The organism is Corynebacterium pygosceleis, assembly GCF_016595275.2.
GTDB lineage: Bacteria > Actinomycetota > Actinomycetes > Mycobacteriales > Mycobacteriaceae > Corynebacterium > Corynebacterium pygosceleis.
The window spans coordinates 1-57,671 of the sequence record NZ_JAENIQ020000003.1 but is presented as its reverse complement, the minus strand read 5'-3'; the positions used below and the strand labels follow the sequence as shown (position 1 = coordinate 57,671).

Here is a 57,671-nt window from a genome sequence, read left to right as displayed (position 1 = left end):
CGACGGTGACCTTCTCCTCGGTGCCGATCCAGTCGATCAGGGAATCGACGTCCCGGAAGGAGGACATGTTGGCGGGCACGAGCCAGAGCCGGGCGCCGGCGGTGGCGTGCGCCGCGTAGAGGCCGCGCGCGTACTCCTTGCGGGCCTGGCTGATGCGGGAGGCGGTCATGATGACCGTCGCTCCGCGCTCGAGCAGGCCGGCGACGACGGAACCGGCGATGGAGCCGGGCGCCGCGCCGGTGACCAGCGCGACCTCCCCGTCGAACTCGGGGGTGGAATCGCCCGTGGCGGCCTCGGCGATGCGGGCGAGCACCCCGCGACGGGTCTCGTCGTCGGTGCGTTCCGACCACCAGCGGGCCTGACCTGCCACGGTCTCCCCGGTACCCGCGAAGCGGGCGATGGTGACGGTGTCGTCGGTGGCCGCGTCGGCACCGGTGGCGATGCGGGCGAGTTCCTCACGGGCGATCGCCCAGCGGTCGTCGAAGAGCACGGCCCGCTCCGCGTCGAACACCGGGGTGACGAGTTTCAGCCACTGGGGGCCGAGCTCCGACTCGACGGCCTCGAGCAGGGCCCCGTCCGCGGAACCGCCGTCGGTCTCCTCGGGCGACGGGGTGAGCCCCAGGGTGTCGAGGATGGTGCGGGCGGTTTCCGCGAGGACACCGTCCGGTCCGGTGACGGTGTCGGCGTAGGCGTCGAGGGCCGCGGAATCGACCACTCCCCCGCCACCACCGGTCGACCCGCCGCCGAGGGAGACCTCGGTGCCGTTCGCCGCGGCGACGGCACGGACGGCGGCATCGATGAGGGTGTCGAAGTCGGCCGTCGACGTCGGCTGCGCGCCGGGCAGGGTACCCAGCTCGCCGCCCCGCACCGATTCCTCGGTGCGGGTGCCGAGGACGAGTTCCACCTCGACGGGGGCGACCCAGCTGGTCGGCAGACCCCAGGTTCCGGTGACCCGGTCGCCGATGTGGGCCGCCTTGGACCCCGCCTGCGCTGCGAGGGTGCGCAGGCGGGCGCCGGTCAGTTCGGAGAGCACCGGGCCGAAGGGCGTGTAGCCGGGGGCGGCGGTGGTCACCCGGGACTTCAGCGTGGTGACGTCCGCCTCGGCGGCACCGTCGATCGTGGGGACGCCGAGTTCGGCGGCCATGTCCATCAGCAGCTGGTTCCGCCTCGATGAGACGCCGTTGGTCAGTGTCTCGGTGGTGTCGGTGCCGGTGATCTGCTCGGTGCGCAGCTTGTTCTGCACCGCGAACAGGGTGATGATCGCGTCGGCCGCGGTGAAGTTCAGTTCGGGCGCGGGTCCCGCGGCCTGCCCACCTGAGGGGGCGGGAGTGGCGGGGGTAGCCGCGATCTCCGCCGTGGCGGGAACGGGGTCCGGGGTGGCGGTCGCGGTCCCGGGATCGACGGCGGCGGGTTCGTCAGCGGCCGCGTCGACATGGTCCTCGTCGGCGGTGTCCGTGGCGGGGGCGTCCTGCTGATCGGTCAGGTACACCACCGGTTCGTCGCGCTCCAGGTTGTGGACCGTCGTGGTCGCGGTCGCGAACTGCGGCAGTTCGAGGGTGCGGGCCATGAGGTTCGCCAGCGTCGGGGAGGACGCCAGGCCGACCTCGACGACGTGCTCCACGCCCCGGTCGCCGAGCAGCAGCGCCTGGGTCTCGATCCACCGGACCGGGGAGGCGAACTGCCAGGACAGCAGCTCGATGAGCAGCCGCCGGGCGAGTGCCGCCGGGTCATCGGAGGCGAGCTTGTCGAACGCGCCGTCCGCACCGAGCAGCTCCCGCAGGGGCTCGGCGGGGACGACGGCGAGAATGGACTCAGCGAAGTCGCGGGTCAGCTCGAAGGGGCGGGCGACGAGGTTCGGGATGTAGCGGTCGACCAGGGCGTCGACGTCGAGGTCGGTGGGCAGCAGGGCGTCGAGCTTCTCCGCGAACGCGGCGACACCGGGGCGCAGCACCGAGGAGTGGAAGGGGACGTCGATGCCGGGGATCGGGATGAACGCGCGACGTCCGCCCGCGGCCTCCGCACGATCGGCGGCGTCGGCCTCGAGTGCCTTCAGCCCGGCGAGGGTTCCGGCCACGGCGTACTGCTGGCCTGCGACGTTGAAGTTCACGATCTCCAGGAACTCGCCCGAGGCTTCCGCGATGGAGCGGACGTACTCCACCACGCCGTCGTCGTCCACGCCGAACTGGTTCGGCCGCAGCGCGCCGAGGCCGTAGTTGGAACGGCCCCGGTCGTCGCGCGGGACGAGGGAGTGCATGGCCGAGCCGCGGGAGAAGACGATGTCGATGACGCCCTCGAGCTCGAAGATCCCGGCCGTCGACGCGAGCGAGGTGTACTCGCCCAGCGAGTGCCCGGCGTACATCGAGCCGGGGACGAGCAGTCCCTCGTGCCGCAGGCGCTCGGTCTGACCGTAGGCGACGACGGCGAGAGCGACCTGGGTGAACTGCGTGAGGTAGAGGACACCCTTCGGGTGCCGGTAGACGGTCTCCCCCACCCTCAGCTCGACGGGGTTGTCGTCGACGACCTGGATGATGGAGAACCCGAGCGCGGCGCGGGTGTGTTCGTCGGCCCGCCGCCAGACGGCGCGGGACGCCGCGGAGGCGGCGCGGTCCGCGCTCGCCATGCCCTGTGCCTGGATTCCCTGGCCGGGGTAGACGTAGGCGGTGGTCGGTGCCTCGAGGAGCGCCTGGCCGCGGGAGACGACGACCCCGTCGATACGGCAGGTGATCTCCACGGCCGGGTTCGGGCCGCTGCGTCCGACGCGCTCGACGGTGATCTCCACGACGTCATCGAGCTGCACCATGCCGTACATGGAGTAGGTCCAGCCGAGCAGTCGGGCCGGGCGGCTGCCGGGCTCCGCTGCGGTGGCGAGGTGCTGGGCGGTGGCCGACAGCCACATGCCGTGCACCAGCGGTGCGTCGAGGCCGACGAGGCGGGCCGCGTTGGTGGAGGTGTGGATCGGGTTGTAGTCACCCGACACCACGGCGAAGGGGGTCATGTCGCCCGGCGCGGTGACCGTCGCGCGGCGGATGAAGCTGCGCGGGGTGTCGTCGATCGCGGCCTCGACGCCACCGAACTCGGGTGCCGCCGGTGCGGGGTCGGTGGTGGTGACGCGGCCGCGGATGGCGAAGCGTTCCACCATCGTGGCGATCACGTCACCGTCGTGGTGCAGGACGAGGTCCACGGTGACGATGCGGCCCGATGCGGATTCGTCGAAGGGGCGGGTGCGGGCCTCGACGTCGATGTGCCGGTCGGTGCCGTCGCGCAGTTCGGCGAGCGGGACCCGGAGGTCCACGCAGTGGTCGAGGTGCACGGCGTTGAGCAGACCCTCGATGACGGGGTAGCCGTCGGAGAGTTTGCCGGAGCCGAGGGCGGTGTAGATGGCGGGCCAGCAGGGCCCGACGAGGGCGTCTGCGGTGCCGGGCGCGGTGCGTACCCCGGTGAGTGCGGCGCCGGTGACCGCGGTGTGCGCGGTGAACAGGTGGGCGGGCAGGGTGAAGGAGTCGCGGACGACGCCGAACACCGAGCCCTCGTCATCGTGGACGCGGGGCAGGTCGGTGATGTCGTCACCGGCCGCCGAGGTGGACCCGACGCCGGCCACGCCGGCGAGCAGCGCGTAGACGCTGTCGGGGAGGTGTTCCCGGGAGACGACCGGCACGGCGCCGGTGGCGCAGGGCTCCCCCAGCAGGACGGGGATGTCGACGTGCTCGATGACGAAGGGGTGCTCACCCTCGAGTCCGTCCCAGTAGGAGTCGCAGAGGATCCGGATCGTCCACGGGTCGCCGTCCGTGTCGGGTTCGAGGAGTTCGAAGGCCTCGGGGTCGAGGACGTGGGCGGGGTTGTCGATGAGGTGACCGTGCCACACGATGTGCGGGGCGGCCAGCAGGAAGTCCCGTTCGGTGACGGCGGAGGCCAGTCGGGAGAACACCTCGTGGACCGGGGCGTCGTGTTCCCGCAGTTCCTCGACGCAGGCGGCCTCGAAGCGGCCGAGGAGCTCCGCGACGGGTTCGTCGACGCGGTCGATGCCCGCGACGGAGACCGGTCCGGGGATGCAGCGGACCTTGTCGGCGTCGTAGCGCTCGTCGTGTGCCTGCCAGAGTGTGTCCAGTCCCCACCAGCGGGCGATGTCGGCGTCGATGGCCGGTACCCAGGGCATGGGCTTGTGGTGCTTGCGGTTGAGCCCGATGAACCAGGCGGCGTCCCGGGCGCCGACGATGGTGTCGGTGGCCTCCGGGTAGCGGGCGATCAGCTTCTCGACGGCTGCGGGGCCGTCGGTGATGGAGTCGATGTCGGGGAACAGGGTGGGGATCTCGCCGTGGTCGACGGGCGCGAGGCGGGCCTCGATGCGGTGGACGAGGTCGAGGAAGCGGTCGGACCAGCTCGGGTCGGTCCAGGGCCAGGCGAGTTCGACGAAGCGCCGCAGCCACTGCGCGTAGGTCATCTCGGAGACCTCACCGAAGTAGGGCTTCGCGGTGGCGTCGAGGGCCGCGATGATCTCGTCGCGGCGCGCGGCGACGGCCTCGTCGGAGGAGGTGTCCAGGGAGCTGAGCAGTCGGGAGCAGCGGGCCGAGGAGTTGTCCACCTCGTACATGTCGGCGTGCAGGTGGGAGAGACCCGAGGTCACTCCGCCACGGGAGCTCCCGCGGCCGACCCAGCCGCCGGCGTCATCCGGGTCGACGCCGGGTGTGTCGACGAGGAGCTGCTTGACCTGCGGTGAGGTGGTGGCCTCCTTCGTGGTCATCGCCGCGGTGCCGACGAGGACCCCGTCGACGGGCATGGCCGGCATGCCGTGGCGGGTCGCCCAGGAGCCGGTGATCCACTGCGCGGCCTTGTCCGGGGTGCCGATGCCGCCGCCGACGAGGACGACGACGTTGTCGTGGGCGCGGATCTCCGCGTAGGTGGTCAGCAGCAGGTCGTCGAGGTTGACCCAGGAGTGGTGGCCACCCGCGTGCCCGTCCTCGATCTGCATGATGACCGGGGTGTCCGGGTTGGCCTCCGCGATGGCGAGGCAGGCCCGGATCTGCTCCACGGTGCCGGGCTTGAAGCAGACGTAGGGGAATCCGTCGGCGTTGAGGCCGGTGATGAGCTCGGTGGCCTCCTCGACCTCGGGGATGCCCGCGGAGATGGTCACGCCGTTGAGCGAGACACCCGTGGCGCGGGCCCGGGAGACGATGCGCTGCGCCCCGAACTGGAGGTTCCACATGTAGCGGTCGAAGAACATCGAGTTGAACTGGGCGCAGCGGCCCTGGTCGAGCTGCGCGACGAGTCCGTCCCGGTTCTTGGCGAAGACCTCCTCGGAGTACTGTCCGCCGCCGGCCATCTCCGCCCAGAATCCGGCGTTCGCCGCGGCGGCGACGATGCCCGGATCGACGGTGGTCGGCGTCATGCCCGCGAGGATCACCGGCGAGTTGCCGGTGAGGGTGGTGAACTTCGTCTCCACGCTGAACGAGCCGTCGGAGAGATGCAGCAGCTTCGGGGCGAAACGGGAGAAGTCACTGGCCTGCGGCAGTTCGGTGCCCGGTGTCGCCAGCCGGTCACGCTCGGCGACGGTGGAGGCGTCGATGACGGCGATTCCCCGACCCTGCAGGAGTGGGCGGGTCATCCGGTCCAGTGCCCCGCCCGGATCGATGACCAGCAGGTGCGAGCAGTTGTCCAGACAGTCGGCGAGTTCGGTGGCCCAGTCGTGGTGGTCGACGAGGATCGACCGGGCGAGATCGGTCGCGGGGACGTCCCCCAGGTCACACCGGGTGGACAGCGCCACGGCGCGGTCGACGGCGGGAACCATCGACGAGTGGTGGAAGGGGGCCGCGACCTCGAGGACGTTGAACACGGGCTCGATCAGTGAACCGCCCCGTTTCTTGTCCACGATCCCCTCGTTGTGGCGTTCAGCGGCGGCGGTCAGTGTGGCCCGGACGCGGGCCAGCCCCTCGGATCCTCCGGCGAGCACGAAGTGGCGGGGACTGTTGCACAGTGCGACCTCCACCCCGGATTCGGTGACGTCGGCCAGTGCGGCGTCGATTCCCTCATGGCAGAAGCCGCGGACACTCAGCATGCAGGATTCGTCCGGGCTGAGGCCGAGCTCCCGTGCGCGGGCGGAGGTCACGGCCCCGAGGACGAGAGCGAAGGCGACCACGTCGACGAGCCGGGAGCGGTCCCCGTCCGCGATGGCCCCGGCTGCGGCGACTCCGATACCGCCCTGGGAGTGACCGGCGAAGCGCCAGGAACCGAGATCGACCCCGGCGTCGGTGAGCTGGTGGAGGGCACCGATCTGCGCGAGCGTGATACCCGCGACGGAGACCGCGGGCTCCCGGTCGATGGGCAGCCGGTGCGGAGCCGCCCCGCCGATCAGGGAGTGCAGACGTTCGCGGGCACCGGGGACGATGATCGAGATGTCACGGGCGACCGGGGCGCAACGGTGCCAGGCGGCGTCGAGAAGCTCATCGAGGAGTCGGCCGGTCGACGTGTCCGTCACGCTGTCGGCGAGCGCCTCGACCCACTGTGACGCCTGTCCGGCGAACAGTATCCCGGGGTGCGGAATCCGGTGCAGCGGGGTCTCACCGGCGGTGAAGCTGGTGATGTCGTTGGTGTCGGCGTGCGTGGTGGTCACTGGTGGGACTCCTCGGGAAAGACATCGACGGCGGTACGCCGTGCCGTTCCCCTCCCCGACACCGGGGTGTGGGGAGAACTGCCGGTCACGGTCACCTGCCGTCGTGTTCGGATTGACGGTGCTGACTGTTCTTCGGCGACCCGGTCCCCTCCCCCGTGTCCACGGTTGCCCCGGGACACGGGGAAACCGGGAGACCGGCGGAGAACGGATCAACCTGCACCCGGAGCGTATGAGCGTTAGGTTAGCCTGTCGAATACATTTCTGTATCAAAGCGATACATTCGTGTATCGCAGCCGCTCACGCCGCCCGCAACCGTCGATGTGTTCTTTCCCGCATCCGGTACCGTGCCGGACGGGCACCACACGGCACTGTCGCCGGAACGGTTGCCCCCGCAGCGCCCAGACACCAGCGGGACATGACAGACACCCGGCCCGGTACGGACCGGATCACTCCGACGCCGGCCCACCGGCGGGCGCCGACGAAGCCATCAGCAGGGTGAGCAGCAGATCGAGAATGTCGTCGAGTTCCAGCATCGTCCCCCGGCGACGGTGCTCCCCCTCGACGTTCTCCAGCCGGTCCCGCCACACCGACACCCCCGTGTAGCGCATCGTGATGCCGATGACGGCCTGCGCGATCGCCTCGGTGCGCTTGACCGGGACCCGGTCGACCTCCGCGAGCATCAGCTCCAGCGCCCGCCCGACACCCATGACGAAATCGCGGTTGATCTCCATGAACTGCATCGCCCACTCCGGTTCCCGGGCGGCGCGGGCGAGAAGTTCGTTGTGCAGGACGAGGAAATCCCGGTCCAGCCCCAACCGCTCCCTGGTCCGCAGCAGCGCATCGGTGAGCTTCTCGGCCGCCACCTCGTCCGAACACGAGGTGTGGCGCGCACCGGGATGGAACGCTGCGACCCACTCACGGGTCACGGCGTCGAGAAGCTCGATGACCCGCGCGTACTCATCCCGGACAACCAGGGTGAACAGTGCGTCCTTGTCCGCGAAATTGGAGTAGAACGCACCCCGGGTGAAGCCGGCGGTCCGACAGATACGTTCCAGGGTGCAACCCTCGAAACCGTGGGCGACGATGACCTCCCGGGTCGCCGAAACCAGTTTCGCCCGGGTCTCCGGATTACTGCGCACCGTGCTCATCTCCTCGGCAAGTCTCACCGGCGCCAGCGGCGGCCGGGACGGGGATGCCGGGACGGCACCCGCGTCACTGTCAGTGGGTCACATCCGCACCATCGGGTGATACCCGACCGGGATCCGGTTGTTGTCGACGATCTGCTTACCGAAGGGGAAACAGGTCACCGGGATCATCTTGAGGTTCGCCAGCGCGAGCGGGATACCGATGATGGTCACCGCCTGGGTCACCGCCGTGGTCAGGTGCCCGAGAGCCAACCAGAAACCGGCGACGACGAACCAGATCACGTTGCTGACGGCGCTGAGCCCACCGATGCCGGTGTCCGGGACGATGACCGAGCGACCGAACGGCCACAGGGCGTAGTTGGCCATCCGGAAGGAGGCGACGCCCGCGGGAATGGTGACGATGAAGAGGCACGCCACGACCCCGAAGATCACGTAGGCCAGAGCCAGCCACACACCGCCGAATACGAACCAGATGATGTTCAGGAGGAGCTTCATGCCCCCATTCTATGGCCACTTTCCGGGCGTTTCCTGTGCTTCGCCCCCGAGTACGACACGGATCACCGACCGTTCCCGGCCACACCGCCCGACACCGGCTGGCAGTGGGAACACCACCAGATGACCCGCTCCAGCTCGCCGTCGTCCCCGCCCCCGTCGACGCCACCGAGGGAACTCTGCTCGATCAGGGTTCCGCACCTGCGGCACGGGCGGTGGTTTCGTCCGAAGACGTAGGTCGTCTCCCCCGCACGTTTCACACCTGTGGTGACCCGCACCGGTTCAGCGCGGTTCGCCCACATCAGCCGGCGGGTCACATCGAGGACCCGGTCCACGTCCACCTCCGAAACAGGCGTCGCGGGGTGGACACCGCACAGGAAACAGATCTCCGCGCGGTACTCGTTACCCACACCCGCCAGATTCCTCTGGTCGAGCAGCGCGGCGCCGATGGCCCGGTCCGGGCGGGCCAGAATGCGGCGCCGCGCCTCGTCCCGCCCCCATTCAACCCAGTCGTCGTAGAGCACGTCCGGGCCGAGATACCCCATCCGCTCCCGGTACCCGGATGCGGGGAACACCCGCACGAGCCCCAGGTCGAAGCCGACGACCTCGATCGGCACACGGCCGGGGCCGTCACCGAGCTGAAGAACCACCCGCGCCGCGTGCCCGGGTTTCCGCCACCGGGTCCCCCTCCGGTGCACGGACCAGGTGCCCTCCATCTTCAGGTGGGTGTGCAGGATCCGGTCGCCGAAGGACATGAACAGGTGCTTGCCGAGCGGCCACACCGCGCCCACGCTCTCCCCGGTGAAGGAGACGGTGGCGTACCGGGGCACGCGTATCGACGTCGAGGTCACCTCGCGTCCGCACATGAACTGCATCCGCGCGGACAGCTGGTGGACGGAATCACCCTCGGGCACGGGGCTCCTTTCAGGGTTGCGGGATTGCCTGATCAACCGGGGCGGCTGATCGTCGAACGCAGTGAACACGGATACCCTTCATCAAGCGATCACCAGCTGTGGGCCCCGGCACCGACCCCTGTGCCGGTCAGGTCGGACAAGGCCTGAGTCCTCTCCTTCAAAACCTGCGGTGTCACCACCGGAGTGCCACGATCATCTTTCGGGCGGTGCACCCGTTCGCCACAACGTATCGACGATGTCGATTATGCGTCCTCCTCAGATCCTCCCGTGACATCGACCGGCTTCGATACCGGCACCGCGCCGAAAATAACCTGTGCAACACGACGATCGTGCTGGCACGTATCCGTCCGGAACAACCCAGCATCATTGTGTGCAACTTGTACAGGTTGCACACTGCGGCCACGGCATCCGTGACGCTGTCCCAGCTCCGCAATCGCCAGAGTGACTACATCGCCACCGCGCAGAGCGAGCCGGTGGAGATCACTTCCCGAGGTGCCGGACGCCGGGCAGTCCTCGTCTCGCCCGAGTTCTTCGACCGCGCGGTGAAGGCGATGGAAGATCTGGCGGACATCCCCGCCGCAGACGAGGCACGGAAGGAAACCGGACGAGTGTCCCAGGAGGAACTTGAACGCGAACTCGGGCTCTGATCCGGACTCATGCCCCATACGATCAGTTACGTACCATCAGTGGCGAAAGCCCTGCGCAAACTCGACGGAAGCGCCGCCCGCCGGTTGGTCGCCGCGATCCGGGAATTGGCGTCGGAACCGGGTTCACTCTGCTCCACGAGCCGGGAACCCACACATCCACGAACAATGTTATTCTCGGCGGCACATCCGTCGGCTTCCACGGGCGGATCACGATAACCACGGACGCGGTGAGGGGAGAACCGGAATGATCCTCAGGACAGTCGTCGCGCTCACCGGAACAGCCGCGATCTTCTTCGTCTTTCTCGGTGTGCTGCAGGACTGGGACATGAATTCCGCGGCGAAAAGCATCTTCGCCCTGCTGTTCAGTGCGGTGTTCGCCTATCTCATCTTCCGCGATCACCGGAAGAGGCGATCGCAGGTCCCCGGCCGAACTGCGCCGGCACCGCACTGACCCCCTTCCCCGTGCGTCCGGAACCCGGATCCCTCACCGCCCCGGCTGCCTCGGCCTGCGGAACCCGCCGCCGGGCGGTGGGTCGTCGAAGGTGAGGTCGATGTCGGCGGTGTCGGCATCGGCCGCGGCCTCGGACAGTGACCGTCCCCGTCGGGTACGTGCCACCCGGGGCATGACGGTGCCGGTGGTTCCGGCCAGCCGCAGTCCCTTCGGGGTGATCGCGGCACCCGCCGAGCGGAAGTCCCCGACCAGCGGCGATTCGAGGGCCGGTTCCCCGCCGATCTTCTCCACGGTGAACCGGGCCATCCGCCCCGTCGCGACCGCGTCCACCAGGGCGGCGACCACGAGGGCCACCATCTCCGACTCCCCGACGGGGCAGATTCCGGTGAACAGGGTGAGGCTGCGGCCTCCCCGGGTGAGGTACGCCAGCGGCAGTCCGTCGGCCAGGATCACCACGGCACCGGCGCCACGGGTCGGTCGCGCCCCCGGGCAGTCGGGCCACGGTAGAGCGGCTCCGTAGGGGTTCGCCGGATCAGCGGCGGCGAGCAGGACCACGTCCGGATCGGTGGTGCCCGACGGCCAGCCCTCGACGTCCGGGGTGTCGGCCAGTCCCCGGAGCCGGTCGATGACGGCGGTGGTGGAGAACTGTGCGGCGCCGAGGCCGTCGATGACGTAGCCGCGCATCGCCCTGCCGGTCTCCTCGAAGGAGGACAGTACCTTGTAGGCGAGCGCGAACCCGCCGGTGACGTCCTCGGCGACGACACTGCCCCGGGTGACCACGCCGTACCGGTCCAGCCACGCCTCGCCGTGCGCGACGGAGCGGGTCGTCGGGTCGGTGGCCGGGGTCACGGCGGCGGCCCACCGGCCCACCATGTCCGGCGGGACGGAGACCGCCGTCGTGTTCGCCCGTTCGGCCTGTGCGAAGCGGGTGCGTCCCATGCGCAGGCGGTTGCGGGCGGGTCTGCGTTTCGCCCGGTGCGCCGTGGCGCCGGAGGTCGTTCCCGCGAGGCGGGCCCGCAGCGGTGCGAAGCTGTCCGGGCTGACCAGTCCCAGTTCGACGAGTTCCCGGAGGGCGTCCGCCAGATCGCGGGCCTCGACCGTACGTGGCACGGCGATGTCGAGGTCGTCCTGCACGAGGGTGGACACTTCCCCGAGCAGCTCGGCGAAGTGGAAACCGCCGCCGCGGCGCAGCACGGTGAGCACCGCCTCCTGCAGTCCGGTGAGCGTGGGCGGGTCGGTCCGCGGGGCGAGCTGTGCGGCGTAGTCGGTGGGCAGCAGCATGATCCACGGGTCCCGGGTACCGGCGGAGCCCGCGCCCAGGATGAGCACCTCTCCGGTGGCGGTCAGCTCGTCGAGCAGGCGCGGGGTGTAGTCACCGACGCGGGCCGGCAGGACGAGGGTCTCCCAGGCACTCGCGGGCAGGCGGACACCGGCGAGCTGTTCGATGACCGTGTACACGCCGTCCGCACCGCGCAGTACCGGGCGACGACCGACGCCGGCGATCTGGTGCCAGTCGGTGAGGAAACGCGCGAAGGTCGAACCGCTGACGGGCTCGGCCTGGGAACGGGCGAGCGCCAGTGATCTGCCGCGGATGGTGCGCAGGACCTCGACGGCGCAGTACTCGGGCCCCTCGACCCCGGCACGGTAGTGCCCCTCGATGACGGTTCCGTCGGTGACGGCCTGGCGGAGCGCGGTGTGCGCGGCGGCGGGCGCGAGCCCGAAGGTCTCCGCCAGGTCCCCGAGGGTGAACGGGCCGCGGGTTCGGGCGAAGCGGTTCACGAGCTGGGCCAGTGCGTCGGTGACGGTGGCCGGTTGCGCCGCAACGCCGGCGGGTACCGGCACGCCGAGGGCGTCGCGGAGCAGCGGGGCGTCGAGGGACTGCGCCAGGTGCTCGGTTCCGGCGATGCGCACGAGCATGACCCGGTCGCGGAGGTGGTCGAGGGCGAGGTCGACGACGGTGCCGGGCTCACCGAAGGTGCAGTGTTCGTGGACACCGGTGACGGGGACGGGGCCGATGATGCGCAGCACGTCGGCGAGTTCCTCCGGACCTCGGGCCTTCCGGCCGTCGGCGGTGCGCTGCAGCTGGGCGTGGACCTCGGTGATGACCCCGGCGTCGAGGAGTTCCCTGAGTTCCACGGTTCCGAGCAGTTTCGCCAGGAGCGCGGGGTCGAGGGCGAGGGCCGCCGCACGTTTCTCCGCGAGCGGGGTGTCGCCCTCATACATGAACGCACCGGTGTAGTTGAACAGCAGCGAGGAGGCGAAGGGGCTGGGTTGGTCGGTGGTGATCTCCGCGATGCGGACGCGACGTGCACCGAGATCGGCGCACAGCTGCTTCAGCGCCGGGAGGTCGTAGACGTCCTGGAGGCACTCGCGCACCGTCTCCAGGATGACGGGGAACGACGGGTATTTCCGGGCGACGTCGAGGAGCTGCGCGGAGCGCTGGCGCTGCTGCCACAGCGGCGCCCGTTTGCCGGGGGTGCGGCGCGGCAGGAGCAGCGCGCGGGCCGCGCACTCCCGGAACCGGGAGGCGAACAACGCCGAGTTGCCGACCTCCCGGGTGACCAGGTCCTCGATGTCGTCGGCGTCGAAGGTGAACAGGTCGGCGCCGGGTTCACCGTCCATGTCGGGCAGGCGGAGGACGATGCCGTCGTCACCCGCGACCGCCTGGGCGTCCATGCCGGTGTTCTCCGCGATCCGTGCTCCGACGGCGAGCGCCCACGCCGCGTTCACCCCACGCCCGTAGGGGCTGTGCAGGATGATGCGCCAGTCCCCCAGCTCGTCGGTGAAGCGTTCCAGCACCAGCGTCCTCTCGTCCGGGACGATTCCGGTGGCGTCGGCCTGCTCCGCGAGATAGCGCGTGAGATTGTCGTGCGCCCAGGTGTCCAGGCCGAGCCCCGCCGCGCGTGCCGGGTCGGCGGCGACCTCGCGGCGGAACGCCCCGAGTGCGGCTCCGAGTTCGGCGGGACGGCCCGCCTGGTCCCCGTTCCAGAACGGCAGTCTGCCGGTGTGCCCGGGGGCCGGGGTGACGATGACCCGGTCGCGGGTGATCTCCTCGACCCGCCAGCTCGACGCCCCGAGGGTGAACACGTCGCCCACCCGGGTCTCGTAGACCATCTCCTCGTCGAGGTCACCGACCCGGCGGGGTGCCCCTCCGTTCTCACCGGTGGCACCCGCGAGGAACACGCCGAACATGCCCCGGTCCGGAATGGTGCCGCCGGAGGTGACGGCCACGCGCTGGGCTCCGGGCCGGGTGGTGAGCATTCCCGTGACCCGGTCGTAGACGACGCGGGGCCGCAGTTCCGCGAAGTCGGTGGACGGGTACACGCCGGAGGCCAGGTCGATGACGGCGTCGAACACCTCGCGCGCGAGGGTGGCGTACGGGTGGGCCCGGCGGACGGCCCCGTACCACTCGGCGACGTGGATGTCGCGGGCTGCGACGGTGGCGACGGTCTGCTGGGTCAGCACGTCGAGGGGGTTACGGGGGACGGTCAGTTCCTCGATCGCCCCGGCCCGCATCCGTTCGACCGTGACCGCGCTCTGGACGAGATCGGAACGGTGCTGCGGGTAGAACGAACCCCTGGAGACCGCGCCGACGGTGTGTCCGGCGCGGCCGACGCGCTGCAGTCCGGCGGCGACCGACGGCGGCGAGGCCACCTGGATGACGAGGTCGACGGCGCCCATGTCGATGCCGAGTTCCAGGGACGAGGTGGCCACCACGCAGGTGAGCTCGCCGGACTTGAGCTGCTCCTCGATGCGGGCGCGTTCCTCCTTGCTCACCGACCCGTGGTGGGCGCGGGCGAGGATCGTGTCGGCCCTCCCGGCGACGTCGACGGATTTCATCAGCTGCGCCGGTGGCCTCCGGGTCGGTGCGGAGAGCGCACCCGGGTCGTGTTTCTCGGCGTGGATCTCGTTGAGTCTGCTGGTCAGTCGCTCTGCGGTGCGGCGTGAATTGACGAAGACGAGGGTGGAACGCGCCCGGGTGATCTCCTCGTGGAGCTCGGTCTCGATGAACGGCCAGATGGAGCCCGCGGTGGGCAACGCCGATTCCCGCGGAGCACCTGTCGACGCCGCGGGCCCACCGGTTCCGTCCAGCGACGCGGTCAGACCGAGGGGATCGTCGACGACGGCGCCGCCGATGGTGGAGGAGTGTTCCGGGGTGGGCAGGTCGGACATGTCGGGGACGGGGACGTGGACGTCGAGTTCCCACCGTTTCTCGCTGCCCGGCGCGATGATCGCGACGTCGCGGTCGGTTCCGCCGAGGAACGCGGCGACCCGTTCGAGGGGCCGGACGGTGGCCGAGAGTCCGATGCGCTGCACCGGCCGCTCGGTGAGCAGTTCCAGGCGTTCGAGGGACAGCGTGAGGTGCACACCGCGTTTCGTGCCCGCGAGGGCGTGGATCTCGTCGATGATGACGGTGCGCACGCCGGCGAGTGTGCCCGCCGCCTTCGAGGTGAGCATGAGGTAGAGCGATTCGGGTGTGGTGATGAGGATGTCCGGCGGGTTGCGCTGCTGGCGGGCCCGTTCCTTCGCCGGGGTGTCCCCGGAGCGGACGCCGACGGTGATGTCCGGCGCCGCGACGCCGAGGCGGTCGGCGGCACGGGCGATCCCGGTCAACGGGGCGCGGAGGTTGTTCTCCACGTCGACGCCGAGTGCCTTGAGCGGGGAGATGTAGAGGACCTTCACCCCGGCGCCGTCGGTGCCGGTGGATGCGGGCGCCGGCTCGGCGCCTTCCGGGGCGGGCAGCCGGGTCTGCCCGGGGCGTGCGGTGAGCGAGTTCAGGGCCCAGAGGAACGCCGCGAGGGTCTTGCCGGAGCCGGTGGGGGCGACGACGAGCGCGTGTCCGCCGGTGGAGATCTCGGCCCACGCCTGTTCCTGTACGGCGGTGGGTCGGGCGAAGACGTCCGTGAACCAGGTCCTGACCTCCGGTCGGAAGCGGTCGAGTGTGGACGTCGGCATGCTCCCCATTCAACCAAATGTTCGCATCGACGGGTGCCGGTGACACCGGTGCCGGTTTTCCGGATGTGCCCGACCGTGTGACGGGTATGACCCCTCGTGCCCGGGCGGATGCCCGTTCCAACAACTAGAGTGGGGACCATGACCGCGAACATTGATGATGCCATTCTCACCGCCCGACTCGCCCAGGGAACCGGCGACATCCTGAAGGGGGTGCGTGACGTCGGACTGTTGCGGGGCCGGGGCCTCGGCGACGCCGGTGACGAGCTGGCCCAGAGCTGGATCTCACGGGTGCTGGCGCAGCACCGCCCGGATGACGGTGTTCTGAGTGAGGAGGCCGCCGACAATCCGGCGCGCCTCGGCAAGGACCGCGTCTGGATCATCGACCCTTTGGACGGAACCCGCGAGTTCGCCACCGGTCGACAGGACTGGGCGGTGCACATCGCGCTGGTCGACAACGGCAAGCCGCTGTCAGCGGCCGTCGCGCTCCCCGACCTCGGTGTCGTGTTCAGTTCGCATGATGCGCGTGCCGTGAACGGGCCGTTCGCCCGGAAGATCATCATGTCCCACAACCGGCCCCCGAAGGTCGCCTTCCACGTCGCGGAGAAGCTCGGCTTCGAACCGATGGACATGGGTTCCGCGGGTGCGAAGGCCATGCACGTCCTGTTGGGTGACGCCGACGCCTACGTCCACGCCGGAGGGCAGTACGAGTGGGACTCCGCCGCACCTGTCGGGGTCTGCCAGGCGGCCGGTCTGCACTGCTCCCGACTGGACGGCAGTGAGCTGACCTACAACAACAAGGACACCTACATGCCGGATCTGCTGATCTGCCGCAAGGATCTCGCCGACGAGATCCTCGCGATCGCGGCCGGCTTCCTGGATGAGAACGGCTCCTACACCTAGGCCCCACGGTCGTCCGGAACACAGCCCCGCCATCACGGCCCGGGGCTGTGTTCCGTTAGTCTGGACGCCATGAGCACCACCGCCGTCCCCACCCCCTACGAGGATCTTCTCGCGCAGATCATGCGCGAGGGAACCCACAAGGACGACCGCACGGGAACGGGCACGACCAGCCTGTTCGCCCGCCAGATGCGGTTCAACCTCGCCGATTCCTTCCCTCTGATCACCACGAAGAAGGTGTATCTGAAGGGCGTCGTCGGCGAGCTGCTCTGGTTCCTGCGGGGAGAGTCGAACATCGGGTTCCTGAAGGATCACGGGATCCGGATCTGGGACGAGTGGGCCTCCCCGGAGGGGGATCTGGGCCCCGTCTACGGGGTGCAGTGGCGCAGCTGGCCGACCCCGGACGGCCGGCACATCGACCAGATCTCCCAGGTCCTGGACCAGCTGCGGAACAACCCGGATTCCCGCCGGATCCTCGTCTCGGCGTGGAACGTCTCGGATCTGGGGAAGATGGCGCTGCCGCCGTGCCACCTGCTGTTCCAGCTGTATGTCGCTGACGGTCGTCTGTCCTGTCAGCTCTACCAGCGCAGCGCGGACATGTTCCTCGGCGTCCCCTTCAACATCGCCTCCTATTCACTGCTCACGCACATGTTCGCGCAGCAGGCGGGGCTCGACGTCGGTGAGTTCATCTGGACCGGCGGCGACTGCCACGTCTACGACAACCACCGGGAACAGGTGGAGCTGCAACTCTCCCGCGAACCACGGGCCTACCCGCAGCTTCAGCTGAGGAAGGCGAACTCCATGTTCGACTACACCTTCGACGACATCTCCGTGACCGGGTACGACCCCCATCCCGCGATCCGGGGGAAAGTGGCGGTCTGAGCGGTGGGTTACCGGGCGATCTGGGCCCAGTCGGTCGACGGGGTCATCGGCGACGGTGGGGACATGCCGTGGCATCTCCCCGAGGATCTCGCGCACTTCAGGGAGACGACCACCGGTGCGCCCGTCCTGATGGGGCGACGGACATGGGAGACGATCCCCGAACGGTTCCGTCCCCTTCCCGGCCGTGACAACTACGTCCTGAGCGGTCGACCGGGCGGCGCCTGGTCCGAGGGCGCCACCGTGATCGGTGACCCGTCCCGGGCCCCGGGGGACGCGTGGATCATGGGGGGCGGACGCGTCTACGCCGACACCCTCCCGCTGGTGGATGAGGTTCAGATGACGCTCGTCGACGCCGAGTTGCGCGATGTTCTCGGCTCCGTCGCGGTACTCGCACCGGAGCTCGGGGACGCGTTCACGTGCACGGGCGACAGCGGCTGGATCGAATCGGCGAAGGGCCGGCTGACCGGTGCGGCCGCCGCGGCTCGGCGGGAGGGGCCACTCCGTTTCCGGATCCGGGTCTACCGACGCTCCCCCGGGGAATAAAACGCACGGCCGGTGTCGTTGCACCGGACATGAGCGACAATCACATCACAGTGTTCCTGACCGACTGGTGCCCGTACTGCAACCGCCTGGTGAAGGCCCTCAACCGCACGGAGACACCGTTCACCGCCGTCAACGTCGAAGAGGACGCCGAGGCCTCGGCCTGGGTTGAATCGGTGAACGACGGCAACCGGATCGTACCCACCGTGAGGTACTCGGACGGTACGCACGCCACCAACCCCCCGGCTTCCGAGGTACGGCGCAAGCTGGAGGAACTGCAGGGCTGACCCCGTCCCTCGGACACGACCGGAAAACGCCCCGGGCGGCTGATGCCGTCCGGGGCGTTCGTCACGGGTACGGTCTCAGTCGTCGCCACCCCGCCAGAGGTGCAGTCCCCCTCCCGTACGGCGGGGTGCGGAGGTCCGCAGGAGTGCCACGACGAGCCAGGGGACACCGGCGAACAGGGCGAGGATGAACCACCAGCTGAAGGTGACGGCGACCGTGCCGGAGAGGATCAGGGACACCGGGCACGCGAGGCCCGCCACGGAACGCAGTTCCGGGATGACGGTCACACCGGAGGCGGTCATCGCGGTGAGGAACGCACTGACACCGAATCCCCAGACGAGTACGCCGTCGTCCGCGTGGTGGGCCAGCGACGCCAGTGCGACGAAGACACCCGCCAGCGCCCACGTCACGATGATCCACGGGCTGAACGGCACCTTCTGTCGCTTCCGTTTCACTGCCACTGTTCCGTCACCTTCTCTCGTTCCCGGGGTCTCCGACGGCCGCACACCCGGGGGCGACCGTCCACCGGAGTCAACCTACCCCGGCTCGCGGTGGCCGCCAACCGCCGGGCGGGGCCCGTCACTCCCTGTCGAGTTCCCGGAGGAGGTAGGTGTCCATGATCCAGCCGTGGCTCTCCCGGAGCGTGTATTTCAGTGCGGCGATCTCGCCGCCGATGTTCTCGACGTATCCGGCACGGAGGACCTGATCCGCGGTTCCCAGGTAGGCGCCCCAGTAGATGTAGGTGTCGGGACCCGCGACATCGTTCCAGGCGGTTCCGCCGTCGAGCATGACGAAGCAGTTGCGCCGGTCCGCCGGGGAGGTCTCCGGTAGCAGCCTGCCGGTGGTGACGTGAATGGGTTCCCCGACACGGTTCGCGGTGACGGTGTGCGCCGCGGTGAGCGCCTGGAGCGCCGTGATCCCGGGAATGACCTTCACCACGCACTCGAGTCCGGTCTCCTCCTGCATGCGGTCGATGATGCGGAGGGTCGAATCGTAGAGGGCGGGATCACCCCAGACGAGAAAGGCGACCGTGCCCTCCGCTCCGGTCGCGGCGGTGATCGCGGCGGAGATGCGGCGGGCACGTTCGCCGTGCCAGCGGTGGACCTCGGCGCGGTAGTCGGACGGCCGCCTGTCCCGTTCCGGATCGGACACGGTGACGACGGGGGTTCCCGGCGCGTGGGTGTCGATCACCCTGTGTCGGGCCCGGAGGAGGTCCGCCTTCTGTTCCCCCTTGTCCAGGGTGATCACGACGTCAGCGGAGCGGAGTGCGTCGACGGCACCGAGGGTGAGGTGACGGGGGTCCCCCGCCCCGATACCGATGACCAGTAGTGTCCGCATCCCGGGCCCGTCCCTTCCGTCCGCCTGCGTCTGTCTCCCGTACCGATGGTACCGGGTGGGCGGTACCCATCCCCGGCTAGTCGTCGCCGTGGATGTCCTCGTGGTCCTTGGCGGACAGGCCGGAGGTGAAGCCGTCGAAGTTGGCGATGAACGCCTGGCTACGATAGCGGGTGCACGCTTCAGAGAGGTGTTTGGCGTCGTAGATGTTCAGCAGGAGGAGATTCGTCCGCGATCCGTCCGCCTCGAGTCTGTCCAGGGACAGTACGGGACCCCGGTCACTGTTGACGACATCAGCGCTGACCTCAACTCGATTGACGTCCGTGAACAGGGGCTTCTTACCTGGCATGATCGACCTTTCTGACTGGGTACGGGACTTCCGCAGTCCCAAGGATAACAATGTCAGCCTATGTCGCTTCGGCCACCGTTGACATGACGGCGGCGGTATTGTCCCGGATCTCACAGCCCACGCCACCCCCGGCGTCCCCACGCCATCCACCTACCTCCCCACCATCCGGTTTCCGCGACCGGGACCTGATGCGTTAATCTGACAGCGTCCTCCGGATGCACCAGATGCCGGAGATCACGCCCCAGTAGCTCAGTGGATAGAGCACGGCTCTCCTAAAGCCGGTGTCGGAGGTTCGATTCCTCTCTGGGGCACGTCACAAAAACACCCCGTGAACAGGATGAACACTGCTCCACGGGGTGTTTTTTCAGCGCTCCGTCCGGAACCATCGCCCCAGGCCACCGGACCACCACCCGCGTCACTGTCGTAGAAATGTCGTGGGCCCCTCCCCGATCCACGCGAAGGAGCAGCCGTGTCCACCTCCCCACTCGCCCGCCACGTCATCCCCTGCGGTGCAGGCGCGGGCACGTTCATCAGTTTCCACGGGATCACGGACAGCGGTGCCGCGAACCCGGATCTGGCCCGCAGGATGTCGGCGCTGTTCCGGGTCGTCCTCCCGGATGCACGCGGACACGGACTCTCCCCGGACTTCACGGCGGAACAGCTCGTGGACCCGTTCCGGACCCTCGTGGACGACGCCGAACAGCTCCTGGTGGAGGAGACGGACGGGGACGGCGGGGCGGTCCCCGTGATCCTGCACGGTCATTCGATGGGTGGTGCGACAGCGGCTGCGGTGGCCCGTCGTCGCCCCGACCTGGTGACGGCCCTCATCCTGGAGGATCCGGCTCTCTTCACAGAACCGCAGCGGAGACGTTTCGCCACCTCCCCGGGAGACCGTATCGGGTGTTCCCTCCGTGCGCGGTCGGATCCGGGCACCGCACTGGGGCAGCTCCGTGAGGCCTTTCCCGGGTGGCCGGTGGCGGACAGTGCGGGCTGGCTGCTCTCCCAGATCCAGGTCCGGGAGGATTTCCTGTCGACGGGGGTCGCGGACGGTGGTGAACCACCGGAGACGGTGCTGTCCGCGCTGGAGGTTCCGACGTTGCTCGTCACCGGCGACGTGGACTGCCTCATCGGGGCGGAGGGGCTCGACCGGGCGTCACTGCTCGGCAACCGGCGTCTCCGGTCGGCACTGATTCCCGGGGCCCGGCACAGTGTACGGCGGGACAGGCCGGACGAGTTCCACAGCGTGATCTCCGACTTCCTCGATGACGTCCTGGACCGGCACTGATCCGGACACGGATCCGGCGGGCAGTTGCTACTGTTACGCATGTGGCCCGTGGTAATCCCGGGCCCTCCCGACCCACCAGGAAGCTCAGCATGACGTCGCAACGCCCCCTCGTCCACCGCCGTACACTGCTCAAGGCGACGGCACTCGCCGTCGCCGGCGGCACCATCGCCTCCTCGACCGGGGCACTCCCCCGGGCCCACGCCTCACGCCCGGTACTGGGAACCGTCCTGGACTACGCCGCAGGGGTCCCGGACGCCCGCGCCATCGCCGCAGCCGGCCATCTCGGCGCGGTCAGGTACGTGTCCCGCCGCCGCCCGGGCACGGAGAACTGGATGCTGGGGAAGCCGGTCACCGCCACGGAGACGCTCGCGTTCAGGGCCGCGGGACTCGCCACCGCCAGCGTCTACCAGTTCGGCAGGGCGGAGACCGCCGACTGGCTCAGGGGCGCGGCGGGGGCCGCCGTCCACGCGCCCCAGGCCATCGCCCTCCACGCCGCAGCGGGCGGACCGACGGGCCGACCGGTGTACGTCGCCATCGACGACAACCCGACCCGGGCGCAGTACGACGGTCAGATCCGTCCCTACCTCGGGGCATTCGACACCGCGCTCGGGGCGGCCGGACTCCGGCTGGGTGTCTACGGCAACCACAACGTCATCTCGTGGGCCCTCGCCGACGGTCTGGGAGAGTTCTTCTGGCAGCATGACTGGGGATCAGGCGGTCGGCTGCACCCGCGCGCTGATCTCCATCAGGTGGCGAGACGCACCGCCTGGATCTCCGGCGTCCAGGTGGACGTGAATGACGTCCACTCCCGGGACTGGGGCCAGTGGACGGCCACGGCCCCCGGCGCTGCCACGCCGCCCCCCGTCGAGATCCCGGCCCCCGTTCCGTCCGCACCCGTGGACGACCCGGTGCAGGCGCTGGGCCAGCTGCTGAAACAGCTGAACAGCCTGTCCGGCTAGAGCGACCCGGACCTCCGTCAGTCCTCGTCCGAGTCGATCGTGATCTCGTCGTCGGAGACGGTCGTGCTCTTGGGACGCGGCCTGGAGCGTACGGCCACCTGCTCGGCGGTGTCGGCGATCTTTTCGTTCCGGTATTCGACGGCCTCCGCCTCGATGTCGCTCTCCGTCCGACGACGCTCCTCCTCGGCCTCCGGTTCCTCAGGCGCCGGAACGCGTGCGTGCACATTCGCCGCCAGCATCGGGAACAGCAGGACCGTCGCGGCTCCCGCGGCCACCATCACCGACGCGGGCCCCTCGCCGATGAGGTCCCTGTCGACGGCGATCTCCGTGACCGCCACGATGATCGGCAGACCGGTGGCCGAGTAGAGCGAGAGCTCCACCTGGTCCCGGAATCCCCGGATCCCGGACCCGGTGTCGGTGAAGCGCTCCGCCAGGAGGATCGGCAGGCCACGCGCGATGTAGATGACGATGATCCCGACGACCACCGCCCCGGGCGAGTGCAGGACCTCCCGGACGTTGATCGACATGCCGGACGTGATGAAGAAGACCGGGATGAGCAGACCGTAGCCCATGACGTCGAGACGGGCCTCAACCGTCCTGCGCGCGCGGACGGGAACCAGTCCACGCAGGATGATGCCCGCGGCGAATGCGCCGAGAACGACGTCGAGTTCGAACACCGCCGCCATCGCCATCAGGGTGGTGAGCAGAACGATGACCATCCGCATCACGGTCTGGCTCGTGTGACTCGCCCCGTCCCGGACGGCGTGGCCGACCCAGGGAACCAGCCGGGAGACCGTCTTCGGGAGGAACGCCACCATCATCGCGCCGCCCATGAAGAGAACGAGAATGATCAGCGTGAGCCACGTCGTGCGCGTCGACAGCAGCAGTGCCATGGCGAAGACGGGACCCAGCTCACCGACCGCGCCATGGACCAGAACACCCCGCCCGACGGGTGAATCCGCACGCCCGGAGTTCTTGATCACCGGCAGCAGGGTTCCCATGGCGGTGGAGGACACGGCGATGGCGAGGACGATGCTGCGGAGCAGGTCGTCGGTGCCCAGCAGGAGCAGTGCCGCCCCGACGGCCAGACCCAGGCTGAGCGCCCAGGTCGCGGTGGCACGGCGTCCCTGTCTGCCCCGCATCACGTCAGGGTCGATCTCCCAGCCCGCGAGGAGGAACAGCATTCCGAGACCGAGCTCCCGCAGCAGGGCGTTCGATCCGTCCAGCTGCGCGAGGTCGAGGACCTCCGGCCCGATGACGACACCGAGCAGAAGCATGAAAACGACCCCGGGGATCCTTTTGCCGGTGATGAAGGACAGGAGCGGCGATGCCAGAGCGGCGATCGCGATCCACATCATGGAGACGATGACGCCGGGCGCGACGGCCGCGCCGGAGGCGAGCACAGTGATCGTATTCAACTTCTACCTTCGTGTGATCGGGCCCCCGGACGGGGCGACTGGTGCACGCGTTGACCGCACCAATGATAGGGCACCGGATGGCGGACCCCGACGCACACCCGGGATCCGCTACCCGTCGATCTCCAGCCGGTGTCCGGAGATCCGTGCGGCACCGTCGGCGTCTTCCCGGACGAGACCGTCCAACTGTGTGTCCACCAGCGCGGTGAGATCCTCAGCGGATCCGTAGACGGCGGCGGCCGCGACGAAATCGTCACCGAATGTCACCGACGAGTGCAGGAGGTGGTCGTTCGACCATCCCCACTTGGTCCCGACGGCACCGGGGAGAACCGCCGTCCCGAAATCCTGCGGGTACCCGTCGGCGGCGTAGTCGTCGGCCTGGATCATCGCGGTGAGGATGGGTGACATGCGGTCGGTCTCCAGCTTCTGCCGGATGAACGAGACGACGTCGTAGGTGGAGGTGACGCTGTAACCCCATTTCTCGTCGGAACGGGTCGACAGCAGACCGTAGTCCCTGGCGGTGACGTCGATGGCGCGGGGATACCGTTCCCAGAGTTCGTCGGCGAGATCATCGTCGGAGGAGCGGATCATCTCCACCGCCGCCAGCTTGTCGGTGGGTCTTCCGTACCGGAGAACGTAGTCGGCGATGTAGAGCTTGATCAGGCTGAGTGCGGGACGGGCGTACCGCTCCGTCGCTGTGCCTGTGTGCCATCCGTCGGACAGCCGGGTGAACGACACCTGCGAGCCCGTCGCATTCTCGGTGAAACCCCCGAGATCCTCCATGGAGAGGCTCACGTTCGAGGTCTGTGCACCGTCGGGGGCGACCGCTGATTCCCGGCCACGCTGACCTCCGGCGTGTCCCCCGTCGTCACCGACGGCCGGGAGGAAGGGAAGTGAGAGAAGACAGCCCACTGCGACGATGACCGGCATCATGCGTCCTGTCCGCCGCCAACGGTCGCGCCGTCCGCTCGGACCGTTCGGGGGTCCGACGGGATGATCAACCATGTCGGACATGATACCGACGGCCCCGTCCACCCCCAATTTCTCGGGTTCAGGTGGACGGGGCCGCCGTCTTGTTCTACTGCCGTGATGTGTTGTGCTCACCCGCCGTCACGGGTGGCAACCGGGCAGCGTGCGAAGTGGAGACGATGTCAGTGATCGACCGCGGCTTCCACACCGACACCGGTGAGCGAACGGACCTCCATCTCAGCCTGGAGATCATCCAGGTTGTCCGGCTTACCGAAGATGGTGCCGAGGTAACCCGCGAGGAACGCGGCCGGGATGGAGACCAGACCCGGGTTGCGCAGCGGGAACCAGGACCAGTCGGCGTCGGGGACCATCGAGGACGGGGTACCGGACACGGCCGGGGAGAAGACGATGAGAACCAGCGCCAGGATGAGGCCGGTGTACATCGAGCACAGGGCGCCCGTGGTGTTGAACTTCTTCCAGTACAGCGAGTACAGGATGGTCGGCAGGTTGGCCGAGGCGGCGATGGCGAAGGCCAGGGCCACCAGGAAGGCGACGTTCTGGCTCATGGCCAGGATGCCGAGGATGATCGCGGTGACGCCGATGACGACCACGGTGATCCGGGAGACCCGGACCTGCTCCGCTTCGGTGGACTCACCGTTGCGGATGATCGAGTGGTAGATGTCGTGGGCGACGGAGGCGGACGCGGTGATGGCGAGACCCGCGACAACCGCGAGCACGGTGGCGAACGCCACGGCCGAGATGGCGGCCATGAAGAAGGACCCACCGAGTTCGAGGGCGAGCAGCGGCGCAGCGGAGTTCTGTCCACCGGGGGCACCGAGGATGCGGTCCGGGCCGACCATGGCGGCTGCGGCGTAGCCCAGCATCAGGGTCATGAGGTAGAACGCACCGATGAGGACGATGGCCCAGGTGACGGAGCGGCGGGCTTCACGGGCGGTCGGAACCGTGTAGAAGCGCATGAGCACGTGCGGGAGACCGGCCGTACCGAGGACCAGGGTCAGACCCAGGGAGATGAAGTCGATCTTGGTGATGCTGTCCTTGCCGAACTTGAGGCCGGGCTCCAGGATCGCGTGGGCGTCGTAGCCCTTGCTGGCCAGGTAGTCGGACTCGGCGTGCTTCTGCACGGCGGCGTCGAGCAGCGTCGGGAAGGAACCGACCTTGATGAAGATCAGCGCGGTCATGATACCGACGCCACCGACCAGGAGGACGGCCTTGATCATCTGGACGTAGGTCGTGCCCTTCATTCCGCCGAAGAGGACGTAGGCGATCATGATGACACCGACGACGGCGACGACGATGGCCTGGTGCGACTTCTCGTGGACATCGAGCAGGACGGCGACCAGGGAACCGGCACCGGCCATCTGCGCGATGAGGTAGAAGAGCGAGACGAAGAGGGTGCCGAGCGCGGCCGCCATGCGGACGGGCTTCTGGTTCAACCGGAACGACAGAACGTCGGCCATGGTGAACTTACCGGTGTTACGCAGCGGCTCCGCGACGAGGAGGAGCGCGACCAACCAGGCGACGAAGAAGCCGATGGAGTAGAGGAAGCCGTCGTAGCCCGCGAGGGCGACGGCACCGACGATACCGAGGAAGGAGGCGGCGGACAGGTAATCGCCTGCGATGGCCAGACCGTTCTGCTTACCGGAGAACTTGGCGCCACCGGTGTAGAAGTCGGAGGCCTCGCTGGTGGACTTGCCCACCTTGATGACGACACCCATCGTGACGACGATGAAGATGACGAAGACGGTGATGTTCAGGAGCGGATTACCGGCCTGCCCGCCCACTTCCTGTGCGGAGTAACTGATGAGGTTATGCATGAGAGTTATTAGCCTTCCATTCTCTCACGGATCGCCGCCGCCTTGGGCTCGATCTTCTTGTTGGCAAAGTTGATGTAGATCCAGGTGATGGCGAAGGTGGTGACGAACTGGAGAAGACCCATGATCACGCCCCAGTTGACGTTGCCGAACACCGGAGTGCCCATCCAGTCCTTCGCGTAGACCGCGAGGAGGACGTAGAACATGTACCAGAGGAAGAACGCGATGCTCATGGGGAAGGCGAACCCACGGAACGTCTTCTTGAGGTCGAGAAACTCGGGATCCTTCTGCATTGCCCGGAATTCTGCGGCGCCGGGCTCCCGGCGCCGCAGCGGGGCGGACGAGGCTGCACTCATGTGAGGGTCATCTCGCTTTCTGTAATTTATTTTGACGGAGATACTGTTCAGGTTGAGGGGCCCCGGAAAGGGCTCCACTCTCCCACTTCGCACACCACTGTCGGAGACCCACCCGTGGTGACGGAACTGGCCCGTCAGCCACCGATGTGCACGCGATCACAAAAATAGGTGTAGGTGTGAAGTTACCTAGCTCACGTTGCAATGTGAAAGCCGTTCCCCCGAATTACCGCCTTCACACCTTTCACCCCACCCCCATAAATGTTTCTCACCAGGAATTTCCCCGTTTGGCAACGACCCCCCACCGTCCGCACGTTCAGGCGTGGCAAAGTTTGCGAATTTGAGTTCCAGGCCGACCCCGGCCCGTTTTTCACCCTGAATCGACCCTGGGGAGGATCCGGGACGGGTCACCGGGACACGGGACGTTCCCCGAAGGCGAAGACCTCCGGCCGCACCCCCGACCGCTTCCTCCCGATCCACCAGGACGCCTCGATCAGGGCGGCGCCGACACCACCGACGATGAGAGCGCGAACCAGCAGCTCAGGATTCGAGGCGTCGAGGAAGAGAAGACGTGCGAGCGGTTGCACCGCGAAAATCACGACGTAGGCGACGGCACCGCTGACGATCAGAGCGATCTTCCACCACTGGTAGGGACGGGCGACGACGGCGAGCACCCAGAGTGCCATCACGAGGGTCACCGTGAGCGTCGCGGTCCCGGCCTGACGGATCAGCGGTTCAGGTGCGTGGGTACCGGGATTCACCAGGATCCAGAAGACGACGGTGAACACCCCGATCAACAACCCGGAGGGCAGTGCGAGCCGGAGGACCCGGGAGACGAAACCAGGTCGGGCGCGTTCATGGTTCGGCGCGAGCGACAGGATGAAAGCCGGTATCCCGATGGTGAACCAGCCGATCATCGTCACATGGATCGGCTGGAACGGGAAGGTGATCCCGAACAGTCCGACCACCAGGGCCAGCACGATCGAGTAGATGGTCTTGGTCAGGAAGAGATTGGCCACCCGTTCGATGTTTCCGATGACCCGGCGTCCTTCGGCGACGACATGCGGCAGGGTGGCGAAACGGTTGTCAAGGAGGACCACCTGTGCGACCGATCTGGTCGCGGGGGAACCCGATCCCATGGCGACACCGATGGAGGCGTCCTTCAACGCGAGCACGTCGTTGACGCCGTCACCGGTCATCGCGACCGTGTGCCCCGCGGACTGGAGGGCACCGACCATGTCCCGTTTCTGTTCCGGGGTGACGCGCCCGAACACGGTCCCCTCTGCGACCATCCGAACGAAGTCGGGATCGTCAGCCGCGGGCAGTTCCCGCGCATCGACGACCTTGCCGTCCAGTCCGAGCGACGCGGCGACGGCACCGACGGAGACGGCGTTGTCACCGGATATGACCTTCACCTCCACCCCCTCACGCGCGAAGTAGCCCAGTGTCTCCTCGGCGTCCTCCCGGATCTTCTGCCTCAGCACCACCAGGGCACACGGGGTCAGTGAGGCACAGCCCGGTGCAGCGGGGGACGCCGAGACGTCCCCGAGCGCGGTCGCCCGGCAGAGCATCAGGACCCGCAGACCCCGGTCGATGTGGGGATCCACGGCGGCGAGGACCGGATCCCCGTCGGCGACGAGGACATCGGGGGCACCGAGGACCCAGTCCCCCGACTCCGCGGTTGAGACTCCGGACCATTTCCGCGCGGAATCGAAGGACACCGTCGAGGTCACCTCGTCGGGATCGATGTCCCGGACAGCGTCCGCGATGGCCTGCATGGTGTCGTTCCGGTGCCCGTCCGCCGCCGCGATGGTGGCGAGAACCCGGCGCGCCAGCTCCGTCCCCCCGTCCTCCCCCACGGGCACGATCTCGTCGAGCTCCATACGGTTCTCGGTCAGCGTGCCGGTCTTGTCGGCGCAGACGAGGTCGACGCGGGCGAGTCCCTCGATGGCCGGAAGCTCGTTGATCAGCGCCTTTCGCTTACCCAGTCGGACGACCCCCACCGCGAACGCGATGGAGGTCATCAGCACGAGCCCCTCGGGGACCATGGGGACGAGAGCCGCGACCATCGACAGCACGGCTTCCTTCCAGGGGGCGCCCGTCCGCCCGAGCTGGGTCCAGACGGTGAGGATGCCCGTGGGGACGAGCAGCCAGGTGATGATCCGGAGGATCCGGTTGATTCCGTCCAGCAGCTGCGAGTTGGTCAGGGTGAAGCGCCCGGCCTCCGCGATGAGTTTCGCCTGGTAGGAATCTTCCCCGATGGCGGTGGCCTGGAAGGTCCCGGATCCCGCCGTCACGTAGGAGCCCGACCGGATCTCATCACCGTCCCGTTTGGCCACGGCATCGGATTCCCCGGTGAGCATGGACTCGTCGACCTCGAGGCCGTCGGCGGAACGCACGTAGCCGTCCACGACGATCTGGTCCCCCGGCCCGATGTCGATGAGGTCGTCGAGGACGATCCCGTCGCGGACGATCTCGGTGGCCTTCCCGTCACGGATGACCCGGGGCTTCGATTCCCCGAGGATCGTCAGTTTGTCCAGGGTGCGCTTGGCACGCAGTTCCTGGATGATGCCGATCGCCGAGTTGGCGATGATCAGCAGACCGAAGGCCGCGTTGATGATCGAACCGGTCGACAGCACGATGACCAGCAGAACACCGAGAATCGCGTTGATCCGGGTGAACACGTTGCTCCGTACGATGTCCGCGACGCTGCGTCCGGTTCGCCGTACCGCGTGATTGACCTGGCCTGATTCCTTCCGCGCCCGGACGGTCGCGGAGTCGAGCCCCTCCGGGCCGGTGGTGTAGCCGGTCGTGGCGACAGCGGGGGCCGCTGGATCCATATTCATGGCGCCAACTCTAATCCGGCGGAATCGTGTTGAGTGCATTCACCGTCGACGCCCCGGTCCGGATGCCCGACCCACGGGGCCGCGGTCCCCGCGGGCGGCAACCGGGCCACCACCGGTCACGGTCCCGTCGCCGAGTCCGGTGCGGGGTCACCGACCGGTGAACACCGGGACCCGTCCCTCCGCCCGGGCAGCCCGCGCCTCTTCGGCGTCGGAACTCGCCCAGCAGGCGTCGTAGAGTTCACGGGCGGCTGCACCTGTTCCGGCCGGCACCGATCCGGTGTCGTTGAGCGCGAGTTTCAGTTGGCGCACCGACAACGGCGCGAGAGCGGCGACCCGCCCGGCGAGGTCCTCTGCGTCCCGGGAGTCGCCGGAGACGGTGGCGAAGCCGCAGTCGGCAGCCTCGGCGGCGGACATCCGTAGCCCGCCGAGCATGAGCCCACGGGCCCGGGAACCACCGATGAGATCGACGCACCGTCCGACCGTCCACTCATCCAGGGCGATCCCGAGTGAAGCGGGCGGGAGTCCGAACCAGGCGTCCGGACCGACGACGCGCAGATCACTCGCCAACGCGAGTTGCAGACCGGCACCGATGCAGGGGCCCTGGATGTCGGCGACCACCGGGATCGGACAGGTGACGATTCCACCCAGGAGCGCACCGAGGGCGTCGAGGAACTCGGGTGAGTGCGCCTGCGTGAGGTCCGCACCGGCGCAGAAAACCGGTGGGGTGCCGCGGAGCAGCAGGGTCCGGGGCCCGACCCCGTGTCCCGGACGTATCCCCTCTTCGCCCGCGGTGCGGATGGTTTCGGTCAGTGCCGCGCAGAGAACGGCGTCGAGGGCATTTCTTACCCGGGGCCGGTCCAGTGTGATGACTCTGACCGCACCGCGGTCCTCGACATGGAGTGGACGGGTGCCGGGGTCCTGTGCGGGGCTCACTCTTCGGGGAACGTCAGCGGGTCAGGGCCGATCCGTCCCGCGATGGCCGAATCATCCAACGACGTGATGCACTCCATGTCACGGTCCCCGAGATGGAAGTCGAAGATGTCGAAGTTCTCGCTGATCCGCTTCGGGTGCGCGGACTTCGGGATGACTGTGTTGCCCAGCTGGAGGTGCCAACGGAGCATCACCTGCGCGGGGGTCCGGTCGTGTTCCTCGGCGATCCGCCTGATCACCGGGTTGTCGAGCCCCCTGCCACGGCCGATCGGGGACCATGCCTCGGTGGCGATCCCCCGCTCGCGGTTGACCTCACGGAGTTCCGACTGGGAGAAACCCGGGTGCAGTTCGATCTGGTTGAGCACGGGGGTGATGCCGGTCCCGGAGATGATCTCGTCGAGGGTCTCGGCGTAGAAGTTCGAGACGCCGATGGAACGGATGGCACCGAGCCCCTGGATCTTCGCCATCGCGTTGAAGGTCTCCACCGCGAGCCCCTTCCGGGGGCAGGGCCAGTGGATGAGATAGCAGTCCACGTAGTCGAGTCCGAGCCTGGACAGTGAGCCCTGGAAGGCGCGGGTCGTCTCATCCGTGCCCTGGCGGTCATTCCATACCTTGGTGGTGATGAACAGATCCTCACGGGTGACGTCACCGGCGGCGATGGCGTCACGGATGGCGTTGCCGACCTGCTCCTCGTTGCCGTAGATGGCTGCGGTGTCGATGTGCCGGTACCCGACCTCGATGGCGTGCCGGACCGCGGTGACACACTCCTCCTCCTTCAGTTTGTAGACACCGAAACCGAGCTGGGGTATCTCATTGCCGTCGTTCAGGGTCACGGTCGTGGGGAAGGTCTTCTCAGTCATGCGCCCCATTGAACACCGATGTCCGGTGACGCGCACGGGATCGCGGACGCGGGGGCGGTGGAACCGTGTCCCCGTCCAGACATCATCACGCAGTGAAATCTTGACATATTGCTGTGTTTATACAACACTTCATTTCATGTCCCCATCGAAAAAACCGACGCGGCCAATCTACAACCGCGTCAAAGTCCTCCGCACTGAGCGTGGGATGTCACGTGCCGATCTGGCAGCGGTCATCGAGGTCAATCCACAGACCGTCGGCGCCCTCGAGCGGGGGGACCACTACCCCAGCCTCGACCTGGCGATGCGCATCGCCGAGACCTTCCGGCTACCGGTCGAGGCGGTGTTCTCCCGCGAGGAGTTCAGCCCCATGTCCCACGACCTCTACCCAGCACCGGTGACACGGTGAGCGCACGGAAAGGAGCACGACGATGACCACCTCCCGGACAATCGCACCGACCGTCCCCCAGCGCGCGCGACGTCTCCTGGTCGGCGTGTTCACGGCGGCCACCGCCGTCGCGGCGCTGATCGGGGTCGGGATCGGCACGGGCACCGTCCCCACGTATCCGTTCGCCGCCGCCTGCGTCCTTCTCGCCGTACTGTCCAACCGGCTCGCCGCGGTGACCGGGATGAACGACCGGTCCCGCGACCTGGACGAATACGAGCACGCGCAGAGATCACACCGTCGGGAGCAGGCCCTGTGGATACTGTCGGCCTGCGCCGGAATCTGTGCGCTGGTCATCGGGATCTCCGCGGAATCCGGTTCGGTGGATCTGATCCGTGCCACCACCGCGTTCCTCCTCCTGGCGGTCCTGTTTTCCCTGACCTGGCCGAACCTCGTGACCGCGTGGACCACACCGGACACGGAGGAAGAATGACCGGCCACAGGCCCTCCCCGGTGACCCGCTACAGACGGCACCGCCTGAACAGTTTCGAACGTCGCCGGGACGTCCTGGACTCCCGGATGCACCGCTGGCGGACGCTCCGCCACCGACGCACCCTGGTCCTGCTGTTCTGCGGGATCTATCTCGCCGGGGTGGCACTCGGTGTCGTGGCGGTGCTCCACGAACAGGCGACCCTGCTCGCCCTCACCGCGGCCCTGTCCCTGGCGGCCTGCGTCCTCTGGGTCATGATCCGAACCCTGATCCGGATGGAGGACATGGCACCTCCGGAGTTCCTGGACGAATACGAGTTGGCGAGGCAGCTTCGGCTGCGCGCCGCAACCACCCACTTCTACTACGCGATCGGACTGGTCTACGCCGGAATCATCACCTTCGGATCGGTCTGGGCGCTGGACAGAGGATGGGCGATGCGCGACCTGTACGACCTGACGTACACGACCGGGATGACGATGTTCCTCATCATCGGCCTCATCGGCGCCATCCCCGGACTCGTGCTCGCCTGGACCCTTCCCGACCCCACCGACCCCGATCTGCTGCTCCCCGACACCGACTGAAAACCAGTAAGGAAGACACACCCCATGACCCACTCCCCCGCCCCGCTCGTCATCGACGGGATATCCAAGAGATACGGTGATCTCACCGCCCTCGACGGCATGAGTTTCACCGTCCACCCCGGCGAGATCTACGGCTTCGTCGGCTCCAACGGGGCCGGCAAGTCAACCACCATGCGCATCGCTCTCGGGGTCATCTCAGCCGACTCCGGAGAGGTCCGGCTCGGTGGAAGACCCCTCACCGAATCCTCACGTCGACGCATCGGCTACATGCCCGAGGAGCGTGGCCTCTACCCGAAGGAGAGGGTCGGGGCGCAACTGACCTACCTCGCCCGCCTCCACGGCGTCGACAAACGCCCGGCGACGTCCCGCACCAGTGAGCTCCTCGAACAACTCGGACTCAGCGACCGCGCGAACGACCAGCTGGAGTCACTCTCCCTCGGTAACCAGCAGCGCGTGCAGCTGGCCGCCGCCCTCGTCCACGACCCGGATGTCCTCGTCCTGGATGAACCGTTCTCGGGGCTCGACCCCGTGGCGGTGAACGTGATGAGCGACATGCTCGTCGAGCGGGCGGGGGCGGGTGTCCCGGTCCTGTTCTCCTCCCACCAGCTCGACCTCGTCCAACGTCTCTGCCACCGCGTCGGGATCGTCGCCGCCGGCCGGATGCGCGCGGAAGGCACCGTCGACGAACTCCGGGACACCGGTGAGGACACCTACGAGGTGCACGTCGACGCCTCCGGTGACTGGTGGGGGGACCTGTCCGGTGTCCGTCGGGTCGGGGGCGACGGCACGGTGTCCCTGTTCACCGTCGACCCCGGATCACCCACCACCGACCAGGACATCCTGCGCACCGCCCTCGGGGCCGGGCCCGTCCACCATTTCACCCGCCGTCGCCCCGATCTGTCCGACCTGTTCCAGGAAGTAGTGAAACCATGAGCCATCCGACCGACACCTATTCCTCGCCTGCGGCGATCCGTCTCATCGCGGCACGCGAGGCACGCACCGTCCTCACCCGGAAATCCGTGTGGGTGACCCTGGCCATCATGCTCGCCGCCGTACTCGGCGGTCTCGGCTGGGGCGCCTGGCAGGGATCGAAGGAGAACGCACCCCAGGTCATCGGCTACGTCGGCGCGGAACCCGCGGCACTCGCCGCCGTAGCCGGCGGCGACGGCGACGGGCCCGCGGTGGAATCCGCCGGGTACCCGGACCGGGACACCGCACTCGCGGCACTCTCCGACGGGGACATCGACGCCCTCTACCGGCCCGCGGAATCGGGTACGGGATGGGAACTGGTCTCCGAGTCCTCCGCCGACACGGACTCCCTCACCGCTCTCCGGGCCGCGCAGGCCGCGATCGCGCGGGACGAGCTGCTCACCGAGTTCGGGATCAGCGGTGAACAGGTCACCGAGATCACCTCCGCCGGTGCCGTGACGACCGTCCGCGTCGACGGTGGATCGGACGACGGGGCCTTCGGTGACCCGCGCACGGCGGGCACGGTCATGGTCACCCTGATCGGTCTCGGCGTACTGGTGATGTCGGTGATGATGTTCGCCATCACCATCGGTTCCGCGGTCATCGAGGAGAAGTCCTCCCGCGTCGTCGAACTCATGGTCGCCACCGTCCGCCCCCTGGACCTGTTGTGGGGCAAGATCATCGGCGTCGGCGGCGTGGGACTGGCGTTCGTCGCCACCTTGTTCGCCGTCACCGCCACGGGGCTCGGTGTCACCGGGATCGGCGAGCGTTTCGACGTAGAGATCGACCTCACGGTTCTGCCCGTCCTGCTGCTGTTCTACGTCCTCGGCTACCTCTTCTTCTCGGTGCTCTACGCGGCGGCCGGTTCCCTGGTGTCCCGGATGGAGGATTTCCAGGGCGTTCAGACACCGGTGATCCTGCTGCTGATGGCCGTGATGTACCTGCCCTTCTTCGGACTGACCGAGGTGGATTCGACGTTCATGCGGGTAGCCGCCTGGATCCCACCGTTCTCGTCGTCGACGATCCCCCTCCAGTACGCGTTCGGCAACGTCGGCGTCGGGGGCGTTCTGGGGGCCGCCGCCATCCTCGCTGCGGCGACCGCCGCGACCAGCTGGTTGGCCGCCCGCATCTACCTCTCCTCGATCCTGCACACGGGTTCATCGGTGGGGTGGCTGAAGGCACTGCGCAGGGTGCGGCGGGGCTGAGCGGGATCCGGCCCGGAGACCTGCGCCGGCGGCTACAGTGTCAGCCATGACGAACACCACCTCCCGCGACCTCATCGACCAGGTTCTCGACCCCGGTTCCTTCATCTCCTGGGACACCCCTCCGGTCTACGGGGACATCGGTGACGACTACCGTGCCACCCTCGCCCGGGCCCGGGAGAGGTCCGGGGTCGATGAGGCGGTGATCACCGGGGAAGGGACCGTCAACGGTGCACGTGTCGCGTTCATCCTCAGCGAGTTCGGTTTTCTCGGTGGCTCCATCGGCGCGGCGACCGCCCGCCGGATCATCGACGGAATCCACCGGGCGACGGACGGCGGGCTGCCGCTGCTGATCTCACCGGCGTCCGGCGGGACACGGATGCAGGAGGGCACCCCGGCGTTCGCGCTGATGGTCTCCATCACGACCGCGGTCTACCGCCACAAGGACGCCCATCTGCCGTTCCTGGTGTACCTCCGCAATCCCACCACCGGCGGGGTGATGGCGTCCTGGGGCTCCGCGGGGCACTTCACCTTCGCGGAGCCCGGCGCCCTGCTGGGTTTTCTCGGCCCCAGGGTCGTCGAACTGACCACGGGCACCCCGATGCCGGAGGGCGTGCAGCGGGCGGAGAATCTCGCGGCCCGCGGCGTCATCGACGGGGTCGTCTCACCGGGTCAGCTGCGGGAGGCCGTGGTCAAGATCGTCGATGTCCTGCGTCCCCCGACCACGGACGCCCACCCGATCGACGCCGCGGCGACGGCGGCCCCGGAGGAACCACGGGTCGACGTGTGGGACGCGATCACCGCCACCCGCCGCACCGACAGACCCGGGCTGCGGAACCTGGTCGGCCGGCTCTCCGAGCACCTCATCCAGTTGTCCGGGACCGGCGACGGCCGCATCTCCCCCGCCGTCACCGTCGCCCTCACGAGGATCAAGGGGCACCCCTGCGTGCTCATCGGGCAGGACCGGCACGCCCAGCCACCCCATGCGCACACCGAACTCGGTCCGGCGGCGCTCCGTTTCGCGCGGCGCGGCGTGGCGCTCGCCCAGGGCCTCGGGCTCCCGCTGGTCAGCGTCATCGACACCCCCGGCGCCGAGCTGTCCGCCGACGCCGAGGAGGCGGGGATGGCGGGGTCCATCGCCCGCACCCTCGGTGAGCTCGTGGACGTCGACGTCCCGACGGTCTCGGTCATCCTCGGCCAGGGATGCGGCGGCGGGGCGCTGGCGATGCTGCCCGCGGACACCGTCCTGGCGGCGGAGCACGCCTGGCTCTCCCCGCTCCCCCCGGAGGGGGCTTCCGCCATCATCCACCGGGACACGAGCCACGCCCCGGAGATGATGCGCGAGCAGCGGGTCTCGGCGTTCGCCCTGCGGGAGGCCGGCATCGTCGACGCCGTCATCCCGGAGATCCCGGACGCGGCGGAGGAACCGGAGGATTTCACGACCCGGGTTCTCTGCACCGTCGCCTCCGCCCTCCGGGATCTGGCCTCCGATCCGGCGAAGGTCGGACGTGAACACAGGTTCCGGCACTATGAACGGTGGGCCGTCGAGCAGGGATGAGCGTAAACGACAGGCCGCCACCCGGCCGGATTCGGTCGGGTGGCGGCCTTCGGTGTTTCCGTGTCCGGGTCCGCCGATCAGCCGACGCTGATGAGGTCGATCACGAAGACCAGGGTGCGCCCGGACAGCGGGTGCCCTCCGCCGGCGGGGCCGTAGGCCGCCTCCGGGGGGATGGTCAGCTGTCGACGACCGCCGACCTTCATGCCCGGGATACCTTCCTGCCATCCGGCGATGAGACCGGACAGCGGGAACTCGATGGTCTGTCCGCGGTCCCACGAGGAATCGAATTCCGCGCCCGATTCGAAGTCGACGCCGACGTAGTGCACCTCCACGAGTCCGTTGGGCTGTGCTTCCGGACCGTCTCCCTCGATGAGGTCGACGATGACGATGTCCTCCGGGGCGGGGCCGGTCTGTGCTTCGATCGTGGGCTTGTCCATGAACGCTCCTTTGGGCTTTAGACGTGATGGGCGATGGCGGGGCGGGTGCCGGGGTGGATTCCCGGACGCCGGACCGTCGACATCGGGGGCCACTTTACGTGGGATTTCTTCACCGAAAAAATTCTCGGGTGCACCGGACACGGAAAAACCCGCGGCACACCGCGGGTTTTTCCTACCGTGATCAGCGTCCCGGTCTGGGGTTAACGCTGCGGGCGCGGGACGAACTCGCGCAGGGTTTCACCGGTGTAGATCTGGCGCGGGCGGTAGATCTTCGAACCGGGGTTCTCGATGAGCTCGCGGTACTGGGCGATCCAGCCCGGCAGGCGGCCCATGGCGAAGAGCACGGTGAAGAAGTCCGTCGGGAAGCCCATGGCCCGGTAGATGAGACCGGTGTAGAAGTCGACGTTCGGGTACAGCTTACGGGAGATGAAGTAGTCGTCCGCGAGGGCGATCTCCTCCAGGTTGAGGGCGAGATCGAGCAGCTCGTCGCCGCCCATCTTCTCCAGAACCTCGTGTGCGGTCGACTTGATGATCGCCGCACGCGGGTCGTAGTTCTTGTACACGCGGTGTCCGAAGCCCATGAGGCGGACACCGGCCTCCTTGTTCTTGACACGGGTCATGAAGTCGGTGGCGTCACCGCCGTTGGCCTTGATCTCGTCGAGCATCTCGAACACCGCCTGGTTCGCACCGCCGTGCAGCGGGCCGGACAGCGCGTTGATGCCGGCGGCGATGGAGACGAACATGTTCGCCTGCGCGGAGGCGACCATGCGGACGGTGGAGGTGGAGCAGTTCTGCTCATGGTCCGCGTGGAGGATGAGCAGCTGATCGAGGGCCTTGGACATGACCGGGTCGACCTCGTAGTCCTCGGTCGGGAAACCGAACATCATCCGGAGGAAGTTCTCCCGGGTGTTGAGCTTGTTGTCCGGGTACATCCACGGCTCGCCGTGACGGGCACGGTGCGCCATCGCGGCCAGCATCGGCACCTTGGCCATCAGTCGGACGGTCGCCTTGTCACGGTGCTCGGCGTTCAGCGGATCCAGGGAATCCTGGTAGTAGGTGGAGAGGATGTTCAGGGACGAAGCCAGAACGGACATGGGGTGGGCGTCACGGGGGAACACCCGGAACTGGCTCTTGAAGTCCTCGTCGATGAGGGTGTGGTGGCGGATCTCCGCGTTGAACTTCTCCAGCTGCTCCTGCGTCGGGAGTTCACCGTGGATCAGCAGGTAGGACACCTCGTTGAAGGTGGCCTTCTCCGCGAGATCCTCGATGGCGTAGCCACGGTAACGCAGAATGCCCTCATCACCGTCGATGAAGGTGATGGCGGATTCCGTGGAGCCGGTGCTGACGTAGCCCGGATCGTAGGTCACGAGCCCGGTCTCGGCGAGCATCTTGCCCAGGACGATGCCGTCCTGGCCCTCGGAAGCCCGCTTGATGTCCATCTCGAACTCACCACCGGGGTAGTGGAGTACGGCCTTGTCCTTGTTGTCAGTTGCCACAATGTACCTTTCAAGCTTTGTCAAGTGTCGCCCTCCCGGGTCTGGGACGGCCATTGCACCGCAGCGTGTCACGCCACGTTCGACTTCCACGCCTCACCGAGGGGTGTCTCCCGAACCGGAGTCAGGATAATCACCTCCACGCTATACGGTTTGCCACGCGCAGGCATCAACTCCGGATGTACCCGCAGCATCATGCCCGTTCAACGACGGTGACACCCGGATCCGGCGGTCACCGTCACCTCAGCCCACTCACCGACCGACGGCACCGGACGACCCTCAGCACGTGACGATCTCTGTGAAGTTGTCTATGTCGCACAGGGTTCCGCGAGGTGACGCCCCTTTTCGGAGGCGGACCCCGGAGAACCGGCGGCACCGGCACGAAATCTCCGGCAGGTCATGATTTCACGGCTCCACACCAAAACACAACGGAGTGGGGTGAGGCACAGTTTATCAAACGGTGTGACCGCAAAGACACACGAAGTCCACCGTGCACAGCCCCGCTACACCCGCTCCGTCCGACCAGGCCACCCCCACCCACCCCCACTCCCCCGTTCCATGCGGTCCGGACGACGTCGCCGCCGCGCCCCGCGCTCCGACCAACCCCACCACCGGCGTCGACCGGACGCCCCGGGATTACGTCCCCCCTCCCCGTCCCGGGGACTAGAGTTGTCCGTGCACGGTTCTCGCGTCATCCCGCCCCCTCCCCGGGCCCGCGCCGGATGACCGTGAGATCAGTCGAGAGCAGACACAGCCCCAGTACCCAACGAGGAAGAACACACTTCGCCATGACCGATCAGTTCCCCACCCTCCCCGCGAATCTGTTGCCCGCTGACGGACGATTCGGCTGCGGCCCCTCCAAGGTCCGGCCCGCACAGATCCAGGCGATCGTCGACGGTGCGACCGGAGTCGTGGGAACCTCCCACCGCCAGGCCGCCGTCCGCGACGTCGTGGGATCCCTCCGTGAGGGACTGTCCGATCTGTTCAGTCTCCCCGAGGGCTACGAGATCGTGCTCTCCCTCGGTGGGGCGACCGCTTTCTGGGATGCGGCCACCTACGGCCTGATCCGGGAGCGCTCGGGACACCTGACCTTCGGCGAATTCTCCGGCAAGTTCGCCTCCGCCGCCAAGAAGGCCCCGTGGCTCGCGGATCCGGCGGTCGTCGCCGCCGAGCCGGGGGACGCCCCCGCACCGCGGGCGTTCGAGGGCTGTGACGTCATCGCGTGGGCGCACAACGAGACATCGACCGGCGCCATGGTCCCCGTCACCCGTCCCGCGGACTCCGGAGACTCGCTGGTCGTCATCGACGCGACCTCCGGTGCCGGTGGACTCCCCGTGGAGATGGATCAGGCCGACGTCTACTACTTCTCACCGCAGAAGTGCTTCGCCTCCGACGGTGGCCTGTGGTTCGCCGCGATGAGTCCGGCCGCCATCGAGCGGATCGCGGAGATCAACGCCACCGACCGGTTCATCCCGGCCTTCCTGAACCTCCAGACGGCCGTCGACAACTCCCGGAAGAACCAGACCTACAACACTCCCGCCGTCGGCACCCTGCTCATGATGGACGACCAGGTGCGGTGGATGAACGCCAACGGCGGCCTCCCGGGAATGGTCGAACGCACCACCGCGAACTCCCGTGTCCTCTACGGCTGGGCCGACGCCCGCCCCGAGGCCCGGTGCTTCGTCTCCGACCCCGCCAACCGTTCACTGGTCGTCGGCACCATCGACTTCGACGACTCCATCGACGCCGCCCGCATCGCGAAGATCCTGCGGGCAAACGGGATCCTGGACGTCGAGCCCTACCGCAAGCTGGGACGCAACCAGCTGCGGGTCGGGATGTTCCCCGCCATCGACACCACCGACGTCGAGAAGCTGACGGCAGCCGTCGACCACATCCTCGACGAGGGTCTCGCCGGGGTGTAGGCCCCGTCTCCCCGGGAGCACCCCGGCACACACCACCGCGACCGGCGCCTTCCGCCCGGTGCCTCGGTGGTGTGTGCGTTAGAGTGGAGCCACAGGCCACCGTGACCGGCGGCATGAACCGGTTCCAACAGATCACGTCCATCAGAGCACACAGGGAGATCGCATGCGGGAGCTCAAAGTCGTCCCCGAGGAGTCCACACCCGGGTCGCTGGTGCTCCGCTCCACCGACCCCGCCACGGATTCCACCGGCGAGGAGCAGTTCTTCCTCGTGGTCGACGATGCCCTCCGGGCGGCGATCACCGGGGACGACGGACATGGGGGGGAGCCGGACTCCACGGCCGGGGAGGCCGATGACACTCCCCCTCCCCGGACCGCCCGTGAACCGGATCCCCGACTCTCGGCGCCGCTGACCATGAGCCCCAGGGACATCCAGGCCCGGATCAGGGGCGGCGCGACCATCCCTGAACTCGCCGGGGAGTGCGGGGTCCCGGACAGCCGCATCGAACCCTTCGCCCATCCGGTGCTCCTCGAACGGGGCCGGATCGCGGACATGGCGAAACAGGCCCATCCCGTCCGTGACGACGGCCCCGCACCCCTCACCCTGTGGGAGGTTCTCGCGACGGCACTCGCCGCCCGGGGCAACGATCTCGGAGGCAGCGAATGGGACGCCTACCGCGAACCCGGCGGCCAATGGGTGATCCTGGTGACCTGGCTCGAGGGCCAGACCCGCACCACCGCCGAGTGGTCCTACCACCGTCAGGGGATCAGCAACGCCACGGTGGTCGCCCGGAACTCCGTGGCCGCGGCCCTCCTCGACCCGAACTTCGGCCGCCCCACCCGCACACTGAGTTCCGTCCGGGACCGGCGGGACGACGGGGTCGACGATCACGGTTCCGATCCCGGGGCCCCGGGGGACGAGGCTTCCACCGCTCCGGTCGACGGGTCACACGGGGAAGAGGACACCGGGGATTTTCTCCGGCACCCCGACGAGGAGCAGTCCACGCGTCCCCGCCGCAGGGCGATAACCCCCCACTGGGAGGATGTCCTGCTGGGTGTCCGCACCAACACCAAGCGACCGAGGAACTGAACCCAAGGTGAGCACCACAGCCAACACCGGCACCGTCGTCACCGTCTGGTTCGTCACCACCACAGACCCGGCCGCCGTCATAGCCAGCGAACCACGTTCCGACCGGGGGTTCGGGCGTAAGTACCTCGCCCAGCTCAACCCGGCCTGGCCGATCACCCCGATCGGGCAGTTCGCGTTGAACCGCAGTGTCCCCGCATCGACCGACGAGTACTACATCGCCGGATACCCCGGGCTCACCCTCGTCCAGACCGTCATCGAGGACGTCAGCCTTCTCTCCGAGCTCGATCCCCGGCTCCTCAATTCCCTGCCCGCGAACGACGTCTACGTGTTCGCCACCGACCCGGCCACTGGCTTCGGCGGTATCGCCCACTTCCGGAACGGCGAGGTGGTCCGCTCACTGTGCGCCCGCCGTGACCGGCTCTACGAGGACATCGGTCTCCCGGCCCCCTTCGAACTTCCCTTCTGGGCGGGCGACCACGATGACGGGAACGGCACGGGCATCGATCTCCCGTTCCACCCGGTGGATCTGGTTCCAGCGGCGCAGCGCGCCTGGTTGGGTTTCGATCTCGCGGCCGACGGCCCCGACGTCCACGTCACCGCGTTCGCGGTCGACGGCAGGCCGGAGCCCCGGTTCCTCGGAGAACCCGACCGTTCCACGCCGGACCTGGACACCGTCGTCGGCCGTGCCTCCTCGAAACTGGGGATATCGGTCCGCGACCCCGGGTACGACGACTACGAGAGCCACGACGGGGACGACGGCGACGGGGACGAGTTCCGGCGGCTCGCGGAGGCCGGAACCGCCGCGGCCCGCAGGATCGGGAGGATCATCACACGGCGTGGTCGGACGCTCGCCGCAACCGTGGGACAGAAACTACGTCACACCGACCGTCCCTGACGCCCCTTTCCCCACGGGCAGTCCCCGGTCCGGACGTTCCCGTGACGTTCAGCGCAGACTGCGCTGGCGTTCGTAGAAGGCGACGGCCGCCGCCGTGGCCAGGTTGAGTGAATCCGTACCGGGGGCCATGGGTATCCGCGCCCGCACATCGGTCGCCCGCATGGCGTGCTCCGAGAGCCCCGGCCCCTCCGCCCCGACGAGGAGGGCGAGCCGGCCCACCGGACCACCGTCCGCTCCCCTCATCGCATCGGCGAGATGCTCCGCACGCGGATCCGGGGTGAGGGACAGCAGTGTGAATCCGTCCTCCCGGAGGTCGGCCAATCCCCGCTGCCATGTCGTCGGGGTTCCGGGCAGGTGGGCGAACGGTGTCCGCAGGACATGCCCCATCGACACCCGCACGACCCTGCGGTAGAGCGGATCCGCGCAGCCCGGGCCGAAGAGCACGGCATCCACTCCGAGCCCGGCGGCGTTGCGGAACAGGGAGCCGATGTTCTCGTGGTCCCCGACGCCCTCGAGAACCGCGATGGTCCGGGCGCCGTCGAGCGCGGCACCGACGCTCATTCCCGACACCCGGTCCGCGGCGGCCAGCAACCCCCGGTGCATGTCGAAGCCCACGGTCTCCGCCAGGGTACGACGTTCAACCTCGTAGACGGGGACACCCGCGTCAGCGACCGTGCGGGCCGTACCGGGGTCGGCGAGGAACTCGTCGAGCCGGTTGCCGAAACCGACGATGGAACGCACGGGGAACCGGGAGTCCAGAAGCCTACCGACGACAAGAGGCCCCTCGGCGATCACCAGGCCCTTGCCTCCCGGAAGATCGGGACGGTTGTCGGAGTGGTTGAGGTCCCGGTAGTCGAGGAGCCGTGGGTCATCGGCGGAGGTGACGGTTATACGCAGCACGTTGCCATCGTAGGACACCGACCCCGTGGCACACGCAAACGGCACCGGCCCCTCTCCGCGTCGGGCGGTGGAGGGGCCGGTGCCGGTCGGTCGGCGCCGGATGGGTCAGCCGATGGCGTGCATCACCGGATCGATGGTGAAGTAGACCATGAACAGCGCGGAGATCAGCCACAGGAGCCAGTGGACCTTCTTCGCCTGGCCGCCTGCCACCGCCATCAGCACGTAGGCGATGAAGCCCACGCCGATGCCGTTGGCGATCGAGTACGTGAACGGCATGATGACGATGGTGAGGAACGCGGGCAGCGCGATGTGGAAACTGGTGAAGTCGATGTCCACGACCTGCCCCATCATCATGGCCCCGACGACGACGAGCACGGGCGCCGCGGCCTCGATCGGGACGACCTCGTAGAGCGGGGTGAGGAACATCGCGGCGAGGAACAGGACACCGGTGACGACGTTCGCGAGTCCGGTGCGGGCGCCGTCGGCGATACCGGCGGCGGAGTCGATGTAGACCGTGTTCGACGACGCGGAGACGCCACCGCCGACGATCGCGCCGGCGCCCTCCACGATCAGGGCGCGCTTCATGTCCGGGAGATTGCCGTCCCCATCGACCAGACGCCCCTGCTTGCCCAGAGCGGTCATGGTGCCCATGGCGTCGAAGAAGTTCGCCAGCACGAGGGTGAACACGAGCAGCGAGGCCGCGAGGACACCGATGCGGCTGAAGGCGCCGATGAGATCGACCGCACCGACGAGGGACAGGTCCGGTGCACCGCCGACGGTGTCGGGGAGTTTGGGTACGGCCAGGGACCAGCCGGTGGGAACCGGCTTTCCGTCGACGAAGGAGGGGCCGGAGTCGGTGAGCGCCTCGACGATCATGGCGATGACCGTCGTCGCGACGATACCGATGAACAGGCCGCCGCGGACCCTGCGGGTGACGAGAACTCCGCAGATGATGAGCCCGGCGCAGAACACGAACGTCGGCCAGGAGCCGATCGAGCCGTTGATGCCGAGACCGACCGGGACCGTGGTGCCCGCGGCGTCGGGGATGCGACGCACGAAACCGGCGTCGACGAGTCCGATGAGTGCGATGAACAGGCCGATGCCGACCCCCATCGCGGCTTTCAGGGAATGCGGGATGGCCTCGAACACCGCGACCCGGAAGCCGGACACCGCGAGAATCACGATGATGATGCCGTCGATGACCACCAGGCCCATGGCCTCCGGCCAGGTCAGTCCCTCGGTGGCGACCAGGGTCACCGCGACGAGGGTGTTGATGCCGAGGCCGGTGGCGATGCCGAAGGGGTACCGCGCGATCACACCGAAGGCGATGGTCATCACGCCGGCGGCGAGTGCCGTCACCGCCGCGACCTGGGGAATCCCCAGGGTGTCGCCGTTGATGTCGGCGGTCGTGCCGATGATCAGCGGGTTCAGGATGATGATGTAGGCCATGGCGAAGAAGGTGACCACGCCGGCCCGGATCTCGGTTCCCACGGAGGAACCGCGGGCGCTGATGTGGAAGAAGCGGTCGAGTGCGCCATCGGGCTGTCGCGTCGTCGGCGCCGCAGCGGGAACGCTGCCGTTGCTCTCGGTCATGAGTGTGAGGTGTCTTTCCGTGCGTACGGTCGGGGGATGCCACACGCCCTCCCGTCCAACCGGGCAAGAGGAATGCTGTGCCACGGATACAATGGCACCGGCACACACCTGTGGGCAACCGGACTTCCCGCAGGACCGGACCTGATTCGGTGTCATCACCATCCCCGACGGACCACCCACCGGACACCTCCGGTGGATGCGTCCCAACCTCCCGGACCTGACTGTGACAACAATTCTGCTGATAGACAACCACGATTCATTCACGCACCTGCTCGGCGACCTGATCCACCGGGCGACGGGAATCATTCCGCGGATCCTGCCGAATGATTCCCCCCGTATCACCCCCGGGCTGGTGCGCTCCGCCGACGTGGTCATCATCTCCCCCGGACCGGGCTCCCCCCACCACCCGGAGGACCTCGGGGCGTCGGCGACGGCGATAGCCCAGTCCGTGGTTCCGGTGATCGGCATCTGCCTCGGGCATCAGGCGATCGCCCTCGCCGCCGGAGCGACCGTCAGCCGGGCCGGTCATCCACGTCACGGACTCGCGAGCCGGGTCACCCATGCCGGTACCGGAATCTTCGCCGGTGTCCCCTCCCCCATGGAGGTCGTGCGCTACCACTCGCTGGACGTCACCGATCCCCCTCCCGTCGTCGAGGTCCTCGCCAGGGCCGACGACGGAACGATCATGGCGCTCCGACGCACCGACGCACCGCAGTGGGGGCTCCAGTTCCATCCCGAATCCATCGGCACGGACCACGGCGAAACCCTCCTGCGGAACATCGTCTCGGCGGCACTCCGCCACAACGGGCGCACCGGGGAACCCGGTGCGCCCCGGTGGCGGCGAATCACCGTGCCCGAATCAGACGCCCCCGCACCACTCCGCGTCGCCGATTTCTGGCGGAGCAGGTATCCGGCGCTGATCTGGCTCGACGGCTCCTGGACCGGGGGCGACACGGAGACGGGACGGCCGTCGAAGACCGTTCCGCCGGGCACGGGGATCGTCGCCGCCGGACGGCGTCTGGTCCATCCCTCGGATGTCCCCACGGGGAGACTCACCGAGGACAGCGCCGTCGCCGCACCGGACATCGTGCCCGGGGCGTTCGGGACACTGACCTATGGGGCGTCGGGGGGCCGTGACGGCACAACCCTCGCACAGGTCGGCGCGGATGAGCGCCTGCTCGTACCCGAGGTGATCTATCAGGGCGGCCCCTCGGGCCATCACCTGACCTTTCCCGCCGGGTGGCCGGCGGACGTGGCACTCGGCCTGCTGCCCGGGGCGGCCCCGGAGCCGGTGACGGATCCTCCACCCGCGCCGGTTCCCGCGGGGGAGATGGAGTTGCGCCATGATGCCGCCACCTACCGCGACCTCGTCGAACGGTGCCGGGACTTCATCGGAGAGGGGGAATCCTACGAGTTGTGTCTGACCACCACCGCCTCCGTGGAGCTCGCCGACGACCCGGATCCGTTCGTCCTGTTCCTGCGGCTGCGTCAGCTCGCCCCGGCTCCCCGGGCCGGACTGTTCATCACCCCGGAACGGTCGGTGCTGTCCGTCTCCCCGGAACGTTTCATGACGGTGACCTCCGGTACGGTGTCCGCCTCCCCGATCAAGGGGACACGTCCCCGGGGCGCGACACCGGAACAGGATGCGTTGCTCGCGCGGGACCTTGCGTCGAGCGTGAAGGACCGGGCGGAGAACATGATGATCGTCGATCTCCTGCGCAATGACCTGGCGCGCAGCTGCATCCCCGGATCGGTGACCGTCCCCGAACTGTGCGCCGTCCACACCTTCGACCGGGTGCACCAGCTGATCTCCACGGTGGCGGGCCGGTTGCCGGTCACGACCCGCGGTATCGACGCCGCGCTGGCCGCCTTCCCCCCGGGATCGATGACGGGCGCCCCGAAACAGCGCAGCATGGACATTCTCGCGGAACTGGAGGGCACTCCCCGTGGGGTGTACTCCGGATGCATGGGCTGGTTCTCGGGAAACGGCGACGTGGATCTGTCGGTGCTCATCCGCACCGTGGTGGTCTCCGGGAGAACGCTGACCTACGGGGCCGGCGGGGCCGTGACGAGGCTGTCGGATCCCGCCGGGGAATGGGCCGAGGTGCTGGTGAAGATGCTCCCCTTCCGACTTCTCCTGGGAACGGACACCTCCGGGGTGGTCCGGTGAGCGGGACACCCCGGTTGGTGACGTCGTTCCGGATGATCGACGGCCGCGTGCGGTGCTGGGGGGAGCACATCAGGAGGCTCGGTCCCCTGTTGCGGGACGGGGACGAGGCGTTGATCCGGGCACGGTTGCGGGACGCGGGACCGGGTTCCTTCAATCCGCTGGTGTCCGTGGGGGCAGGCGGGCCGCAGGTGCTCATACGTCCGGACCGCGAGGTGGACGACCGGGTGGTGGTCGATGCGGTGGGACACCGGGACCTGCGCCGTCACCCCACGGTGAAGGGACCGGACCTGGACTGGTTGGCCGGACGTCTCGGGGTGTCACGTGGCCGGGGCGCCGGCGAGGGGCTCCTGCTCGACGACGCCGGTTGCGTCATCGAGGCGGTCTATTCGGCGGTCCTGATGCTCGGACAGGGAACGGCGACACTCCTCCGGCACCACCGTTCACTGGACTCCACGACGGCCGCCGGAGTGGTCGGGTGTCTCCGGGAAGCGGGGTGGGAGGTCACCGAGCGGGGGACGGTGCGGAGGGAGGAGCTCATGTGTTCCCCGGTGTGGCTGCTCAACGCGTTCTCCGGGGTGCGTGCGGTGACGGGGTGGGTCACGGCGGACGGTCGCGGCACGGCTCCGGATGCCGTCGCCGCGGGGCCGGCGGGGATCTCCGGGGTCTCCGGGTGGCTCATGGACCACGCGACCGAGATCTAGAGTTCGACGGTGGACTCGTCGTCGAATGCCCTTCCCTCCGGCTGACCGAGGGTGTCCGCCGGAGGGGTGTCCGAATGCGCGCCGCATCCGTACCCGCTGTGTGCGACATGCCCGTCAGCGGCGTATTCGTTGGTGCAGACGCCGAAATTACCCACGACGTTCTCGGGCAGCGGAATCCAGAACGCGCAGCTTCCGCAGTGCAGTGCGGCGTGTCGGGCGAATTCACTGGTCGGGCCGAAATCACTGCCGCGCCATCTGTGCAGGGCCTCGTCGAGTCCCCGGCGGGTGAGCCGCTTCTCGGTGTGCTGACACGGGATCGCGGGACGGTCGGCCCCGGAGGTCTGTTCGAGTTCGGCGGCGTCGACGAGACGCTCATCGTCGGGTCTCGGCGGCATGACGTCACCCGGACCGAGGTCACCGGGCCGAACCCTGTCCGCGTAGGGCACCCAGTCCGGCGCCCTGAGGGCGTCGCTCCCCGGTTGAAGAGCCACCTCGTTGACGGTCACGCGATCCGAGCCCGGCGCGCAGGCGACCACGGCGACCCATTCCCATCCCCCGTATCCGGGGACGTCCGCGGCGAAGCGGTGGGTGGCGGAATGGTCCCCGGTACGGGTCGCACCGAGGTGGGCACCGACCCCGCCTTCACCGAGTTCGACGACGGCGTCACGCGCGACGGCGATCGCCCCGGCGGTCAGCAGGGGATTTCCCGCCGACTTCTGCCGTTGTCCGGCGGTCCGGTTTCGTCTGTTGTTTGTCTTCGGCACCCGGCCATTATCCCGTACCTGATGCATGATGGACGAATGCCCCCCGTCGTGTCCCGGAGAATCCGTCCCGTCCTGTCCACGGTCCTGGCCGGTCTGCTCCTCTCCGGATGTGTCCCGGAGCGGGTCCCCGTTCCGTCGGACACCGGGGTGGACCGTCTCGGGGTGAAGGTCGTGGCGGAGTATCCGATGGACCCGGGGAGCTTCACCCAGGGCTTCGAGTACGACGGTGAACGACTGCTGGTCGGAACGGGACTCCACGGCGACTCCCGGGTCTACACGTCGGAACTGGGTGGTGCGGAGATCCGGTCGGAGACACTGCCCGACGATCTCTTCGGTGAGGGTGTCACCGACACCGGATCGGACATCTGGCAGTTGACGTGGAAGAGCGGGACCGCCATCAGACGGGACCGGGAGACCCTCCGGGAGACCGGACGTGTCCCCTACCCCGGTGAGGGGTGGGGTCTGTGTTCCTTCGCCGACACCGTGGTGATGTCGGACGGCACGGACCAGCTCCGCCTGCTCGATCCCCGTGATCTCCGGGAACGATCCAGGATCGGGGTGACCGTCGAGGGGGAACCGCTGGACAGGCTCAACGAACTGGAGTGCGTCGAGGGGACCGACGGTCGGAGAACCGTCCTGGCCAACGTGTGGATGAGTGAAACCATCGTGCGGGTGGACACCGGGACGGGGGTCGTCGATGCCCTGGTGGACGCCTCGGGGCTGCACGCCCCGGGTTCCGGGGACCCGGACGACACGTTGAACGGGATCGCCCGGATCCCGGGAACGGACCGGCTTCTGCTCACCGGGAAACGTTGGGGTGTCATCTACGAGGTCCGCCTGACGGACCGGCCCGATCCGGCCGGTTAGACTGCGGGCATGGCTGAACGCAGGAACAAAGGCAGGAACCTCAGGCAGTTCGTCACGTTGATCGTCGCCGTGGTCATCGTCGTGGCGGTGTCGGTGCTGTTCCAACGTTGGTGGAACGATCGTCCGGGGACACCACCCGGGGAGATCTCGGTCGAGGCGTCGGCGGGCGGCCGCACCGTGACGGTACCCCCGTACAGTGCCTGCGAGATCGACGTCGAGTGCCCCGAGGGGGAGATCACCGATCTCGAGGTCGGTGCGGAGGACACGCTCACCGTCACGCTGCCCCGTGAAGTCTACGACCGCGATTTCTCACTGCTGATGATCTACGACAATCCGGCCGCGAACGACCAGCGCCTCTACCCCGGCAACAGCACCAGGGAGGTGGAGGTGCCGGGGTCCGTGGAGATCAGGGCGGAGGGCGACGGCGAGGAGACCAGTGCCAGACTGCTGGTGGTCGAGATCCGTTCCCCCCAGATCGGCGTCGACGCCGAGGGCAACGAAAGCCCCGTCCGCGTCATCTGGTCCATCAACGCCCAGCCCTAGACGCCCCTCACGTCAGGGGCCGGACGACGCGACGTCAGGAGTCGAGTTCCCGTGCCACGGCGCGAAGGATCTCGGCGACCTGACGTCCCGTCTTACGGTCCGGTCGACGTCCCGAACGGAGATCGGGCTGGACCTTCGCCTCCAGGAACGTCACAAGATCGGAGATCATGCCGTGGAGCTGCTCCGGCTCGTACCTGTGCTGGGTGCGCCTGGCGGCCCGGGGAGCGTCGAGGAGTTTCACCCTCAGCGCCTGCGGCCCCCGCCTGCCGGCGGCGAAATCGAACTCGATGCGTTGACCCTGGTGGAGTTCCTCGACGCCTTCCGGAAGTACCTGCCTGCCCACGAAGCAGTCCTCGTCGCCGGGATTGGAGACAAAGCCGAAGCCTCGCTCCGGGTCATACCACTTGACCTTGCCGATAGGCATTGGACGTCACCCTTTCATTGAGCACCGTGCGGGAGACACGCGGGGGGCGCACGGGCACCGACGTTCCTCCGCCCGTTCACCCGTGCATCGCGTGAAACAGTCAATATACCCCGGCAGAGCAGGGTATCGACATCACTGCCGAACCCGGGGTGCCGCGCACCCGGGACGGGGGACCCCACCCCGCACCATCGACCTTCCGGTGGTCCGGAACCGGCACCGGGAGCGGATGTCGACGCAGAAAAGTGACTTTTCCCCATCACACCCCCGACCAGCTGTTTTACCGTCATTCAACGCCGGGGAACGGCTTTTCTCCTCCACAGAACGTGACAGTTTCGTTATAAACCAGTACGGTTGCCAGACGTGGACCCCACCATCGTGTCCGCCGGTCCCATCGCACCCCTGTCCGGGACATCCGGCGACACGACACCCAGAACCGGGGTCCGTGGATTCCCACGCAACAACCGAACATCTTCATGCCACGGCCGGCCCAGCCCGGACACGGCACGTGGACAGCCGAACACCGACAGCCGGGACAGGGGCGGCGTCACCGGAAGACACCGGATCCACTCCGGTGTCGGCCACCGGGAGACCGGAGGGTTCCGGCAGACACCGACACGCGATGACCGAGAGGAAACAGAACACTTCATGGCCCGTCACGCAAAGAAGACGCATTCCCGCATGACCCGACTCGCGGCCTCCGCCGTGACCGTCGGAGCCGCGGCATCCATCATGGCGCCCACCGCCGGTGCGGCCCCCTACTCCGACTGGGACCGGCTCGCGCAGTGCGAGGCGGGCGGAAACTGGAGCATCAACACCGGCAACGGGTTCTACGGTGGACTCCAGTTCACCCCCGGAACCTGGCGTGCCTACGGTGGCACGGAGTACGCCCCGATGCCCCACATGGCCACCCGTGAGCAGCAGATCGCCATCGCCGAGAAGACCCTCGCCGGCCAGGGCTGGGGAGCATGGCCCGCCTGCTCCGCACGTCTCGGCCTGAATTCCGCACCGAACACCAACCGTGGTGTTCCCGCCCCGGCCCCCAGCTCGGCACCGCAGACGGAGGATGTCCTGTCCGCCCCCGCCAGGTTCGATGCCGCAGTGGACGGAGCTGAGGGCACCGCCGCCGGTTCCAGCGATTTCGCCGCCGTCGACGCGCTCTACAACGCCCTGACCACCGCGCTGCGCGACCGTGGTCTTCCGGTGCCCCGCGAACTCACCGCCTTCTACCAGGCCAACCGCGACAACTTCCAGGCGTTCTACAGCGCCAACCGGGAGAACATCGACTTCCTCCTGGGTAACTAGCCGGTACCCCGCCGCCGACCACCGACGGGACGGTGGCACAGGGAAGAGGGGCCCGCCGCGTGTTGTACGCGGCGGGCCCCTCTCTTCGGTTGCGGTCCGAAACCCGGACTGATCCGGTTCTGAGTCAGAACGACGGAACGTCGACGGTCGGGCAGGGCACAGGACCCCGCCCGTCGACGTGGGCCGAACGGAACGTTCCTAGCGGTTGATCCGCGTGTAGGGGTGGACGTAACCGAGTTCCTCGACGGGGCGCGGGAACACGGTTTCATCACCGAACGGACTCGACGCGCCATCGACCTTGGAGATCAGCTCGGTCACCGGATGTCCGCCACCGGGAACATGGTCCGGCCAACCGGGATCAACATAGGATTTCTTCTCGATTTTCGACATGTCCCCATTCTCTCAAACGTGGCCGAGAAAAGTCACCTTATGACCCTCTAAACTTGGCGGTACCATGAAAAAATCCGCCGCCGCACCCGATACCGGCCCCACGTTCCGCCAGTGGCTCTCCGGGGTCGACGATGACCGTCTCTCCCGGATCATCGACCACCGTCCCGACACCGCATGGCCGTTACCTCCCGGAATCGGTGCACTCGCGGCGCGTCTCCAGCTCCGCGCGTCCGTGGCCCGCTCGACCGCGGAACTCAACGCACTCCAGCTCGTCGTCCTGGAGGCGGCCGCCGCACTGGGCGGTGAACTCCACCCGGTGACCGCCCCCGATGTGGTGGAACTGGTCACGGAACGACTCAATTCGACGGAGGGTACCGCCGCTCTCGACCCGGAGGTCGTGAACCGCACCCTGGATGAACTCATGGACCGCGCTCTGGTCTACGGGAACGCCGATCGGCTGCGGGTCACCACGGAGGCCATGTCCTCGCTGCCGGCGAACTGGCAGCTCCTCCCGGATCCCGGTGGCCGTTCGGCCCAACTCGACGGGGACACCGCACGGACACGCATCGAGGGATTGTCCCCCAGGGAACGTCGTATCCTCGACACCCTCGTGTCCTCCGGTGGTTTCGGACTGTCCAAGGACGCCGCCCCGGACGCCGATCCGGAACGTCCGGTCCCGAAGCTGATCGCCGCGGGACTGCTCCTGCGGGTGGACAACCGTACCGTCAAGATGCCCGCCACGGTCCGTGGGATCCTCGACGGAACCGGGGTGGCACCGCAGCCGCTCCTCCCGTCACCACGCTGCGCCGGAGACCCCGCACTCACCGCCGATCCGGCGGCCCAACGTCGCGTGGACGACGAGGGGACGGCATCCGGGCTCGAGGTCACCCGGCTCATGCGAAGGCTGATCACCGTGCTCGGGGACCGGCCGGTCCCCTGTCTGAAGGAAGGTGGGATCGGGGTTCGTGCCCTGACGAAGCTCACACGGGATCTCGACTGCGACGACACCACCGTCAACCGGTTGATCTGCCTCGGGATCTCCGCCGGACTGCTCGGGAGGGGGGAACCCGATCCCGCCCCGGCCAATGATCCGGGGGGTGATCTCCTCGCGCCGACCGTCGATGCGGACACCTGGCTCGCCAAGGGCCTGGCGTCCCGGTGGGCGGTGCTCCTCGAGGGATGGTCACGGTCGACCTGGGCGCACTGGCGTGTCGGCCGCACCGACACCCGCGGACGACCCATCCACCTGCTCTCCTCCGCCACCGAGCATCCCGGGCTCCCGGACATCCGTGCACTCGTCGTCGACCAGTTCGTCCGTCCTCCGGAAGGTACACCGCTGGGACACACCGAACTCGACGAGGACCTCCGTTTCACCGCCCCCGTCCCCGTCAGCCGCATCCGCCCCGGCACCGTCGACGACATCGTCGACGAGGCGGCCTGGATCGGGGCCCTCGCCCACGACACCGCGACCACTCCCCTGCGTGCACTGCGCCAGAGGCCCGCGCCCCGGGACAGCCCGGGACCGGAACTCCTGGCGGCGGTGGAGTCGGTCACCCCACCGCCCGTCGACACGCTGATCGCGCAGGGGGACATGACGGTCCTCGCCCCCGGCCCGCTCGAACCTGAACTCGAATCGGAACTGGCGCTCACGGCGGACATCGAATCCTCCGGGCTCGCGAGCGTCTACCGCATCACCGAGGGATCGATCCGTCGGGCACTGGATGCGGGGCGCGGCGGCACCGACATCCACTCACTTCTGGAGCGGCACACACTCGGGGAACTCCCGCAGAACATCAGCTACCTCATCAGCGACGTCTCCCGTCGCCACGGGACGCTGCGCGGTGGTCCGGCCCTCTGCTATCTGCGTTGCGACGATGAGGCACTTCTCCTCCAGGTCTCCCAGTCCCCCGGGACACAGAAGGTCGCGCTGCGACTGATCGCCCCGACCGTGGCCGTCGCCCAGGCACCACTCGTCCAGGTCATCGACGCTCTCCGCGCGGACGGTTTCCAGCCGGTCGCGGAGTCCGCCACCGGAGCCAGTCTCGATCTCCGGGAACGCCCCTCCCGGGTGGCGGCGGAACCGGACGCGTCCCGACCGTCGACGCCGGCGGATCCGGCACGCACCCGGGAGGTGGTCGCCGCCGTCCGGAGGGGTGAAGCCGCCCAGGACGCGGCACGCAACGGCCGTACCGCCACCGACAACACCGGCAGGGCCGTCCAGGGTGCACGCACCCTCGGGGTCCTGCAGGCCGCGGCGAGAGCCAACCGGACGGTGACGCTCGGGTTCGTCGACGGTCACGGCCAGGCCGGTTATCGCCGGGTCACCCCGGTGATGGTGTCCGGGGGCCAGGTCGACGCAGTCGACGAGACCACAGGGGAAACCCGTGGATTCCTGCTGCACCGCATCACCGAGGTCATCCTCGACGACGACTGATCCCCCGCACCGGGCACCGGACAGTGCCATAATGGTGGTTTGTCCCCGATCCGGGGAACATCCGCCAACCCCTGGAGAGGACGTGGTCCCCGTGCCCATCGGCGACGGACCGTTGATCGTGCAGTCCGACAAGACCGTGCTGCTGGAGACGGGACACGAGAATGCCGACGCCGCCCGGGCGGCACTGGCCCCCTTCGCGGAACTGGAACGGGCTCCCGAGCACGTGCACACCTACCGCATCACCCCTCTGGCACTGTGGAACGCCCGCGCCGCGGGGCACGATGCGGAACAGGTCGTCGACATGCTCGAGACACACTCCCGCTTCCCCGTCCCCCAGGCCCTCCTCATCGACGTCGCGGAGACCATGAGCCGCTACGGGAGGGTCCGGCTGCACAAGGACCCCGCCCACGGCCTGATCCTCGAATCCGAGGAGGCCGCGATCCTGGCGGAGCTGATCCGGCACCGGAAGATCGCCCCGATGCTCGGGCAGAGGATCGACGACACCACCTACGCGGTCCACCCGAGTGAACGTGGCCGACTGAAACAGGAACTGCTCAAGGTCGGCTGGCCGGCCGAGGACCTCGCCGGATACGTCGACGGGGAGGCCCACCCCATCGAACTGTCCACCGAGAACGAGCAGTGGGAGCTGCGGGACTACCAGTCCCAGGCCGCCGAGGCGTTCTGGGCGGGTGGAAGCGGTGTGATCGTGCTCCCCTGCGGTGCCGGGAAGACGATGGTCGGTGCCGCGGCGATGGCGAAGGCGAAGGCGACGACCCTCATTCTCGTCACCAACACCGTCGCGGGGCGCCAGTGGCGTGACGAACTGATCCGCAGGACGTCCCTCACCGCCGACGAGATCGGGGAGTACTCGGGGGAGGTCAAGGAGATCCGCCCGGTGACGATCGCCACGTACCAGGTGGTCACCCGACGGACGAAGGGTGAGTTCCGGGCTCTGGAGTTGTTCGATTCCCGCGACTGGGGGCTGATCATCTACGACGAGGTCCACCTCCTCCCCGCCCCGGTGTTCCGGATGACCTCGGATCTCCAGTCCCGGCGGAGACTCGGCCTCACCGCGACCCTCGTCCGCGAGGACGGCCGCGAGGGGGACGTGTTCTCCCTCATCGGACCGAAACGCTTCGACGCACCGTGGAAGGACATCGAGGCACGCGGCTACATCGCCACCGCCGACTGTGTCGAGGTCCGGGTCACCATGACCGATGCGGAACGCATGGCGTACGCGACGGCGGAGACGGCGGACCGGTACCGCCTCGCGGCATGCGCGGGATCGAAGATGCGGGTCATCCGGAAACTCCTGGCGAAGCACGCGGGCCAACCGACCCTCGTCATCGGCGCGTACCTGGATCAGTTGGAGGAGATCGGACAGACCATCGACGCACCGGTCATCGAGGGCAGCACACCGAACAGGCAACGGGAGAAACTGTTCGCCGCGTTCCGGTCCGGGGAGATCGACGTCCTCGTCGTCAGCAAGGTCGCGAACTTCTCCATCGACCTACCGGAGGCGGCCGTCGCCATCCAGGTGTCCGGAACATTCGGATCCAGGCAGGAGGAGGCACAGCGCCTCGGCAGGCTGCTGCGCCCGAAAGCCGACGGCGGCGAGGCGCACTTCTACTCGGTGGTGTCCCGCGACAGCCTGGACACCGACTACGCGGCACACCGGCAACGGTTCCTCGCCGAACAGGGCTACGCCTACCGCATCGTCGACGCCGCCGACCTACCTGGATCCGGCATCTAGACTGACAGATGGCACCAGCCGCAGACACACACCACGGAAGGCACACCCCAACGATGAGCTCAACCGATTTCCCCTTCACCGTCGACGAGACCCACAACAAGGCGAACAACGAACTCATCCGGGATTCCCGACGTCTCGTGCTCTCAGCGGGGGTCTTCGGCCTGATCCAGCTCGCCGTCGCCGCCGGGGTCCTGTGGTACTTCGGCGGGCAGCCCTGGGTCTGGATGATGGCGATCGCCCTGACCGTGATGGCACTGGTGAGTTTCGGCATGATGTTCGTCCTCCCCCGGAAGGTCGGCACCGCGCAGGAACTCTACGACCGCTATCCTCTCGTTCCCGCGGTCGTCGCAGCGGTCAACGAGAGGGATCTCGTGCTGCTCGCTCTGGTCGACACGACCGTCGACGGAAACGAGGAATCCCGCTGGGCGCTCGCCGCCCGGACGGTCACCCGACTCGCGGGACATCCACGGAAGGTCGGTGAGCGGGTCCCGTCGGTGGCCGTGGCCGGACAGCGGAACCTCTCGGACCGGGAGCACTGGAGCGAGGTCACCCCGATGCCGATAGCCTGGGCAACCCCGGACCGGAGCGTGATCGACCGCGCCTCCGACACCATCCCGGCGGCTCAGTGGAAACGCCTGGAGAAGTCCGTCAGTCGCCTCGCCGAGGTCCGCGAGACCCCCGAAGACCTGCTCGTTCTCGACTGAGCTCCAGGCCCGGATTCAATCAGCCGTCTCCCTGCAACCGGGGCACGGTGGTCTCACATCCCGAAGACCGCCCCTCCGCATCCGGAATCGACCACTTGGCGGGAAGGACACTCCGGCAGGTTCGCGTCATGCCGTCCCCGTGGATCCCCCTCGCACGCCGAACCGCTGAGCCGACGTTGTTCAGCGAAAACTCTCTCCCGGAATGCCGGAACAATCCCTCCCCAGGGGTCCACTTCTTCAGCGCTGAGGGGTGCTAGACCGGGCCTTGTTTTGCGTACCTGCTCAGAACCACACGCATAGGTCGGGGGCCGGTCCCTGCGCGATACGCTCCCGCAACCCGAGTCAGAGCGAACCATCGTGTGGGAGGCACGAAGACGACAGTGCGGTAAGGACCCCATTCCCTCCCCCGAAGCCGAACAGAGGCAACCTCCTCCCCGCCGGTAGACAACGGAACCTGGTTACCGTGGACCGGCCTGTCGCGCGGAACACGGACGCCTTTCCGGTGAACGACCACCGACGGGGTGGCACAGCAAGGCCGTCACGATCTTCCACCTCTCGCAGAAGACGCCCGACGGTGTCGGGAAGGTGTCCCCGGCCGGACATGGATCGTTCTCGGTGGGGTGTTGCTGGCTGGTGTGTGCCCGGTCCCGGGTCGGCCGGTCCACCACACCCCCGGGCCGGCAGGCATCCGTCGTAGCCGGCCCCGTCACCTACGCGAAAAACACCCCACCCAGACACAAACAATACCGGTGACCGGATCCTTTTTCAGGGGTGCAGGTACTCGCCGCGCCTGGTTTGTCTACGACCCCGGGGCCTGAACCGCCTGCACACACGCGCACCGTTGCCGACAGACAGCCCGCACCGGTACCAACGGCGCGGCCCCCGCCACGGGCGGCTCACGCCCCCCCCCGGGGGCGTGAGGACTGTCCGTGTGCCCCAACAGCCCCGCCCGTGACACACACACCGCTGGTCGGGCGTTGGTGTCCCCCACTCCGGGCCGCCCCCCCGGCGTTTCCATGCCCCCCCGGGGCCGGGGGTTTCAAGCAAGGGGCACCCACAACGCCCTGCCGGCCCAGGGCCGGGACAAGCGGCAGCACACCCCGGGCGCTATCCACGGCGGGATTGGCTCACAGGCACAACAAAAAAACGGGGCACCACCCCGGG

47 protein-coding genes and 1 tRNA gene (1 of these 48 running past the window's edge) are annotated in these 57,671 nt (G+C 68.2%); 26 read left to right on the top strand and 22 right to left on the bottom strand.

Features of this window, described 5'->3' with window-relative positions:
• The 4 genes from JIM94_RS06785 to JIM94_RS06770 form a co-directional block, all read right to left on the bottom strand.
• Positions 1–6,604 carry the 5' portion of a type I polyketide synthase gene (locus JIM94_RS06785; protein WP_248086239.1) on the bottom strand. It extends 2,624 nt beyond the left edge of the window, so only the first 6,604 of its 9,228 coding nucleotides appear in the window; its start codon is at positions 6,602–6,604; the stop codon falls past the left edge of the window.
• 446 nt (positions 6,605–7,050) lie between these two features.
• The gene (locus JIM94_RS06780; protein WP_248086240.1) at positions 7,051–7,743 is read right to left on the bottom strand and encodes a TetR/AcrR family transcriptional regulator; all 693 of its coding nucleotides are present in this window, start codon (positions 7,741–7,743) and stop codon (positions 7,051–7,053) included.
• 87 nt (positions 7,744–7,830) lie between these two features.
• Positions 7,831–8,244, bottom strand: a complete 414-nt coding sequence (locus JIM94_RS06775) for a YccF domain-containing protein (protein ID WP_200250930.1) — start codon at positions 8,242–8,244, stop codon at positions 7,831–7,833.
• A 62-nt stretch (positions 8,245–8,306) separates the two neighbouring features.
• Positions 8,307–9,155, bottom strand: coding sequence for an Fpg/Nei family DNA glycosylase (locus tag JIM94_RS06770; RefSeq protein WP_200250927.1), 849 nt, complete (start codon positions 9,153–9,155; stop codon positions 8,307–8,309).
• A gap of 368 nt (positions 9,156–9,523) precedes the next feature.
• On the opposite strand from JIM94_RS06770, the gene JIM94_RS06765 reads away from it, so the two are divergent.
• On the top strand, positions 9,524–9,802 hold the full coding sequence (locus JIM94_RS06765; protein ID WP_336296541.1) for a type II toxin-antitoxin system prevent-host-death family antitoxin: 279 nt from the start codon (positions 9,524–9,526) through the stop codon (positions 9,800–9,802).
• A 244-nt stretch (positions 9,803–10,046) separates the two neighbouring features.
• On the top strand, positions 10,047–10,253 hold the full coding sequence (locus JIM94_RS06760) for a hypothetical protein (protein ID WP_200250924.1): 207 nt from the start codon (positions 10,047–10,049) through the stop codon (positions 10,251–10,253).
• 33 nt (positions 10,254–10,286) lie between these two features.
• Here the strand turns inward: JIM94_RS06760 and JIM94_RS06755 are convergent, their stop codons facing one another.
• The gene (locus tag JIM94_RS06755) at positions 10,287–15,209 is read right to left on the bottom strand and encodes an Lhr family ATP-dependent helicase (RefSeq protein ID WP_200250922.1); all 4,923 of its coding nucleotides are present in this window, start codon (positions 15,207–15,209) and stop codon (positions 10,287–10,289) included.
• A 138-nt stretch (positions 15,210–15,347) separates the two neighbouring features.
• Here JIM94_RS06755 and JIM94_RS06750 point away from each other — a divergent pair, with 138 nt between their 5' ends.
• From JIM94_RS06750 to JIM94_RS06735, 4 genes are all read left to right on the top strand, one after another.
• Positions 15,348–16,109, top strand: coding sequence for a 3'(2'),5'-bisphosphate nucleotidase CysQ (locus tag JIM94_RS06750; protein ID WP_200250913.1), 762 nt, complete (start codon positions 15,348–15,350; stop codon positions 16,107–16,109).
• Between the two features lie 69 nt (positions 16,110–16,178).
• A complete protein-coding gene (locus JIM94_RS06745; RefSeq protein WP_200250910.1) occupies positions 16,179–16,988 on the top strand; it encodes a thymidylate synthase in 810 nt (269 codons plus the stop codon).
• Between the two features lie 3 nt (positions 16,989–16,991).
• Positions 16,992–17,531 carry a dihydrofolate reductase gene (locus tag JIM94_RS06740; RefSeq protein ID WP_200250907.1) on the top strand — a complete coding sequence of 180 codons (540 nt, stop codon included), beginning with the start codon at positions 16,992–16,994 and terminating at the stop codon, positions 17,529–17,531.
• 29 nt (positions 17,532–17,560) lie between these two features.
• The gene (locus JIM94_RS06735) at positions 17,561–17,815 is read left to right on the top strand and encodes a mycoredoxin (RefSeq protein ID WP_200250903.1); all 255 of its coding nucleotides are present in this window, start codon (positions 17,561–17,563) and stop codon (positions 17,813–17,815) included.
• A 75-nt stretch (positions 17,816–17,890) separates the two neighbouring features.
• Here JIM94_RS06735 and JIM94_RS06730 read toward each other — a convergent pair whose 3' ends face one another.
• The 3 genes from JIM94_RS06730 to JIM94_RS06720 form a co-directional block, all read right to left on the bottom strand.
• Complete coding sequence (locus tag JIM94_RS06730) at positions 17,891–18,274, bottom strand: hypothetical protein (RefSeq protein WP_200250893.1); 384 nt, start codon at positions 18,272–18,274, stop codon at positions 17,891–17,893.
• Positions 18,275–18,392: 118 nt separating this feature from the next.
• Positions 18,393–19,151, bottom strand: coding sequence for a precorrin-6A synthase (deacetylating) (gene cobF / locus JIM94_RS06725; protein ID WP_200250891.1), 759 nt, complete (start codon positions 19,149–19,151; stop codon positions 18,393–18,395).
• 76 nt (positions 19,152–19,227) lie between these two features.
• Positions 19,228–19,497: a cg0963 family protein gene (locus JIM94_RS06720; protein ID WP_200250888.1), complete on the bottom strand. Its 270-nt coding sequence runs from the start codon at positions 19,495–19,497 to the stop codon at positions 19,228–19,230.
• Positions 19,498–19,735: 238 nt separating this feature from the next.
• Here JIM94_RS06720 and JIM94_RS06715 point away from each other — a divergent pair.
• The 3 genes from JIM94_RS06715 (at position 19,736) to JIM94_RS06705 (ending at position 21,741) form a co-directional block, all read left to right on the top strand.
• Positions 19,736–19,808, top strand: a tRNA-Arg gene (locus tag JIM94_RS06715).
• 158 nt (positions 19,809–19,966) lie between these two features.
• A complete protein-coding gene (locus tag JIM94_RS06710) occupies positions 19,967–20,782 on the top strand; it encodes an alpha/beta fold hydrolase (protein ID WP_200250885.1) in 816 nt (271 codons plus the stop codon).
• An 89-nt stretch (positions 20,783–20,871) separates the two neighbouring features.
• A complete protein-coding gene (locus JIM94_RS06705; protein ID WP_200250882.1) occupies positions 20,872–21,741 on the top strand; it encodes a DUF1906 domain-containing protein in 870 nt (289 codons plus the stop codon).
• Positions 21,742–21,758: 17 nt separating this feature from the next.
• Here the strand turns inward: JIM94_RS06705 and JIM94_RS06700 are convergent, their stop codons facing one another.
• From JIM94_RS06700 to JIM94_RS06670, 7 genes are all read right to left on the bottom strand, one after another.
• Positions 21,759–23,099 carry a cation:proton antiporter gene (locus JIM94_RS06700; RefSeq protein WP_200252095.1) on the bottom strand — a complete coding sequence of 447 codons (1,341 nt, stop codon included), beginning with the start codon at positions 23,097–23,099 and terminating at the stop codon, positions 21,759–21,761.
• Between the two features lie 168 nt (positions 23,100–23,267).
• Positions 23,268–24,161, bottom strand: coding sequence for a hypothetical protein (locus JIM94_RS06695; protein ID WP_200250879.1), 894 nt, complete (start codon positions 24,159–24,161; stop codon positions 23,268–23,270).
• A gap of 146 nt (positions 24,162–24,307) precedes the next feature.
• On the bottom strand, positions 24,308–25,960 hold the full coding sequence (locus JIM94_RS06690) for a solute symporter family protein (protein ID WP_200250876.1): 1,653 nt from the start codon (positions 25,958–25,960) through the stop codon (positions 24,308–24,310).
• A gap of 8 nt (positions 25,961–25,968) precedes the next feature.
• Positions 25,969–26,313 carry a DUF485 domain-containing protein gene (locus tag JIM94_RS06685; RefSeq protein ID WP_200250873.1) on the bottom strand — a complete coding sequence of 115 codons (345 nt, stop codon included), beginning with the start codon at positions 26,311–26,313 and terminating at the stop codon, positions 25,969–25,971.
• A 404-nt stretch (positions 26,314–26,717) separates the two neighbouring features.
• On the bottom strand, positions 26,718–29,156 hold the full coding sequence (locus JIM94_RS06680; protein WP_234039053.1) for an HAD-IC family P-type ATPase: 2,439 nt from the start codon (positions 29,154–29,156) through the stop codon (positions 26,718–26,720).
• A 147-nt stretch (positions 29,157–29,303) separates the two neighbouring features.
• Positions 29,304–30,089, bottom strand: a complete 786-nt coding sequence (locus tag JIM94_RS06675) for an enoyl-CoA hydratase (protein WP_200250871.1) — start codon at positions 30,087–30,089, stop codon at positions 29,304–29,306.
• Entirely contained in the window at positions 30,086–30,946 is an 861-nt protein-coding gene (locus tag JIM94_RS06670; RefSeq protein WP_200250869.1) for an aldo/keto reductase, read from the bottom strand. Before JIM94_RS06670 ends, JIM94_RS06675 begins: the two co-directional genes overlap by 4 nt.
• A 136-nt stretch (positions 30,947–31,082) precedes the next feature.
• On the opposite strand from JIM94_RS06670, the gene JIM94_RS06665 reads away from it, so the two are divergent.
• Genes JIM94_RS06665 through JIM94_RS06640 form a run of 6 tightly spaced genes read left to right on the top strand, consistent with a single transcriptional unit; the run spans position 31,083 to position 36,128 of the window.
• Positions 31,083–31,352 (top strand): helix-turn-helix transcriptional regulator, encoded by a 270-nt coding sequence (locus JIM94_RS06665; RefSeq protein WP_200250860.1) that lies wholly within the window; start codon positions 31,083–31,085, stop codon positions 31,350–31,352.
• Positions 31,353–31,374: 22 nt separating this feature from the next.
• A complete protein-coding gene (locus tag JIM94_RS06660) occupies positions 31,375–31,821 on the top strand; it encodes a hypothetical protein (protein WP_200250858.1) in 447 nt (148 codons plus the stop codon).
• Entirely contained in the window at positions 31,818–32,399 is a 582-nt protein-coding gene (locus JIM94_RS06655; protein ID WP_200250856.1) for a hypothetical protein, read from the top strand. Before JIM94_RS06660 ends, JIM94_RS06655 begins: the two co-directional genes overlap by 4 nt.
• 24 nt (positions 32,400–32,423) lie before the next feature.
• Complete coding sequence (locus tag JIM94_RS06650) at positions 32,424–33,332, top strand: ABC transporter ATP-binding protein (RefSeq protein ID WP_200250853.1); 909 nt, start codon at positions 32,424–32,426, stop codon at positions 33,330–33,332.
• On the top strand, positions 33,329–34,573 hold the full coding sequence (locus JIM94_RS06645; RefSeq protein ID WP_200250848.1) for an ABC transporter permease: 1,245 nt from the start codon (positions 33,329–33,331) through the stop codon (positions 34,571–34,573). The genes JIM94_RS06650 and JIM94_RS06645 overlap by 4 nt, the downstream gene beginning before the upstream one ends.
• A 46-nt stretch (positions 34,574–34,619) precedes the next feature.
• Entirely contained in the window at positions 34,620–36,128 is a 1,509-nt protein-coding gene (locus JIM94_RS06640; protein WP_200250844.1) for a carboxyl transferase domain-containing protein, read from the top strand.
• A gap of 77 nt (positions 36,129–36,205) precedes the next feature.
• On the opposite strand, the gene fkpA is transcribed toward JIM94_RS06640, so the two are convergent.
• Both fkpA and JIM94_RS06630 read right to left on the bottom strand, forming a co-directional pair.
• Positions 36,206–36,565: an FKBP-type peptidyl-prolyl cis-trans isomerase gene (gene fkpA, locus JIM94_RS06635; protein WP_200250841.1), complete on the bottom strand. Its 360-nt coding sequence runs from the start codon at positions 36,563–36,565 to the stop codon at positions 36,206–36,208.
• Positions 36,566–36,765: 200 nt separating this feature from the next.
• Entirely contained in the window at positions 36,766–38,115 is a 1,350-nt protein-coding gene (locus JIM94_RS06630) for a citrate synthase (RefSeq protein WP_248702995.1), read from the bottom strand.
• A gap of 731 nt (positions 38,116–38,846) precedes the next feature.
• On the opposite strand from JIM94_RS06630, the gene serC reads away from it, so the two are divergent.
• The 3 genes from serC (at position 38,847) to JIM94_RS06615 (ending at position 41,962) form a co-directional block, all read left to right on the top strand.
• A complete protein-coding gene (gene serC / locus JIM94_RS06625; RefSeq protein WP_200252980.1) occupies positions 38,847–39,980 on the top strand; it encodes a phosphoserine transaminase in 1,134 nt (377 codons plus the stop codon).
• A 163-nt stretch (positions 39,981–40,143) separates the two neighbouring features.
• Positions 40,144–41,067: a septation protein SepH gene (gene sepH / locus JIM94_RS06620; RefSeq protein ID WP_200252982.1), complete on the top strand. Its 924-nt coding sequence runs from the start codon at positions 40,144–40,146 to the stop codon at positions 41,065–41,067.
• 7 nt (positions 41,068–41,074) lie between these two features.
• Positions 41,075–41,962, top strand: coding sequence for a DUF6928 family protein (locus tag JIM94_RS06615; protein ID WP_200252984.1), 888 nt, complete (start codon positions 41,075–41,077; stop codon positions 41,960–41,962).
• 48 nt (positions 41,963–42,010) lie between these two features.
• Here the strand turns inward: JIM94_RS06615 and JIM94_RS06610 are convergent, their stop codons facing one another.
• Entirely contained in the window at positions 42,011–42,880 is an 870-nt protein-coding gene (locus tag JIM94_RS06610) for a TrmH family RNA methyltransferase (RefSeq protein ID WP_418904445.1), read from the bottom strand.
• 87 nt (positions 42,881–42,967) lie between these two features.
• Positions 42,968–44,455, bottom strand: a complete 1,488-nt coding sequence (locus JIM94_RS06605) for an NCS2 family permease (RefSeq protein WP_200252988.1) — start codon at positions 44,453–44,455, stop codon at positions 42,968–42,970.
• Between the two features lie 223 nt (positions 44,456–44,678).
• Here JIM94_RS06605 and JIM94_RS06600 point away from each other — a divergent pair, with 223 nt between their 5' ends.
• Both JIM94_RS06600 and JIM94_RS06595 read left to right on the top strand, forming a co-directional pair.
• Positions 44,679–46,625, top strand: a complete 1,947-nt coding sequence (locus JIM94_RS06600; RefSeq protein WP_200252990.1) for a chorismate-binding protein — start codon at positions 44,679–44,681, stop codon at positions 46,623–46,625.
• Positions 46,622–47,326 (top strand): aminotransferase class IV, encoded by a 705-nt coding sequence (locus tag JIM94_RS06595; RefSeq protein WP_200252992.1) that lies wholly within the window; start codon positions 46,622–46,624, stop codon positions 47,324–47,326. Before JIM94_RS06600 ends, JIM94_RS06595 begins: the two co-directional genes overlap by 4 nt.
• Here the strand turns inward: JIM94_RS06595 and JIM94_RS06590 are convergent.
• Positions 47,323–48,117 carry a DUF3027 domain-containing protein gene (locus JIM94_RS06590; RefSeq protein ID WP_200252994.1) on the bottom strand — a complete coding sequence of 265 codons (795 nt, stop codon included), beginning with the start codon at positions 48,115–48,117 and terminating at the stop codon, positions 47,323–47,325. The two genes, JIM94_RS06595 and JIM94_RS06590, sit on opposite strands and share 4 nt — an antisense overlap.
• Here JIM94_RS06590 and JIM94_RS06585 point away from each other — a divergent pair.
• Positions 48,112–48,957 carry a glutaminyl-peptide cyclotransferase gene (locus tag JIM94_RS06585; protein WP_234039466.1) on the top strand — a complete coding sequence of 282 codons (846 nt, stop codon included), beginning with the start codon at positions 48,112–48,114 and terminating at the stop codon, positions 48,955–48,957. The genes JIM94_RS06590 and JIM94_RS06585 overlap by 6 nt on opposite strands.
• Positions 48,958–48,966: 9 nt before the next feature.
• Positions 48,967–49,500 (top strand): DUF2771 domain-containing protein, encoded by a 534-nt coding sequence (locus JIM94_RS06580; protein ID WP_200252996.1) that lies wholly within the window; start codon positions 48,967–48,969, stop codon positions 49,498–49,500.
• Positions 49,501–49,534: 34 nt separating this feature from the next.
• On the opposite strand, the gene JIM94_RS06575 is transcribed toward JIM94_RS06580, so the two are convergent.
• Complete coding sequence (locus tag JIM94_RS06575) at positions 49,535–49,924, bottom strand: cold-shock protein (protein WP_200252998.1); 390 nt, start codon at positions 49,922–49,924, stop codon at positions 49,535–49,537.
• A gap of 645 nt (positions 49,925–50,569) precedes the next feature.
• On the opposite strand from JIM94_RS06575, the gene JIM94_RS06570 reads away from it, so the two are divergent.
• Entirely contained in the window at positions 50,570–51,226 is a 657-nt protein-coding gene (locus JIM94_RS06570) for a resuscitation-promoting factor Rpf1 domain-containing protein (RefSeq protein WP_200253000.1), read from the top strand.
• 198 nt (positions 51,227–51,424) lie between these two features.
• Here the strand turns inward: JIM94_RS06570 and JIM94_RS06565 are convergent, their stop codons facing one another.
• Positions 51,425–51,616, bottom strand: a complete 192-nt coding sequence (locus tag JIM94_RS06565) for a hypothetical protein (protein ID WP_200253002.1) — start codon at positions 51,614–51,616, stop codon at positions 51,425–51,427.
• 64 nt (positions 51,617–51,680) lie between these two features.
• On the opposite strand from JIM94_RS06565, the gene JIM94_RS06560 reads away from it, so the two are divergent.
• From JIM94_RS06560 to JIM94_RS06550, 3 genes are all read left to right on the top strand, one after another.
• Positions 51,681–54,050 carry a helicase-associated domain-containing protein gene (locus JIM94_RS06560; protein ID WP_200253004.1) on the top strand — a complete coding sequence of 790 codons (2,370 nt, stop codon included), beginning with the start codon at positions 51,681–51,683 and terminating at the stop codon, positions 54,048–54,050.
• A 91-nt stretch (positions 54,051–54,141) separates the two neighbouring features.
• Positions 54,142–55,803 carry a DNA repair helicase XPB gene (locus JIM94_RS06555; protein ID WP_200253006.1) on the top strand — a complete coding sequence of 554 codons (1,662 nt, stop codon included), beginning with the start codon at positions 54,142–54,144 and terminating at the stop codon, positions 55,801–55,803.
• A 53-nt stretch (positions 55,804–55,856) separates the two neighbouring features.
• Positions 55,857–56,507 (top strand): DUF3239 domain-containing protein, encoded by a 651-nt coding sequence (locus tag JIM94_RS06550; protein WP_200253008.1) that lies wholly within the window; start codon positions 55,857–55,859, stop codon positions 56,505–56,507.
• Positions 56,508–57,671: the final 1,164 nt, after the last annotated feature.

Bases quoted from the DNA above. Each gene is read 5' to 3' on its own strand.
- JIM94_RS06700 (WP_200252095.1), bottom strand. From the start codon at position 23,099: ATGATGTGGATCGCGATCGCCGCTCTGGCATCGCCGCTCCTGTCCTTC.
- JIM94_RS06690 (WP_200250876.1), bottom strand. From the start codon at position 25,960: ATGCATAACCTCATCAGTTACTCCGCACAGGAAGTGGGCGGGCAGGCC.
- JIM94_RS06640 (WP_200250844.1), top strand. From the start codon at position 34,620: ATGACGAACACCACCTCCCGCGACCTCATCGACCAGGTTCTCGACCCC.
- JIM94_RS06735 (WP_200250903.1), top strand. From the start codon at position 17,561: ATGAGCGACAATCACATCACAGTGTTCCTGACCGACTGGTGCCCGTAC.
- JIM94_RS06630 (WP_248702995.1), bottom strand. From the start codon at position 38,115: ATGGCCGTCCCAGACCCGGGAGGGCGACACTTGACAAAGCTTGAAAGG.
- JIM94_RS06705 (WP_200250882.1), top strand. From the start codon at position 20,872: ATGACGTCGCAACGCCCCCTCGTCCACCGCCGTACACTGCTCAAGGCG.
- JIM94_RS06645 (WP_200250848.1), top strand. From the start codon at position 33,329: ATGAGCCATCCGACCGACACCTATTCCTCGCCTGCGGCGATCCGTCTC.
- JIM94_RS06680 (WP_234039053.1), bottom strand. From the start codon at position 29,156: ATGAATATGGATCCAGCGGCCCCCGCTGTCGCCACGACCGGCTACACC.
- sepH (WP_200252982.1), top strand. From the start codon at position 40,144: ATGCGGGAGCTCAAAGTCGTCCCCGAGGAGTCCACACCCGGGTCGCTG.
- JIM94_RS06750 (WP_200250913.1), top strand. From the start codon at position 15,348: ATGACCGCGAACATTGATGATGCCATTCTCACCGCCCGACTCGCCCAG.
- JIM94_RS06665 (WP_200250860.1), top strand. From the start codon at position 31,083: ATGTCCCCATCGAAAAAACCGACGCGGCCAATCTACAACCGCGTCAAA.
- JIM94_RS06605 (WP_200252988.1), bottom strand. From the start codon at position 44,455: ATGACCGAGAGCAACGGCAGCGTTCCCGCTGCGGCGCCGACGACGCGA.
- JIM94_RS06685 (WP_200250873.1), bottom strand. From the start codon at position 26,313: ATGAGTGCAGCCTCGTCCGCCCCGCTGCGGCGCCGGGAGCCCGGCGCC.
- JIM94_RS06570 (WP_200253000.1), top strand. From the start codon at position 50,570: ATGGCCCGTCACGCAAAGAAGACGCATTCCCGCATGACCCGACTCGCG.
- serC (WP_200252980.1), top strand. From the start codon at position 38,847: ATGACCGATCAGTTCCCCACCCTCCCCGCGAATCTGTTGCCCGCTGAC.
- JIM94_RS06755 (WP_200250922.1), bottom strand. From the start codon at position 15,209: ATGCCGACGTCCACACTCGACCGCTTCCGACCGGAGGTCAGGACCTGG.
- JIM94_RS06720 (WP_200250888.1), bottom strand. From the start codon at position 19,497: ATGCCAGGTAAGAAGCCCCTGTTCACGGACGTCAATCGAGTTGAGGTC.
- JIM94_RS06670 (WP_200250869.1), bottom strand. From the start codon at position 30,946: ATGACTGAGAAGACCTTCCCCACGACCGTGACCCTGAACGACGGCAAT.
- JIM94_RS06745 (WP_200250910.1), top strand. From the start codon at position 16,179: ATGAGCACCACCGCCGTCCCCACCCCCTACGAGGATCTTCTCGCGCAG.
- fkpA (WP_200250841.1), bottom strand. From the start codon at position 36,565: ATGGACAAGCCCACGATCGAAGCACAGACCGGCCCCGCCCCGGAGGAC.
- JIM94_RS06650 (WP_200250853.1), top strand. From the start codon at position 32,424: ATGACCCACTCCCCCGCCCCGCTCGTCATCGACGGGATATCCAAGAGA.
- JIM94_RS06565 (WP_200253002.1), bottom strand. From the start codon at position 51,616: ATGTCGAAAATCGAGAAGAAATCCTATGTTGATCCCGGTTGGCCGGAC.
- JIM94_RS06775 (WP_200250930.1), bottom strand. From the start codon at position 8,244: ATGAAGCTCCTCCTGAACATCATCTGGTTCGTATTCGGCGGTGTGTGG.
- JIM94_RS06695 (WP_200250879.1), bottom strand. From the start codon at position 24,161: ATGGTTGATCATCCCGTCGGACCCCCGAACGGTCCGAGCGGACGGCGC.
- cobF (WP_200250891.1), bottom strand. From the start codon at position 19,151: ATGCGGACACTACTGGTCATCGGTATCGGGGCGGGGGACCCCCGTCAC.
- JIM94_RS06575 (WP_200252998.1), bottom strand. From the start codon at position 49,924: ATGCCTATCGGCAAGGTCAAGTGGTATGACCCGGAGCGAGGCTTCGGC.
- JIM94_RS06585 (WP_234039466.1), top strand. From the start codon at position 48,112: ATGCATGATGGACGAATGCCCCCCGTCGTGTCCCGGAGAATCCGTCCC.
- JIM94_RS06580 (WP_200252996.1), top strand. From the start codon at position 48,967: ATGGCTGAACGCAGGAACAAAGGCAGGAACCTCAGGCAGTTCGTCACG.
- JIM94_RS06550 (WP_200253008.1), top strand. From the start codon at position 55,857: ATGAGCTCAACCGATTTCCCCTTCACCGTCGACGAGACCCACAACAAG.
- JIM94_RS06660 (WP_200250858.1), top strand. From the start codon at position 31,375: ATGACCACCTCCCGGACAATCGCACCGACCGTCCCCCAGCGCGCGCGA.
- JIM94_RS06760 (WP_200250924.1), top strand. From the start codon at position 10,047: ATGATCCTCAGGACAGTCGTCGCGCTCACCGGAACAGCCGCGATCTTC.
- JIM94_RS06560 (WP_200253004.1), top strand. From the start codon at position 51,681: ATGAAAAAATCCGCCGCCGCACCCGATACCGGCCCCACGTTCCGCCAG.
- JIM94_RS06655 (WP_200250856.1), top strand. From the start codon at position 31,818: ATGACCGGCCACAGGCCCTCCCCGGTGACCCGCTACAGACGGCACCGC.
- JIM94_RS06590 (WP_200252994.1), bottom strand. From the start codon at position 48,117: ATGCATCAGGTACGGGATAATGGCCGGGTGCCGAAGACAAACAACAGA.